Raw genomic sequence first — 57671 nt, forward strand, 5'->3', positions numbered from 1 at the left:
GCCATCAGAGATGTGTATAAGAGACAGCGCCAGAACCTGCGGGGAGGTGGATTCGACACACGGGTTTGCCACGCTGCGCTTCGAGAACGGGGCGGTAGGATACGTGGAGGCCTCGTGGGCCCAGCCCTCGAGCAGATCGCTGACGTCCGAACTCGAACTGGCGGGTGACGACGGGCTCGTCGAGTTCTCAAGCGAGGACGGCGAGCCGTACGCGAACTGGACCGAAGGCGGTTCGACCGTCGAACGCCCGCTCGCGACCGACGGCTACTGGCGTGAACTCGACCACTTCATCTCTTGTCTCGAGTCGAATTCGGAACCCGAAGTCGGCCTCGAGGAGGCGGTCGAATCGCTCCGGCTCGCGCTCGCCGCGCGGCGCTCGGCGGAGCGCGGCGAACCCGTCTCGCCGACGGAGGTGGGACGATGACCGTCTCCCTGGGCATCCTGTCAGCGGCGCACGTCCACGCGAGCGAGTACGCGGCCCTGCTCGCCGAGCGGGAGGATGCCGAGCTCGTCGGGATCGCGGACGAGGAACTCGACCGCGCTCGCGAAATCGCCGATCGACACGGCGTCGAGTGTGTCTCCGAAGCGGAGGCCGACGCGCTGCTTGAGCGACTCGACGGTGCGCTCATCTGCTCGAGCAACGCCCGCCACGCCGAGTGGGTTGGCCGAGCTGTCGACGCCGGGGTCGACGTCCTCTGTGAGAAACCGCTCGCGCCGACCCTTGAGGAGGCCCGAGGGATCGTCGATTGCTGTCGCGACGCCGGCGTCGGGCTAGGGGTGGCGATGCCCCTCCGGTTCAGCGAGCCGGCGAAGCGGGCCCGGACGGCGCTCAAGTCCGGGGAGATCGGCTCCGTCAAATCGATCTCCGGGACGAACCGCGGGCGGATGCCCGGCGGCTGGTTCGCCGATCCCGACGCGGCCGGCGGCGGCGCGGTGATGGATCACACCGTCCACATCGTCGATCTGATCTCGGATCTCATCGATGAGCGGGTCGCGGAGGTGTATGCGGAGACGGGGACCCGCTTCCACGATATCAAGGTCGAAGATGTCAACGTGCTCTCGATGCGGATGACCGACGGGGCGACGTTCCTACTCGACGGTTCCTGGAGCCGGCCGGAGGCGTGGCATACGTGGGGCGACGCGACGGTCGAGTTCGTCGGCCGCGAGGGAACGATCGCCGTGGACTGCTTCGATCAGTTGCTTCGGCACACGGCGGCGTCGGGCGCTGACGAGGGCATTAGAACGGTCTTCTACGGAACCGATCCGAACGCCGAGATGCTCGGGGACTTCGTCGACAGCGTCGCCGAGGGGAGCGATCCCGCCGTCTCGCCTCAGGACGCGCTGGCGGCAGTCGCCGTCGTCGAGGCAGCCTACGAATCTGCGTCGGCCGGACGACCGGTCGAGGTCGAGTACTGAGGACCCTCGCCGAAGATTGCCTTCCCGGTCGAACGGTGACGCTTGCCGATCAGTTTTTGTCCGGTCCGGTCGTTAGTCATCTCGATGCCTCCCAAGTCGCCACCGCGCGTCGCGATCGTCGGACTCGGGACGATCGGTCGCATTCACGCCGAGCGAATCCTCCGACTGGACGCTGCGCTTGCCGCCGGCGCTGACGTCCGCGCCGACGCCCGGGAGTTGTTCGCCGGCGAGTACGACGTCCCGACGTACGCGGATCACGAGACGATGCTCGCCGACGCCGATATCGACGCCGTGTTCGTCTGCGTACCGAATCGCGTTCATGAGCAGGTTGCGATCGACGCCCTCGAGCACGAGTGCGCCGTCCTCCTTGAAAAACCGCTGGCCCATTCCGTAGAGAGCGCGGAGCGGATCGCGGCCGCGGCCGCCGACGCGGAGGCGTCCTGTGTGGTCGGATTCACGATGCGCTTTTCAAACGCGACACGGCGGGTCGCGGCGCTACGTGACGAGGGTCGCCTCGGTTCGGTCAGTCATGTCGACGCGACCTACCTTCGGCGGAACGCGCTGCCCGGCGAGGGACGGGGCTGGTTCACGGATCCCGACCTGGCCGGCGGCGGCGTCGCGATGGACCTCGGCGTCCACGCGCTCGATCTGGCACTGTATCTGCTCGAGTATCCGACCGTTCGAGAGGTGACCGGCGTCACCCGCAGCGAGTTCGGGGACTACGACGTGGAGGACTCGGCGCACGCGCTGGTGCGGTGTGGCGACGACCGGACGATTTCGATCCGGGTCTCGTGGCGAGCGACGCGGTCGTCCTCGAAGCGGTGCATCGTCCGGGGGAGCGACGCGGGTGTCGAGTTCAACGTCACAGAGCCGACTCTCGATGTGTTCGATACCCGCCCGGTCGGTACCGACGAATCCGACGGTCGGCCGACCGGTCCCGACGAGATGCTCTCGGTCGACGGAGGCGACATGCATCTTGCGGAGGACCGCGCGTTCCTCGCGACTCTCGCCGGAGAGCGGACCGCCCTTGCGGGCACCGTCGAGGACGCGCTGACAGTGCAGCGGGTACTGCGGGCGATCTACGACTCGAGCGACCGCGGAGAAGCGGTTCGGCCGTCCGAGTATCAGTAGGTGACGACGAAGGGTTTTGTTCCCCCGGAGACACCAGTTCTGATCATGGGAACGCTGCAGGTTACGCTGCTGAACGGTTCGTACAACGACATGACGATGACGGAGAAGTTCCGGCGCGATTCGACGCTAAGGTCCATTCGTTTACGGTGACGAGGGTGATCTGCCGGAGACGTTCACGTACGACGCCGTCGTCAGCGGATCGGGTGCATCGTTCGACTGGGATGAAGACGAGAAGTACGAGTAGTGCCAGTCAGCCAGGGATGATTCCTGTCGATCGAAACCGACCGCCGCGACCGATTCGTTGCTGCAACCGAAAGATCATTACTCCGGTAGATCAATGCTCGGACGAGGATGCACACAGTCCGATTCAGCGATCCGTCCGGCCTCACCCGGACCGGAACGTGGACCGACAGCGGTATCGACGCCGGCAACCAACGGTATGACCCCGCCGAGGTGACGATCCTCCCGCCCAGCGAGCCGACCAAGATCGTCTGCCAGGCCGGCGGCTACGTGGACCACCGCGAGGAGTCCGGCTTCGAAGACCTGCCGGACCGGCCCGAACTGTTCCTGAAGACGCCGAACTGCGTCGTCGGCCACGGAGACGCGATCGAACTGCCGCCAGGACGGGACGAGGTCGAGTTCGAGGCAGAGTTCGGCATCGTGATCGACGAGCAGTGTCGCGCGGTCGACGAGGACGAGGCCATGGAGTTCGTCCGCGGGTTCACCTGCGTGAACGATATTTCGAACCGCGACGATCAGGCCGAGGAACGCAACTGGGTCCGCGGCAAGGCGTTCGACGCCTCGCTCCCGATAGGCCCGGTGCTGGCTACGCCCGACGAGGTGCCCGACGACGCCCGCCTCGAACTTCGGCTCAACGGCGAGGTGAAACAGGAGACGACCCGTGACATGATGATCTTCTCCGTCCCGAATCTCATCGCCGAGGTGAGCGAACTCATCACCCTTGAGCCCGGAGACGTCATCGCGAGCGGCACACCGTTCGGTCCCGGTCCGCTCGGCGAGGGCGACGTCGTCGAGGTCGAGTTCGAAGGCGTCGGGACGCTCGAGAATCACGTCGTCGCGCGCTGAGAACGAGTCGGCGAACTACTTCTCGACTGTCACCCACCGATCCGTCTCGGCCGATTCGTACGCCGCATCGAGAACCCGGAGAACGGTCAGGGCGTCCTCGAGGGTGACGGGCGGTTCCGCATCGGCTTCGCAGGCCGCAAAGAATTCCCGGACGAACTCTCGGCCCCACGTACCGCCGTAGCCGGCTCCCGGCTCGTACTCGTGCGTGATCGTCCGGTGTGGCGTTGCGCTCCAGTCGTCGTCCGCCGACTCGAGTTCGAGTTCGGTCTCGCCGTCGAAGCCGAAGGTCCGACCCATCGGATTCCAGTTGCTCCGGCCGCCGCTGCCGTAGAGATTGAGCTGGGTGTCGTAGATTCCGTCACGCAGGTAGTAGCCGCAGTGGACGGTCCCGAGCGTTCCGGTTCCGGTCTCAAGCTGGAGCGTCGCGCCGTCTTCGATATCGACTCCGTCGAACCCCGCGGTCATGCTAGCGTTCACTCGGGCGATCGGTGCCTCGAGGAGCCAGGTGAGTAACTGGATCCAGTGGATGCCGAGCCACTGGAGGATGCCGCCGCGGCTCGCGTCCGTGTCGAAGACGAAGTGGTCGGTGTTTCGGTACGCGAGCTGCGAGGCGACGAACCGCGCCTCGAACCCGCGGAGGTCGCCGAAGAAGCCGTCGTCCAGGTGGGACTTCAACTGCGCGGCGATCGGGTGGCTTTGCCACGGGTAGGAGACACAAATCGTCGCGTCGGTCCGGGCCTCGAGGTCGAGCAGCGGCTCGAGTTCGGCGGCGGTTCGGCCCGCCGGCTTCTCCGTGTAGATGTCGACGTCGCGCTCGAGGGCCTGTTCGACGGCCGCCGGCGTATCTCGGTTCGAGAGCGTCAGGAACACCGCGTCGACGGCGGCGTCGGCGAGCATCGTTTCGAGGTCGCCGTAGACTGGTACGTCGCCAAGGCTCGCCACGGAGTCGACGTCGAACGCATCGTTCGGCTCACAGGCGCAGGTCACCGTCGCCGGCAACGTCTCGAGGGTCCGCAGGTACGGCTCAGCGTGGTGGTGGTCGAGACCGACGTAGCCGACGGTTGGAGCCTCCGTCCCGTCGCCAATAGTGCCGTTGCCAGTCTCAGTGTCTGGTCCAGCCATGGTCACTCGAACGCAGGGATGACTTCGTCGCCGAAGCGCTCGAGCGTCTCGAGGGTCGTGTCATGGGGCTGCCCGGGGAACTGACAGCGGACGTACACCTGGTCGACGCCGAGGTCCTCGTACTCGCGAAGTTGCTCGATACAGTCCGCGGGCGAGCCGATAGCGAACTTCTCTTCGAGGTCATCGTAGTCGACCTCGACCTCGTGTTCGTCCATATATGTCTGGCCCCAGCGGGCGTACATCTGGTAGAGCTTCAGGAGGTGGGGCTCGATGGTATCTTTTGCCTCCTCGACGGAGTCGGCGACGAAGCAGTCGCGCATAAGGATGACGTCGTTGTCCTCGCGATCCATATCGAACTCCTCGAGCGAGGATTCGTAGACATCGATCTGGTCCTCGAGGTCGGCCGTCGTCGAGGAGGCACTTGCGATCCAGGCGTCGCCGCGGTAGGCCGCCCGTTTGATCGCGATGTCTGCGTGGCCGCCGATCCAGACCGGCAGCTCCCCTTCCGGGCGAGGACTGACGAACACATCCTCGAACGACCACTGATCACCGTCGTGGGTAACGCTCTCTTCGCTCCACAGCCGCTTGAGCACGTGCAGCGATTCGATCATCGCTTTCGATCGTTCCTCCATGTCGATCCCGAACGGTTCGATCTCGCGCTCGCGGTAACCGACCGCGGCGCCAAAGTGCATGCGCCCGCCTGAGAGTCGGTCGATCATCGCGACGTACTCGGCGAGGTGCAGCGGGTTGTAAAGCATCGGCAGCATAGCCATCGTCGAGATATCGAGCGTCTCGGTTCGCGCCGCGATACCCGAGAGCGCCGTAATCGGCTCGACGACGCCCTCGTCGTGGACGTGTCGCTCGCCGAGCGAGACGCCGTCGAAACCGACGTCCTCGATCAGTTCGACTTGCTCGTACAAGTCGGTGGCCTCGAACTCGTCGTCGGGCGTGTAGTACTGATTCAAAAAAACGCCGAACTTCACGCTCGCGTCACCTCGTTCTCGGTTCCGTTGGTCGCAGCGAGAAGGATTCTGTCGTCGGTGCGGCGGAGGGACCCTGGTCTCTCCCCGAACACATGGCTGTTTACAGGCATTCGTTGGTCTAGCTTGACGAACTAGTTCCTAATGTAGCTTGCGGCGCGCGTAATCCACTCGTGACGGACTGTCTCGCCGGTAGTTATTTATGATACGTCATCACGTACCAATATAGATGGCGACACGCATCTCGGGTGCCATAACGGGCGGGACGGTGTGGAATCAACTGCGGGCGCTCGGACCGGCGCTCGTTCTCGCAGCAGTCGTCGTCGGTCCGGGGAGCATCGCGCTCAGCACAATCGCTGGAAGTACGTACGGCTACCAGCTGCTCTGGGTACCGATCGCGACGACGGTCTTCATGATCACGTACACGTGGATGGCCGCGCGGATCGGGCTGGTCACCGGCGAGACGATCCTGCAAGTCGCAAGGAGACGATACGGGTCGGCGGTCGCGACGGCCGGCGGGTTCTTCGGCTTCCTCGCGATCCTCGCGTTCCAGGCCGGGAACAACGCCGGAATCGGGTTCGCGACGAACGCGCTCGTTGGCTACGACATTCGCCTGTGGGCCGCAATCTTCTCGCTCGCCGCGATCGGCTTCCTCTGGTTGCCCGACCTGTACAACAAGGTCGAACTGCTGGTGAAGGCCGTCGTCGGTGTCATGCTGCTCGCGTTCGTTGGGACGCTCGCAACCGTCGGCTTCGACATCCGGGCCGGCGCGACCGGTATCGTACCGACCATCCCCGATGTGGACGCCGCGCTCCTCGCGCTCGGGATGGCCGCGACGACCTTCTCCATCGCCGCGGCGACCTACCAGAGCTACCTGGTGCACGAGAAGGACTGGGGCATCGACCAGCTGTCAGAGAAGGGGATGGACAGCATCCTCGGGATCGCCGTGCTGGGACTCATCGTCACGGTCATCCTCCTGACCAGCGCGAGCGTCATCTCCGGGACGGGCGAACCGGCCTTCTCGGCGACGGATATGGCCACCCAGCTCGAGCCCGTCGCCGGATCGGGTGCGTTCTACCTGTTCACATTCGGGTTCTTCTTCGCGAGCCTCTCATCGCTCGTCGTCAACGCGCTCATCGGGGCGACACTGCTGGTCGACGGACTCGGCCTCGATCCCTCGATGGACGGTCGTCCGGTCAAGATCTGGTCGACGGTTGCCGTGGTGTTCGGACTCGTCGTCGTTCTGGTCTTCGAGGGCGATCCGGTCGAACTGCTCCGCATCGCCCAGGCAGCCGCCGTGGTCGCGTTCCCGATCCTCGGCTTCCTCATCCTCGCGCTCGCCAGCAGCGACGACGTCATGGGGTCGCACTCGAACGGCCGCTTCGCCACCGTTCTGGGCGTCGTCGGCTACCTCGCCATCGTCGGGATCGTCGGCAACTACCTCTACGAGATCGTCTCCGAACTCGTGCAGTATCTCTGACGCGGTGCCTTCGGCAACAGCGCCGCTGTCGGATGGTCTCTCGTGGGTCGAAATAACGGCCGTTCGGAGCCCCTCGCTACAGTTTCGCAACGAACTCGACCTCGATGTCGGTAAGCGAGACTGATCGTACACCAGACTTTAAGGTTCAGCGATGCGATCGTAGTCGCAATGGCGATACGGACAGCCCTGTTTAGCAAGGTGCTTCGCGACCGCTCGCTCGAGGAAGCGGCCGAACTCGTAGCGGAGATCGGCTACGACGGATTCGAGCCGATGTGCCGAGACCCCCATCTCGACGCGGATCGTTCGCTTGAAGAGGTAACCGCATTCCGCGATCATCTCGACGACCTCGGCCTCGGGGTCCCGTGTCTGGCAACGTACACCGGTCACTATGTCGGCAAGACCCGGGAAGAGTGTGAGGCGGAACTTGAGACGTTCGAACGGTTCCTCGAGTTCGCGGACGCGCTCGACTGCGGAATCGTCAGGCACGGTCCCGGCGGACCGCCGGTCCGGGAGGCGACCGACGACGACTACGAGCACGCCGCGTCGTGGCTCGCTCGCGCCGCCGACCGCGCCGCCGAGTACGACGTGACGATCGGCATCGAAATTCACGCGCACACAATCGCCGAGACGGTCGACTCGACGCAACGACTCTTAGCGGAGATCGACCGCAAGAACGTTGGCGCGATTCACGACGCTGGGAACATGTACATCACGCTCGACGACTTCGGACTGGCGTCGGTGCGCGAACTCGGGGACGACCTCGTCCACGTCCACGTCAAGGACGAGCAGCGGATCGACGATCCGGACCGGCCGGGCGCGTTCGAACTCGAAACTGACGACGGGCTCGAGACGTTCCAGCCGCGGCTGCTCGGTGAGGGCGCCGTCGACCACGGCCCGCTGTTCGACGCACTTGCGGAGGCGGGGTACGACGGCTACGTCACCGATGAGTGCCACGTTCCGCGGGACGATCTCAAGGACGAACGCGAGATCGCCGAGCACGAACTCGCGGAGCTGAACCGGTTGCTCGGCTGAGTTTCTCCGTTACTTGAGTCGGTCGCGAATTTCCGCCGCGTGTTCCTCGCGACCCGTTTCTTCGAGGTGGCTGGCGTAGTCGTCTACCCGGTCCCAGGTGTAGTAGGGTCCCTTCTCGCGGAGTACCTGCCACATCGGGTCGGTGATGCCGTTCGAGGCGTCCGGATTGCCGCCGCGCTCGCCGCGGGCCGCCTCGAGCAGCCGGTCGTCGTGCCAGCGCTGCAGCCTGGCCAGCCCGTCATTGACGACGTTCGGCTTCGCCGTGGAGAGATCAGTCGTCTCGTGGGGATCGGCGGCGAGGTCGAACAGCATGACGTCCTCGAGGCGGCTCCGATAGGCATCGTGGTAGGTACGGAGCAACAGCCAGTCGTCCCAGCGAACGCCCCGCTGGCACGTCCACGCCCCCTGACTGACGATCAGTTCGTCGCGCCCGTCCGCGGAGCCGTTAGTAACTGCGTCGACGAACGAGCGGCCGTCCCAACCCTCGGGCACGTCGCCGCCGACGAGATCGACGAGCGTGGGTGCAAGATCGAGCTGGTAGCGCAGATCGTCGTCGGTTCCTGGCTCGACTTCGGGACCGCGAACAATAAGGGGGACCCGACACGTCATATTGTCGGCCAGTTGATGGTCTCCGTAGACGTTGAGTTCGCCGAGATTCTCGCCGTGGTCGCCGCTGATCACGACGAGCGTTTCCTCGAGAACGTCCCGCTCGCGGAGGAGATCGATCAGTTTCCCGATGTAGTGATCCATGTAGCGGACGCCGACATCGTAGCCGTCGATCATCGTCTTGAACTCCTCGCGAGAGGAAATCTCCGGCGGCATCCGCGGACGGTCCCACGACCTGACCCACCCTTTGAGATCCTGCGCACTGTGGGGACCCGACTCCTGATAGTGCTGCTCGATCAAATCCTCGGTCAACCACTCTGGTGCGGGCTCGTCGGCGAACGGGTTTCCGTACTCCGCCGGGGTGCGATAGGGCGTGTGTGGATCCCAGAAGTTGACGTGGCAGTACCAGTCGTCTTCCATCGCGTGCGCCTCGAGCCAGTCGCGGGCATAGGGGTACACCTCGTCGGCGCGCTCGCCACCGTTGCCCCCGGTGTCGTACAGCTCCCGAAATCCTTCGACCACCTGCCAGCCGTCGTGGCGGTCCGGAAACGGACTGATCATCGTCGTGTGAATTCCCGCGTTGTTCAGTGCCGACGCGAGCGTCCTGAACCGGCCCGGGTAGTTCGCGCGCCGACTCGAGCCGTGGCGTCGAGGATCCGCGTTGCGACCGCCGTGGTTGATCACGCCCGTGTGGATCCCGAATCGGCCCGTGTAGAACGCCGTCCGCGAGGGGAGACAGGGCGCGTCAGAAGTATAGACAGTGGTGAACGTTCGCCCTTCTACCGACAGGTCGTCGATGTTGGGCGACGTCTCGCGGTGGTAGCCGTAGCAGCCAAGGTGATCCGGCCGCAACGAGTCGCAGTCGATGTACAGTATCCGCATGCACCGATAACGGCCAGTATCGATAAAATAAGTTTCCCCGAGCAACTCGCCGCTCCGTCCTTCGACAACCGGAGTTGCATTCCGCAGTTGGCCGCTGCAGAGCACACCGCTGACAAAGCTTTTGTGACAGGACTTCCTCTGGCTCGGTATCGCATGGCAGACACTGAGAGTCCGCGGCTCGCGACCGCGGACGACTTCCACGAAATGACGGCGCTGCTCGATCGACACTTCGCCTACGAGCGCTACGGGATGGCCGCCCGGCTCCCGTTCTGCTACGACTCGGAACGCAGCGAACGCCACGCTATCATCGAGAAGGACGGGGAGATCGTGAGTCACATTGCCGCGATACCGCAGACGCTCGTCGTCGGCGAGGGAACCGTCGAGTGCTGGGGGATCGGCGGCGTCGCGACCGACAAACGGTACCGCGGAAACGGGTATATGAGTCAGCTGCTCGAGTTCTGGCTCGATCGGATGGACGACGCCGGCGTCCCGCTGTCGGAACTCAGCGGGAACCGCCAGCGCTACAACCACTTTGGGTACGAGAATGCCGGCGTGGAACTCCGGTACACGATCTCGAAACGCTCGTTCGCGACGACGCCCGAACCCGCGGTCGACACCGTCGTAACTCACGACGGATCGGACGCACACCTCGAGGTGCTCCGCGGGATCCACGGCCAAGAACCGTACCGCGTTCGGCGCGACCGGGAGCGAAGCCGGATTACGTTCGGCCAACGCGGGCTCGAGACGCTCCTGTACGAGGGCGACAGCGACCCAGCGTACCTCAGCCTCACGCGGGAGAGTCGTAGCCGCACGATAAAGGAATTCGGCGGCTCCGAACACGGCCTCGAGGCGCTGCTCGGCCACGTGCTCGCGATGTACGACCTGAACGATCTGACGGCCTGTGTCCATCCGCGTCACCCGCTCGACGACGTGTTTCACCGCCATAGCCGGTTCTGGCAACAGCGACCGCACCGGAAGCTGAACATCCGGGATCTGTCCGCACTCCTCGAGGCCTTCGAGGGACAGCTCGAGCGGCGCTGGCGCGACGGGGATCGGACCGAGACCGGCGAAATCTCGCTGGCGCTCGAAGAAGAGGGGGCAACTGTTCGGCTCTCGTACGGTCCGGGGCGCGTGACGGTCGAGCGCGTCGCCGACGATCCCGATCTCTCGCTCGATCGAATTTCGATGACGGGCTTGCTGTTCGGCTTCCACGATCGGAAGCGCACGCTCCGACAACAGGACCCGTTCCTCGAGGCAACACTGCCGCTCCAGTTCTACATCTGGCCGACGGAGCACGTCTAGAACGTCACGGCCGTTCAACCGGTCCGGTCGCAAGGCTACCCGGTCGCGAGCCGCAACGACGGTTCGCGACGACGCGGTCGCACCGTCGGACTCGTTGGTTCGGTTGACCCGCGCATTCTGTCACCGAGTTCGAGGGCGAGATCCGTTTCAGCAGTAATCAGAATTATATATCAAGAAAGTAGACGTATCTACAATGATCGAGCTAGGGGTACTCGGACTAGACACCAGTCACTCGGAAACATTCGCAAGCATTCTCGAGAACCGGTCCAACGCGTCGGTCACGGCCGTCTGGGACGGCGGTGACGTCCGCGAGAGCGAGTACACGCGCGAGTTCTGCGAGCGCTACGGTGCGACCAGGTACGACGATCCGCACGCGATGATCGGCAACGTCGATGCGGCGATGGTTCTCACGGTCGACTGGAACGGGCACCGTCACCTCGCCGTGCCGTTCCTCGAAGCGGGTGTCCCGACGATGGTCGACAAACCGGTGGCGGGATCAGTCGCCGACGTGATCGCGATCGAGCGGGCGGCGGTCCGCGGCGGCGCGCCGCTGTTCGGCGGCTCGGCACTCCCGTTTCACCCGTCGGTTTCGTCGCTTGCCAAGACGATGCCGGACACGGCGTTCTCCGTCGGCTACGGAGATACGTTCTACTACGGCGTTCACCTCGTCGACAGCGTTCGACTGCTTGCGGGGACCGACTGGACGCAGGTGACGCCGAATCACGGCCCGGGTCGGGTCGCGACGATCGACTTCGCGGACGGCTCCGCGGCGACGCTCCGGTTCGACGGGCCGGAAGGCGACGGCACGTTCGGTTTCCTCACGGTCGGCGAACGCACGCAAACCGTCCAAATCGGAAGTTCGACCGCCGAACTCGAGCAGATGTATGAACCGTTCTTGGATGAGTTCCTCGCGGCGGTCCGCGGTGAACGCGACGACCGAAACCGCGTCACCGACGCGGGGACGCTCCTAGTCGGCGTGCAGACCGCCCTCGAGACTGGTGATCCGGTGACACCCGACACCGGCGCGCTCGAGACGGCCGAGGTCGCCAGCGAGTCGTTCCTCGCCGACTACGAACCGTACTACTGAACGACCGTCACGGAGCGTCGGAAGAACGAACGCCGCTCTCGCAGATAGCTTCGCGTCCCGCGCCGCTCGGTCAGGAGTCGGTGTCCGGCGCGACCTCCTCGTGGGCCGGACGGGGAGAGAGTTCGCCCGACTCGACCATCGAGACGAGCGGGTTATCGTCGATCGAGAGGGGGAACTCCATGCGCTCGCGCCGGCGCACCGACTCGTAGCAACCGAAAATAATCTCCATCGTCGCGAACGCCCGCTGCGCGCCCAACTGGGGCTCTGCGTCCGTCTCGAGGCCACGAATAATGTCGCCGACTGCGGCCGGAATGTCCGCCAGCGGCTCGCCCGTGTCGATTTCGTCCCACGCCGCGGCGTCGGCCGTCCGCACCCGGATCTGGGCGTTGCCGTCGGGATTGAGTTCGAGGACGCCCTCGGTCCCCACGACGCGAACGTCGCAGTCGATGAACGGGTTCTCGTCGCCGGTCGCGATGACGGCGTCGGTTCCGTCCTCGTACTGCCAACGCACGAATGCTTGGTTCTCGTTGTGGACACCGTAACGGACGTTCTCCTCACGGTAATCGATCTGGCCCATCACCCACGCCGCGGAACGATCGTCGAGAATGGAATTACAGAGATCGACGAGGTGGGTACCGGCGTCAAAGAGATTCTTCGTCGCGAGTTCGACGCGGGTGACCTCGCCGAGGTCGCCCGCCGTGACCAGCTCCGCTGCGCGCCGGCTCGGGGTTGCGACCCGCCGCTGGTGGTTGAACGTCAGCTGGATGTCCCGTTCGTCGCAAACCGCCACCATGCGCCTGCTGTCCGCCATGGTATCGGCCATCGGTTTCTCGCAGTGGATCGCCCGCAGCCCGTCCGCGTTCGCGCAGTCGATCACGATGTCGGCGTGGGTCGGCACCGGCGTACAGACGCTGACGATGTCGGGTTCGACCTCCCGAAGCATCCGCTCGTAGTCGGTGTAGACGTTCGCCGGATCGATCTCGTTGCGCTCGGCGAATGCGAGCGCGTTCTCCTCGACGATGTCGGCGCAAGCGACAAGCGAGCAGCGCTCGTCCCCGTCGTACGCGCTCGCGTGGTGGTACGCCATCGCCGCACTTTCGCCCCACACCGGGTTGTCCGGCTCCGGTCCTGTTCCAATGAATGCTATGTCGTAGTCTGACACGGTGCCAGAATGATTGTGAACGTATCAACAAATAGGTACCGGACCCCTTTACTTCGGTTCTCCGTCGCCGAGTCACGCGGTCGTCCGCTCGGCGACGGCAGTTATAAGGGGGCACGGAACTCGATACGACGTACCATGATCTCGCCCGGCGAAGACGCGACCGACCGCGCGAGTGAACTCCTGGACGCGGCAACGGCCGATCCCGCGCAGATCTCGCTCGCGCACGTCGTCGAACTGCTCGTGCTCGGCAACCCGGAGACGCGCCGACTTGCGATGAAGTGTCTCGAGGCCACGCTCGACGTCCGGCCTGAGGCGTCCGAAGCCGCCGTCACCGCGTTCGAGCGGCTGCTCGAGGACGGCGATCCGCACGTCCGCCGCAGGGCGGCGCTCTCGGCGGGGGCGGCGATACAGGGGGCGGATACCGAGTCGTTCGAAGCGCTCGTTTCGCCGCTCGAGGCGATCGGAAGCGATCCCGCTGAGCCGGGTCGCGACGCCGCGGTCCGTGCGCTGGCCACGATCGGGCTCGAGCGCCCCGAATCGGTGACGGGGGCGGTCGAACTCCTCCTCGACGTCTGCCACGCTAGAGTCGTTTCGGCGGAATCACCGGCCGACACGTCGCCGGGAGCGTCGTCGAGCGTCGGCCCGGAACGCGACCGGAGGTTGACAACTCGCGTTCAGGCGATGGCCGGACTCACGCGGATTGCGGCCGAGCGGCCGGAGACGATCGTTGGTTACGTCGATCAGGTCGTAGCTTTGCTCGAGGACGACCACCACCTGATCCGGTCGGGAACGTGCGAGGTGCTCGAGTCGCTCGCCGAGGGCCACTCCGACGAGGTGGCCCCGTTCGTCCCGGCACTGGTCGATCGCCTCGCTTCGGACACGGACCACCCCGTTCCGTGGCGCGCGGCGGACGCGCTCAACGCCGTCGGCGGTGAGTACCCAGAGCTTGTCGGCGCAGCCCTCGGGTCAGTCGTCGACGACATCGAGGCCCTCCTCAAGCGGCGCGATCCCGGAATCCGGGGGGTCGGAATCGGCCTCCTCACCTACGTCACGCAGGTCGATCCCTCGTCTGTCGAGGGGCTGCTCCCGCGCGTTCACGAGCTCCTCGCCGACGACCACGCACCGGTTCGGGCGAACGCGGCGCTGACGCTCGGGCTAACCGGCTACGGGGATGCGGTCGACGACCTCGAGGTGCTCGTGGCGGACGACCCCGAGCCGGCGGTTCGCGACGCCGCGACGCGCGCGCTCGAACGGCTCGAAGGCGAGCACGAACCGTCGCCCGAGCACGTACACGAGAACCGACCAGTAGACAACTATTAAGACATCCGTCTTCATTGCTACCCATCACATGCCTTCACGCGAACTCGACATCGTCCCCCGACCGCGTCGAGCGGACCTGACCGGCGAGGCGGTCCGTCTCGAGGCCCCATTCATGGTTGGAACGGACAACGATGCGGGTGCGGTCGTCGCGCTGCTGTCGGACCTCCTCGAGCGCGAGACGAACGAACGGGTTGTCAGGTCGAACGAGGAATCGGACGTTCGGCTGACGATCGACGACGCTGCCTCGAGTTTGGTCGACGACTCGGAAGGGTACGTCCTCGAGGCCGACGGGAACGGGATCATCGTTCGATCGCCGACGGCCGACGGCCTTCGACACGGCTGTCAGACCATCGTCGGGGGTCTCGAACGGCGTAATGGGGACTGGCGGTTTCCGGCCGGCGAGATCCGAGACTGGCCCGCGACCCGGTGGCGAGGGTTCATGCTCGATCCGGCGCGGGGTATTCTCCCGCTCGAACGCGTCAAACGGCGGATCGACCAGGCCGCCCGGGCGAAGCTGAATCGACTTCACCTCCATCTGCTCGATCACGAATCGTACGCCCTCGAGTCCGAGGCGTTTCCCGAACTGAACCGCGGCCCCGACGGCGAGAATCGACCGGCGTACTCCTCCGAAGAGATCGAGGACCTGATCGAGTACGCCGGCCGCCGCGGGATCGAAATTCTCCCCGAGGTCGACGTTCCCGGCCACGCCGGTCACGTCCTCGAGACGTATCCCGAACTTCAGTGCACCGTCGAGGATGGCAAGCCTAGCGACGGGACGTTGTGTCTCGGAACGACGCGGACGGACGAGTTCGTGGAGACGCTGCTCGGGGAAGTGATCGAGCTGTTCCCCTTCGAGACGGTCCACGTCGGTGGCGACGAGTGGGCGATGAACTGCTCGTGGAACGAGTGCTCGCGGTGCCGAGAACGGATGGTCCGCGAGGGGTCGGAGACGGTCGCCGAGCACTTCTACGAGTTCGTCCGCCGGCTCCACGAGACGCTCGAGGCGAACGACCGCCGGCTGATGTGCTGGAACGACCAGATCGATATCGCCGAAGCGCCGGACGTGCCGCGGGACGCGCTGGTGCAGTTCTGGCGCGTCGCCGGGAATGGACGCGGTCCCGTCGAGGGGTGCAGCCTCGAGCGGTTCCTCGAGGAGGAGTTCGAGGTCGTCAACTCGTACGTCTACGCAGCCTACGTCAACGGATGGATCTCGGAAGAATATCTGCTCGGCTGGGAACCGCGGAGTCGCCCGTCCATTCCGGACGAACGAGCGGAACAGGTGATCGGCGGCGAACTCCTGGCGTGGGAGCCCGCTGCCGAGGAAACCCGCGAGTACTTCGAACGCGCGCTTCCGTCGGCGATTCCCGTCTTTGCCGACCGACTCTGGAACCCCGACCCGATCGCGGACCGTCGATCGTTCGCGACAGCGCTGACGCGACACGCGCTCGGCCCGTTCGTCCCCGCTGGCTTCGATATCTACCGCGAACTCGGCGGGATGATCATCCCGACGGAGGGGGAGAACGCCCCCTCACCGCCGGCCCACGCGCACCGCTCGTTCAGGGATCGGTCCCCGCGCGAGGCCCGCGACGACTACGAAGACACCCTCGAGACGCTCGGGTCGCTTTCGGAAGCGGATGAGGTGGTCTATCCGGAGACGGCGGCGGCGTACCGAGACTGTCTCGAGTGGCTCGTCGGGGTCGCCGACCGGGAGGGGCGCGGCGTGATCGACCGCCCCTGAGGACCCGAACTTATAATCCGTCCTACTGCTAGTATCGGACCGTTCAATGAGACAGTTCGACGAGAACGTCGACGGCTACTACGACGTAGAGAACCAGCTGCCGCGGTACCTCCGGCGGCTGGCCGAACCGCAATTCGAGCGCGGCGACGAGCGTCGGGAGGCAATCGACTCGGTCGCGGCGGCCGAGGAACACCGCGAGCGTGTCCGCAAGGACTTCCTCGAGGCGATCGGAGGCCTGCCCGAGGAGCGGACGGACCTGAACGCGACGCGGACCGGTCGACTCGAGTACGACGGGTACGCGGTTGAGACGGTGATTTTCGAAAGTCTCCCCGGCTTTCACGTGACGACGAACGTCTACGTCCCTGAGAGTGCTTCTGCCGACGATCCTCGTCCTGCGGTCCTGTTCGTCTGCGGCCACGCCGCCACCGCGAAGACCGCCGACGGCTACCAGCAGGGGTGTATCGACCTCGCGCGCAACGGCTTCGTCGTCCTCGCGATGGATCCGATCGGCCAAGGCGAGCGCCACCAGTTCTACGACCCCGAGGCGGAGGCGATTCCAATCTCCGATGACTCGCGGGACTACCCGCGGGTGAACACGCTCGAGCACACCTACCTCGCCCGTCAGTGTATGTTCGCCGGCGCGAACGTCGCGCGCTACTTCGTCTGGGACGGGATCCGCGCGCTTGACTACCTCGAGTCCCGCCCTGAGGTCGACGCCGACCGCCTCGGCGTGACCGGCAACTCCGGCGGCGGGATGCAGACCAGCTACCTCATGCTGGCCGACGACCGGATCGCCGCCGCCGCGCCGTGCTGTTTTATCACCTCGAAGGAGGCCTACATGCGGACCGGGCAAGGTCAGGACGGCGAGCAGATCATCCACCGCGCGATCGATCGCGGCCCCCGCTACGACGACTTCCTGCTGGCGTTCGCACCGAAGCCCGCGCTGATCGGGGCCTCGCAGTCCGATTTCCTCTGCATTGAGGGCACCCACCAGTCCTACGAGCGCGCCTCGAGTCTGTACAACCTCTACGAGGCGGGCGACGCGCTCGAGTTGACGGTCGCCGACTCGACCCACGGGTTCGGCCCGGAGTTACGCGAGGCGACGGTCAACTGGTTCCGACGGCACTTGGCCGGGGAGCCGCCGACGTTCGAGACAGACGATCCCTCGACCGAGGATCGGGAGCGACTTCGGTGCACCGAGGCCGGCGAGGTCAGGGATGCATATCCCGACGGCCGAACTGTCGTTGATCTCAACCGGGAGTTCCTCGCAGAGACCGCTCCGGAGGCGGCGACGGCTCCGACGGTCGATGACACGGACAACTACACCTGCCAGCTCCGCGAACGCCTCGTCGACCGGTTCGATCTCGAGCGCGACCGACCCGATCTGTACCCGCGGACGATCGAGACCGAGCGCAACGGCGACGTAACGTGGGAGAAAGTGTTTTTCCCGAGCGAGCGGGAGGTCATCGTCACGGCGATCGTCGCGACCGTCGACGACGGCGGAACCGAGGAGCCGCTCGTCCTGCTGCTCGAGGAGGGGACCGACGAGATTGAGGAGCGCCGCGAGGAGGTCGCGGCGCTCGCGCGCAAACACGGCACCGTCGTCGTCACCGACCCTCGCGGCGTCGGGGGCGTTTGCGCACGCGACGTCAACACGCGGCTGCAGAACGGCGGCGACTACTACGACTACCATGGCACCGTGTACAAGCTCGCCTCCGACGCGCTGATGCTCGGCACGTCACTGCTCGCGCTGCAGACGTTCGACATCCTCCGTACGATCGAGTACCTCCGCTCTCGACTCGACGAGGGTAACACGGAACTCGCGATCGAGGGTCGCGGTCCGTGGGGGATCCAGGCATTGCTCACGGCGGTCATCGAGCCGTCGATCCGGACGGTATCAGCCGTCGAACCGTTCCCCTCGTTCCACGAGCAGGCTACAACCGCGGAGATTCCGGTCGATCACCGGCTGAACGTCCACGGGATCGTCGGTGAGTTCGATATTCCGCAACTGCTGCCGGCACTCGAGGACCGCGACATCGACTGGGACGGCGACCTCTCGCGGTACCGCCGCCCGTCGGCCGACGAAACAGTTTAGCCCGCTCGCACTCACGCGTTTCTCATGCAGATCGGACTCTGTACGATCTCGAACCAGGACGCGAGCGTCGATGCCGTAATTCGCCAGGCCGGCGAGACGGGCTACGACGGCGTCGAAGTGTGGGGCAAAGACCATGTCGACAATGGCGATCCGGAGACGTGTCGGTCAATCCGCGAGACCGCCCGCGAAGCGGACATCGAGATCCCTGTCTACAGTTCGTACCTGCGCGTCGGCTCACCCGACTTCGGCGAGACGGTCGAGCGTGAACTCGAGATCGCGCGTCGACTGGACGCGGACCTGATCCGCGTCTGGGCCGGCAGCCAGGAGTACGGTAACCACGACGAGGCACACTGGGAGCAGGCGGTTGCGGATCTTGAGCGGACGAGCCGCCTCGCGGCCGATCGGGGGATCGACGTCACAGTCGAGAAGCACGCGAACACGCTCACGAACGACGGCGAAGGCGCGCGACGGCTTCTCGAGGCGGTCGACCGCGAGAACTGCTGGCTCAATTGGCAGCCCACGTTCTCGATGGAGCCCGACGAGCTGGTCGAGACGGCCCGCAACCTCGCGCCGCTCTCGAATAACGTACACGTCCAGGCGGTTCCGAAACGGGGCTCCCGCGACCGTTGCCCGCTCGAAGACGCTTTCTTCGACCTCGAGGAACTGCTCGGGATCTTCGAGGACGCCAGCTTCTCCGGCTTCGTAAACGTCGAGTTCGTCGCCGACGATCGCCCCTACCGCCGGGCGATCGAGACCGACCTCGAGTACCTCCGTCGAATGTCGTAGGAAGCCGTTCTCGGGTCGAAAAAGCGCGTCTCGAAACGACCAGGGAGGAGAGATGAGGGTTACTCCCGCGACCAGGTCGACGTCAGCGGGATTCTGATGTCGTCGTTCTCCGTAATGATGTGCTCGTAACCGCCGTCCTCGAGCTGGTCCGGATCCTCGAACTGCCGGACGAGTGTCCGCTCGCCGACATCGATGGTCACCGTGTTCCCGTTACCGGTCTCCAGGTCCTCGATCGGGTACGCACCGTTGTCGGGGGCTCGCGGTCCCTCGAGGATGGGAATCTCCGAGGTTGGTGGTCCACGCCACTGGTTCGAATCGTCATTGTCGACGTAGACGAACCCCGCGTGCCGATCGAGTTCGTCTCGGTCGTTTGCAATTCGGAGGTCGAGTTCGTTCTCGAGGCTCATGCCGCGCGTGAAGTCCTCGATGAATCCTCGCACCTGTCCGGTCGATTCCTGCACGAGCGGCTCGCCGCCGACGGGGGCGAGCAGCGTCCCGTCGTGGACGTACGCGTACTCGGGTTGGCCGTCCTCGAGCGAGTAGACGCCGAAGAAGCCCTGGAACCTGAACGTGTCGTCGACGGTGACCGGGTTCGGTTGCCCGTCCGTACGGACGACGTAGTCGGTGCGTCCGGTCGCGAGTTCGAGTTTGAGGGCGCGACTCTTATCGCCGGTGACCGGAACGTCCTCGATCGATTCGACGACGCGGTCGCCTTCGTAGTGCTCGAGTACGGATGTGAACGTCGTCTCGAGGTCCGTACCGTGCCGGCTGAGGAACACGTAGCGCAGACTGTCTTCCGGGGCGGTGCTTTCCGGACTGTGCGGCGGGTAGCCGTCAGCGAGGGTAACTTCGTCGAACTCGCCGAACGATGTTAGACGCAGGTGGACGTCCTCGGCGTCGTCGTCGCGGCGGTTAAAGTGGTCCGCGACGTCCCAGTCGACGACAACCTGCCGGTCGGGATCAGCGTCGCGCTCGACGGTATCGAAGTAGTTGAAGCCGGAGCCCGCCGAGTTCGGCGAGCGAGCCTGGTTATAGTTGTCGTCGGCGTACGGGACATCCGGGCCAGCTAACGTTCCGCCGTTCTGGGCGTCGAGCTCGAGTCCCTCGGTAGAGACATCCGCCTCCGTCGCATGGAAACTGAAGCGGTGATCGTCGCCGCCGTCGACGTGGAAGAAGTCGATTGCGTAGGAGTGCTCCTCGTCAACCGTGATCGTGGCGATCGTCCGCCGGTATTCGTCGGTTTCCTCGTAGACGTGGGGTGCTTCAACGTCGACCAGGCTCACCCGCTCGTCGTTCCCGTCGAAGTGGCGCGGGACGCCGACCCAGTGGTGGTCCTGTCCGCGCTCGTCGACCACAACCGTGTTGTGGCTGATCGTATTGTCCGTGAAGAACAGCCGCGGCGGGTGGTCGCCGGTCGCCTCTGGATAGCCGAGGTCGCGCGAGAGCTCCATCTCGTTGGCCGCGACGCCGATCTGTAACGCGTCCCGATGGGCGTGGGTCGTCCCGCCGGCCCCGTTCCCGTTACGACCGTAGTACATCCAGACGGCGCGCTTGGCGTTCCCCATCTCGTCAGCAGCGTCCCGCTGTTCCCGGTCGCCCTCGTCGAGCACCGTCAGGTAGTATAGCGCCATGCTGTACCCGTTCGCGTCCTCGTTACGGCCGATACACTCCCAGCGCATCTCGTTGGTGCCCGCCTGGAGGTCGAGCGGGTACGCGAGCGTCTCCTGCCCGGTCCCGTCGGCCATGAAGTCGACCGTGGCGATGTACTCGTCGTTGACGTACAGCTCGTAGATCCCGTACGTATCGACGAACAGCGTCTCGATCTCGAGTTCGTACTCCGCCGCCTCGTCGACGTCGAACTCGAAGGACCACCACTCGCCGGCCTTGGTCGCCTCGAACTGGATGGCTTCCTCGAAGCTGTCGTCGACGGGTGCGGAGGCCTCGACGAACAGCGCAGAGGTGTCGTGGGTCTCGCCGATGGACCCGATCTCGTGATTTGTGCCGTCGCGAAGCGCGGCGAAGCCGAACCCGGCGAGGTTCTGACTAGACAGGTCGAGCGGTCCGTCCGCGTCGATGACCGCTTGGATATCGTCGGCAAGCCCCTCGGGTTCGGCTTCGTAGATCGATCCCCGGATGCCAGCCGTCGAGTAGCCGTTCGAGTAGTGCCAGAGCTTGGCAAAGATCGGCCGTTCCGTCGTCTCGTACCCTTCGGACACCGCGCTCTGGCTCCACTCGGTTCTCGAGGGGTGGTGGGTATCGCCGAGTGCGGGCGAGAACTCGTCGAGCAGGAGCAGGTCGGCATTGATCTTGAGTGCGTTCTGGAACTTCGGGTGCTGGTAGAGGTCGGCGCCATCGAACCCGTCGTACCCCTCCAGGTTCTCGGCCACCTGCTGGATCGACGACATCCGGATCCGGTTGTACCCCAGCGATCCCTCGTGCCAGTAGCCGTCGCGATCGCACTCGTCGACGATCGGTGCGAGCACGTTCCCGCCGGTCGTGTACCAGTTCTCGGGCTCTTCGTTCCACTGATCGCCGTCGAAATACTCGTCGCCGGGCTGGAATACCCACTCGAGCGCCTCTCGCGTGTAGCCGTTCTCGCGGGTGTCGTCCTGGACGCGCGCGGAGATCGTAACCGCCGACAGCTGTCCTCGCCCCGGAGCCATGTCCGATTCCTTCGCAGCCGGAAGCATCTCTTGGAGGTAGTTCTCCTCGATGTTCTCGCGGATCTTCGCGACCGAGTCCTTCTCCGGCAGGTCGGGATACTCGTCGGTTTTGGTCTCGAGGAAGTCAACCACTGCGTCCGCGGCCTCGGCATCATCAAGTGCGGGGAAGAACGCGTCGTAGGCGACCAGCAGATTGCGTGCAAGATTGCCTTCCCAGTGGGAGCCGATGATACGACCGGTCTGGCGGCCGCCGGAATTGTTCCAGAAGCCGTGTTCTCCGCGCTGGTAGTCCCAGATCGTCATCTCGGGGTAGACATCGGCGATCCGGTCGAGGACGACCAGGCCGGCGATCGCGTATTCCGACTCCTCGGTGAGCAGGTACGCGTCGACGAGGGCGTTGACGAGTCGTCTGATCCCGCCGGGTCGCCACGTGAACCAGTGGTTGTAGTACGCGACGAAGTTCCAGCGGTTCCCCGCGCCACCGCCGAGATCGTCGTCCTGGTCGTGCCAGCCCCAGCCGTCGTCGACGCCCCAGCCCTCGCCCATCTCGGGGTGTTCCTCGTTGACCAGCAGGGAATCGTCGGCCAGCTCAGGATCGAACATGCCGCGGTCGTCCAGCCCGCTGTTCCGGTAGGCCCCGAAGTCGTTCGTCGGCACGATCAGGTTCTCCTCTCCGTGGGGGTTCTCAACCGTCGTCTCGATCTTCCAGAGACGGTCCGTTCCGGGCTGGCTGTGTCCGCCAAGGATGCGGCGCTCGAACGTCTCGCCGCCGCCGCGAGGGATCTTCTGGGACGTGACCAGCTTCCAGAGGCTCTCGAGGTCCGGCCCATATTGTTCGAGGCGCGTGTCGGCCTCGCTGACCGCGCTGTCGCGCTGGCTCTCGGCCCAGTCGTACCGATCGATATTCGTCTGCGCGTTCGTCCGCATCTTCTCGGTCCACATCGTTGGCCGAGTCTTCAGGTGATACCACTCGTCGTTCTCGGCCGCTGCGGCGGTGTCGCCGATCGAGACGAGTCCGCCGAGCGCTCCGGCACCCGTTGTCGCAAGTATCGATCGTCGCGACAGATCAAACGCATCCCCGCTATTGGCTACCGAACACAATCGCTCTCGAGACCAGGGGCTATCGACCTGGTCACGTATGTCTCGTGTCATCAATGATCACATCACCGTAACCAATAAAATAAGCTTCGGTTACATAAGTCCTGAGTGAAATTTACCGACCACTGGGTCGCTTCGCGAACCGATCTCCATTGGGAATTGAACCCCCACCCGACGGCGGAAGGTTTTTCCGGTCCGTTTTCGAACCGAGTAAGTATGTCAGTTCGATCGCAGTCGGTGATTCGGAGTGCCTGACAAGGCGACGATCTACGACGATCTCGAGGTCCCGACCGTCATCAACGCGACCGGGACGAAGACCCGCATCAGCGGGTCGCTGATGCGCGAGGAGGCGGCGGACGCGATGCGCGACGCCTCCCGTTCGTTCGTCCGCATCTCGGACCTGCAACAGCGCGCCTCGGAACTCGTCGCCGAGGCGACCAGCGCCGACGCCGGCTACGTCACTAGCGGTGCGAGCGCCGCGCTGTCGATGGCCGCCGCGGCGTGTCTTTCCGGAGACGATCTCGAGGTGATGGCTCGACTCCCCGATACCGAGGGTGTGGCGGACGAGATCGTCATGCCGCGGACCCACCGGAACGGCTACGATCACGCCCTTCGCCTGCCCGGAGCGACGATTGTCGACATCGGGACGAACGACCACCACCTCGGCACCGGCTCGGAAAACGTCGAGCCCTGGGAGATCGAGGCAGCCATCACGAACGACACCGCCGCCGTCGCCTACATGGAGAAACCCTACACGCAGCCACCGCTCGAAACGGTCTGCGAGATTGCCCACGACCAGGACGTGCCGGTCATCGTCGACGCGGCGGCGGAGCTCCCGCCGGCCGAGAACCTCTCGCGATTCGTCGAGCAGGGCGCTGATCTCGTCGCGTTCAGCGGCGGGAAGGCAATTCGTGGCCCCCAGTCAACGGGCATCCTCGCCGGCGACGAAGCGTTGATCCGATCAGTCGCCTGCCAGCACCTCGACATGCACGCGGCCGACGCAGTGTACGATCCGCCAGCCGATCTTCTTGCCACTGACGAGCTACCGGGCGTGCCACGCCAGGGAATCGGTCGTTCGATGAAAGTCGGCAAGGAGGAAATCGTCGGCCTGATCCGCGCGCTCGAGTTGTTCCTCGAGGAGGACCACGGGGACTGCCTCCGAAAATGGAACGAGCGGGCGGAACATCTCGCAGCGGAACTTGCCGATATCACGGGACTCGAGACGCAACTCGAGGGCGGGGACAAGACCGACGCCGTCGCCCAGGTGGTTGCGACCGTCGACTCGGGCCGCGCGGCGACCGACGCGACGAGACTCGTCGAATCGCTCCGGCGAGAGACCCCGCGCGTGTTCGTCGGCGCCGATCGATTGGACGCCGAGGAGTTCACGGTCAACCCGATGTGTCTCACCGACGAGGAGGCCGACTACGTGGTCGATCGCATTCGGGCGACGCTCTCGTAGGCGAGCGAACTCGCTTGAACGGCTCGAAATTCTACGATGAACGGGGAACAGGACTGATCAGTTGATCTGCTCTTCGTCGCTGCCGACCTTCTTCGCGTGTCGGGCCCTGATACGCGGGTTGAACACGCGGTCCATACCCTGTGCAAAGAGGATCAACCCAAACGAGAGAACAACGACCGCGGCCATCGGCCAGAAGATCTGGTAGAAGTTACTCAGGTTGACCAGCGCGTGGGCCTCGGAGTACGCGGTGTCCATCATGATTCCCCAGTTCGCGGTCGTAAGCGGGAGGACACCGAGGAAGTACAGCGCGACGGAGCCGAACACGACCTGGCGGCCCGCGTTGGCGAAGTTGATGAGGATGTACGGCATCAACTGTGGCGAGATGTCCCTGGCAAGGATCGTCCGCGAGGGCAGGCCCATCGTCCGGGAGGCCTCGACGTACGACTCCTCACGGAGGGTCAGAACCTGGGAGCGAAGTGCCCGCGCGAGCCCCGGCCAGGCGTCGATCGCCAGCACGACCCCGATGAGCCACGCCTGGCGAGGAGACCAGATCGCTACGATCACGATGAGCAGCGGCAGGCCGGGCATCGTCATGACGATGTCCGTGATGTACATGAGGAACTCGTCCGTCTTTCCGCCCTTGTAGCCGGCCGTGATCCCAAAGATCGCGGCGAGACCGACAGAGACGATCGCGCCGGCGACCACCATCTCTAGCATGTCCGGCGTCGCGTGGATGAGGTTGCGTCCGATCGGCGTCCCGTAGTTGTCGGCGCCGAGCGGATACCGGATGTCGATCCCCGGGACGGAGATCGGCCCCATGGACAGCTGGTGGTCGACGCCGATATCGATCCAGCCACCCTCCTCCCAGAGGGCGGCGACGCCACCGTCGAACGGCTGGAGGTTGTTCGGTGCCTGGTTCGTCGCCGGCGGCGTGACCAGTCGCGGCCCAATCGTCCCGAAGAAGACGAACAGGGTGACGACCAAGATTCCGATTCGCGTTCGCCAGTCGTCCCAGGCGACCCGTCCCGGCGCGAGGAAGTACGCATCCAAGATCCGCTCGAATCGTTCCCGTCTCGAGAGGGAAACGATGTCATCCTCGGCGAGGTGGCCGAACAGTTGTTCATCCGTGAGCTGTTCGTCCGTTTCGAAACCTGATTCGTTAGTATGACTCACTGTGATCACCTGAACCGATCCGTGGGTCGACGAGTCCGTACGTGAACTCGGCGATGAGGATGCCGATGAGCGTGACGATCGTGAAGAAGAGGAACGACCCCATCAACAGTGGATAGTCCCGACGCATGACCGCGTCGTAGGTGTACCAGCCGACACCGGGATACGTGAAGATGAACTCGAGTAAGACGCTGCTCGAGAACACCGTGGCAATGCCGATCATCATCTGGGTGTACAGCGGCAGGATCGCGTTGCGCGCAACGTAGCGGGTCGCGATACGCGTCGAACTGATCCCACGAAGTCGCGCGACCCGGAGGTAATCCTCTCCCAGGATTCGAATGGAGTTCCCTCGCATCGAGAGGGCACCGCCGCCGAACCCGACGATGAAACTAGACATCACCGGCAGGACGGCGTGGTAGGAGATACTCGCCATGAACCGGACGTTTAGACCCGTCTGTAGATCCGTGTTATACCGGCCGCCGGTCGGGAAGAGCCCGAGTTCGTAGCCGAAGAATGCCAGGAAGAGGATCGCGCCGACGTAGTACGGCACCGAGTTCAGGAACGTCGCGAGCACGGTCGCGTAGTTGTCGAAACGCGAGCCTTCCTTGTAGGCCATTGCCGCTCCGAGGAGGATGTTCGTCGTGTAGCCGAGCGCCAGGCCGTAGACGCTGATGAAGATCGACCATGGCATCGCCGTGAACAGGATGTCAAACACGGGTTCGTTGTAGAAGTACGACTGGCCGAAGTCCTGGTAGAGAATGATATCCTGCAGGTACTCGGCGTACTGGACGTACCACGGCTGGTCCGGATTGAACCCGATGTGCTGTTCGACCATCGCGTCGAGCACTTCGGGATCAGCCGTCCCGCCACCCGCTTCCATATCTGCCTCGAACTGGGCGCGCATCGCCTGGGAGGGATTGCCCGGCATGAGCCGAAAGAGCGCAAACGTGATCGTCGTCACGGAGACGAGCGTCACAGCTGCGTGAACGACCCGCTTGACAAAGTATCTCATCTACTATGGTATGGTATCTCGTTCCAGTGGTGATATATTTTGTCCTTCTGTGAATTTTCGCATCCGCAGGACACTACCGACACCGCCACAAGAGCCCGCCGCTCAGTGCCGTGAGGGCGGAGAGTCCTGCGACGTTCATGAATGCAACGACGAACGTCTCACTGCCCGAGTCGGCGACGACGAGCCAGATGATCATGAGCCCGAGCAGACCGGACGAGAACGTAAACAGCATCCGCCACGCGCTCTCGTAATCACAGAGGTGATCGAGGTACGTCTTGTCGTATTTTCTGCTCATCTACCTCTGCGATATCGTCACGGTAGCAAAAATCTTCGGTCGATTCAGTCGGCTTTGCTCTCCGTCTTGAGCGAGACGGTGTCGCTTTCGACCGGTTCGCTCGCCCAGTACTCGTGATCGTCGTCCTCGCGGAAGCAGGCGACGCGAGCGGCCCCTTCGGTGTCTTGCAGTTCGGGAACCTCTCGGGTACAGACCTCGCGGGCATCAGGACACCGCGTCTGGAACGGACAGCCGCTCGGCGGGTCGGTCGGGTCCGGAATGTCGATCTCTCGGATCGGCGGATCAGTGGCGTTCGCTTCCTTGGCCTCGTCCGGATCGAGCGGTGGCGTCGCCCACCGGAGCACCTTGGTGTAGGGGTGTTTCGGGTCGTGGATGATCTCCTGTGCCGGCCCGATCTCGACGAGGTTGCCGAGATACATGATGCCGATCCGTCCGTCGGACTTCTCGGTGAGATAGCGTGCGTTCGAGAAGTCGTGAGAGATGAATAGGTACGACGTGTCGAACATCTCCTGGAGGTCGAGCATCAGGTCCATCATCTCGACCCGCAAGGAGACATCGAGCGCGCTTACTGCCTCGTCGGCGAGAATGAGGTCAGGACTCATCAGGAGCGCGCGGACGAGGACGACGCGCTGTTTCTCGCCGCCGCTGAGCTGGTGGGGGAATCGCGCCGCGTAGTCCTCAGGCGGCTTCATGCCGACGCGCTTGAGCAGATTATAGATCACCGTTTCCCGGTCGCTCGGACCGAGGTCCGGCCGCCACCGCTTCAGCGGCGCCGACAGGCTCGCACGGACCGTCCGGGAAGAGTTCAGCGAACTTCCCGGATCCTGGTGGACGATCTGGAGGGCGCGCCGGATGTCGTCGAACTCGTAGTCACCGCTCCCGGCTTTCGCCTCCCAGACGTCCTGACCGCGGTAGCTGACGGAGCCAGCCGTCGGCTCCTGGAGTCCGATCACGGTCTTTCCGAGGGTCGTCTTCCCGCACCCGGATTCGCCGACGAGGGCGACGACCTCGTTTTCCCGCAGCTCGATCGACACGTCGTTGACCGCCCGGACCACGCTCTCCTTGCCGAACAGTTCGTCGATGAGTCCCGTCTGTTCGAAGTGGACGTCGACGTCGTCCAGCGAGACAACGGTCTCCTCCTCGGACTCGAACGCCGCGGTGGACTCCGGAAATTCATCCGGATCGACGCCGAGTGCGTACTCGATCTCGTCGCCCGACTGTTCCCAGTGGAAGCAGGCTGCCCCTCGTTCCTCGGAGAACTCGTGATAGTCGGGATCCGCCTGCGTGCACTCCACGGTCGCGAGCGGACAGCGCGGATGATACGAACACCCGCTCGGTGCGTCGACCGGGTCCGGACTCTCGCCCTCGATCGGGTGCATATCCTCCAACGATGCGTCCACGCTCGGCACCGACTTTAACAGTGCCCGCGTGTAGGGATGAGCGGCGTCGCGAATGACTTGCTCGCTCGGACCGTACTCGACGAACTCGAAGGCGTACATGACGGCGAGCCGATCAGCCAGTCCGGCGACGAGCGGCAGATCATGGGTAATAAAGACGATTGTCAGGTCGTATTCCTCCTGGAGGTTCCCCAGGAGACTCATGATTGATCGCTGCATGAGTAGGTCCAGGGCCGCGGTCGGCTCGTCCATCACGAGGACCTTCGGCTCGAGAATCAGGCTCAGTGCGATGAGCGTCCGCTGTTTCATCCCACCGGACAGTTCGTGCGGGTACGAGTCGAAGACCCGCTCTGGATCGAGATAGAGATCCGCGAGCAACTGCCACCCGTGCTCCATCCGCTCTTCGATGTCCTCCCCATGGGCTCTGATCGTCTCCTCGAAATGTTCCCGGATCTTCATCGTCGGGTTGAACGAACTCATCGCTCCCTGGAACACCATCGAGATTTCCTCCCAGCGGAACCGTTCGAGTTGGGATTCGCTCAGCGAAAGCACGTCGACGGGTTCGCCGTCGGGCGGGTGGTAGATGATCTCGCCGGATGTCTGGCCGGGGTCGACGACAGCGTTGAGCAGAGCCGACGCGAACATCGACTTGCCGCTCCCGCTCTCGCCGACGATGCCGAGCATCTCATCCCGGTGGACATCGAATCTCACGCCATCGAGGACACGAGAGGTGCCCCGTTCCATGTCGAAGGTCACGTCCACGTCGCGTACCTCAAGGATGACGTCGTGCGAGCTACGGTCGTCGTGCGTAATCTCGAGTTCTGTTTCGGTTCGCGTCATGGTTCAGCTACCGGCCATCGGTCGCTTCTCGTCTCTCGGTTCTTCGGCGGACTGGTACATCGGTATTTCACTGTGACATGGTTTGTCACAACACATATTAATCTTTGCGACGATCGATCTCGTCTCGCCGACCGAACTCGATAACGGCGTACAAAGTTTTATATCGAATCTTACAGAACGTAGAGCAGACACAATGGCAACCGCTTCGGAGAGCGACCCGAGTCAGACGGACGAACCACTGTACAGGATTCTCAAGATACTTCGGGGATCGCTCCTGCTGTCGATCGTGGCGATCGGCGTCCTCCTGCTGCTCATCGGCGCCGTTTTCGAGCTCCCCTTCCGGTTCACTAGTCAGGACGGTGTCATCGCTGGGATACTCGGCGTGTTTGGGATCACTGCAATCGTCTCCGCGGGATCGTTTTACGTGCTGTTGACGTGGTTTCGACGGGACTGATCCGGCGTCTATCCGGTCTAGCGTCGGGAGTCGGCGGGAAACCCGTAATTCTGCCACTAGCGAGTGAATGGATAACTGATACCGCGTATATTTTCCCGCAGGTTGTGATGACATTGCGGCGTGAAACGGGGTCACGTCTCTCCGAAGTGAATGTACTGTCGGTCCGAACGTGCGAACCCGAGAAAAATATTTAACCTATGACTTGTAATGATAGTTTTGTATGCCAAGTAGTGACAGACACGGAACCGTGGACTCTGCCGAAGAGTTCCTGACGCGGCGACAGATGCTCGCCGCGAGTTCGGCGATGGTCGCGGCGGGGGTCGCTGGCTGCATGGGTGGTGAAAAAGAAGGCAGAGGAGAAGGTGGGATCTCCTCGTGGCAGCCGACGATCCCGGACGAGATCAATTTCAATTCCTGGGCGACGGGATACCCGTGGTCGCAGTCGTGGATGCTCCTCGAGCCGGTTCAGCGATTTTATGCTGACGGCTCGATGACGCTCGAGCAGATCAGCGATTGGGAGTACGATCCGGACGAACAGGCGGTAACCGTAGAGTTCGAGGAGGGCTGGTACTGGTGGAACGGCGACCAGGTCACCGCCGAGGACAAGTACTGGTACGAGGAGTGCGCTCGCCTCTTCCAGGGAGACGGCAGCGACATCGAGGAACTAATTCTCGAAGACGAGATGACACTCACCCGGGTGTACAAGGAACCCCAGAACCCCGAGTTGGTCCAGTACCAGCTGGGTGGCTACCTCGGCGAGATGCAACGCGTCCATCGGGACAAGTTCAAGCCGTGGGCGGAAGAACTCCAGGATGCGGCGGACCACGACGAACGGCTGGAGATTCAAGAGGAGATGGCTGAGGAGATGCCGCTGCATATCTCGACGGTCATGGACGAAGGACTCGGGAACGGGCCGTTCGAGATCGTCGACTACGACACGGAGGGGATCTACTGCGAACTGTTTGAGGACCACCCCTACGCCGACGAGATCGAAATCGACGAGTTCGAGTTCGTACTCGCACAGGACGACGCCCTCGCGCAGCGGATTCAGGGCGGCGTCGTCGACTTCGGTTTCGGATTGCTCCAGCAGTGGGTCGGCGAAGGAACGGCGCCCAACTCCATGGACAACATCACCGTCTACAACGATACGTTCATGCGAAAACTCGAGTTCTTTGGGCAGGGGCCAGGAGCTGAACACCTCCGCCGACGTGAGGTTCGACGAGCGATCGCGCACGTCCTGAACCTCGAACACATCTCGACGAACTACAATACCGAGAGCGTCCCACGGGAGGCACAGACCGGACTCCCATCGGCGGTAACCGAGAACTGGCTCGACGATAGCTACGTCGAGTCCTATATCGATTATCCGGTTCAGGATGACGAGGAGCGCGCGACGGAACTGATGGAACAAGCCGGATACGAACTCAGGGGCGACGAATGGGTCGACGAGGACGGCGATCTCGTCTCACTGCAGCTGGTCCTCCCGGACTTCCGGACGAACCTCGCCCGAACAATCTCCGATCAACTCATCAACTTCGGCTTCGAGATCGATTTCAACGTCCTTGAGTCGGCGACGTACAACGATCGGAAATCGAACAACGTCGACTTCGACCTGACGATCGAGAATCACGGCGGACAGATCGCACACCCGTTCTACTACTTCCGGCACAACCACACGGCGGGCAACGAGCTCGGCGAAACTGTCGACATCGAGCAGGCGCTCGACGCTGGCGAGACGAGATCACCGTATAACGGCCGCGAGATCGTCGTCGAGGTGCCGACGGAGGTCGGCCAGGAGGATCTCTCCGGGTCGACCGAGGAGGTCAATCTCTTCGAACTCGACCAGGAGTGGCGAAGCGTCAATGACGAACAGCGCAACCAGGAGATCGCCGAGACGTTCTCGTGGTACTGGAACTTCCATCTGCCCGGAGTCAACCTCGTCGAGGTGCAGACCGGAACCTTCGGCAACACCCAAGACTACGATTTCAACACTGAGACCAATGACTGGGAGGCGTACCGCGGTGCGTACCGTGGCCTGAAGCGCGGCCACATCTCCCCGTCGGACTAGCAAGTCCCGGCGGTCGAACGACTACGCCACCCGCCGTTTCGATCCGCAACCCGCTTTCGGGCCCGCCGATCGGCAAATCTCGTCGGGCGGCACGCTTATTTGTATTCGAATGGGTTATTGCTGGTATGGATCTCGCCTGCGTCGGCGCCGGCATCATGGGCCAGCGCCTGCTCGAACAGTTCGACCATCACGACAACGTCCGTATCGTGGCGATCTGCGATCTCGACGAGGAAGCCGCTCGCGAAGCGGCGGAAACGCGTGGCGCGACGGTATACACGGATCATAATCGGCTCTACCAGAACGAATCGCTCGACGCCGTCGTTCTGGCGATCCCGTCGTTCGCACACACCGACCAGGCGATCGGTGCCGCCAAGCGCGGCCTCGACTTGTTTGTCGAAAAACCGGTCGCGCGGACGACCGAGAAGGCTGCAGAAATTCGCACCGCGATCGAGAAGCACGGTGTTATCTCCCAGTCGGGCTACCTCTCCCGGTACTCGCCGTTGGTCGACCGCGCCGAGGAGGTGATCAGCGACCGGACGGTCAGCCTCATCGAGGGTCGTTACTGGGGCGGAGTCCCCGGGCGCGAGTGGGGGCGGGAGAAGACCAAGTCCGGCGGGAGCACGGTCCAACTGTCGACGCATATCTTTGACCTCGTTCGCTACTTCGGGGGTGAGGTCGATCATCTCGCCGCTGTCGGCGGCTCGCGAGTGAATCTCGAGTCGATTGACTTCGAGGACGTCAACTCGACCACGATGAAACACGAGAACGGGATCGTCAGCTACGTCTCGACGAACTGCCTGACATCGGTCGGCCGCAAACTCGAGTTGGCCGGCGAGGAATTCGCCCTCGAAATCGATTTCACTCACCAGACGCTCACCGGAGAAATCGACAACGAGTCGATCCAGTACGAACCTGACGACGCCGCGTCGTCGCTACGCCGCGAAGTGGATGCGTTCGTCGACGCCGTCACCGGGCGAGACGAGTCATCTATCCGGACCGACTACGCCGACGCCGCACGAACTCTCGAGTTGACCTTGGCCGCGAACGAGGCGATCGAAACCGGCGAACCAGTCTCGCTCTGATGGGTCTATCAGATTTCGGTCCGCTCCTGTGATTCGATATCGCTCGAGGAACTCGACCGTCGGCCACCGGGTGTCCTCGTTCGACCGAGATGGCGTTTTACAGTGCTAAACAGAACCGTTCGTTGCACTACGGCTGCAGACGCCAGCACCTCAAATACAGTGTATAGTTGTAATGATGAGCTGAGATTCGTTCGACACAAGTATCAAATTTCGACGTGTATCGCGATATGTTACGGGAGTACAGTTGTAAAATACCCACTAAATGAATATATTCTGTCTACTTCCAGATAGATATGTAATGTGTTTTTCGAGACACGAGTTTAATATCACTAAACAGAATATGATAGTGAACGAAGATTAGTTACTTCGAATATGTGACGAAGTAGCTATGGACTCATTCACTATTACTCGATATATTTCACAAGTTTAGGTAAGTAATGGATATCAAGGGTAGAACGTTTCATTTTGAAGAGTAACGAAAGCGGTAAGCCATGATCTGGCCGAGTCGGTAGTTCTATAGGAGACAAATCGGTGCCAGAAACGACTGGTCCGCATTTGAGGAGATCAACCAGGCTTCACTGAGAAGTCGATTTCCCTACATGTTTCCCGCTTGGGTTCACAGGCAAGGAGTTCAAGCGGCCGATCGTACCAGGGGCCCGATCGGCCCACACAAGCGGGCGACCGCGGCACCATTTAAGAGCGAAATTTGATGTGTTTAGCGGCTACGATTCGGCACGGTTTCGTGCGTCGGGTTCCGGGCCGAACCGGGCGATTCGGCCATCACCAGGAGGTGATCCTCACGTCGCGGAGTGGCCGGTCAAGCGGGATCGACACGTCCCCGCCGGTGTAGTGGGAGATGTAGAATCCGACGATGATCTCCAGCGACCGGGCGGCCTCCCGACCCGGCGACCGGTTCGTCGCCTCGCCGTCGAGAAGTTCGACGACATGGCTCGCCGCGTTGCTAAACGCCGACTCGTAGTCGTCTTCCCACGTCCACGCGCCCTCGATGCCGGGCAGCGGTTCCTCGACGTGCTCGCCGTCCTCCAGCGACCAGTAGCGCCACTCTCCGTCGTCGTTGTTCATGTACAGTTTCCCCTCGGTCCCGACGAACGAGAGGGTCATCGAGGAGTCGTTCCGGGGAATGGTGCAGTCTATCGTGGTGAACGTGCCGTCGTCCATGAGGGCATAGCCACCGCCCGCAGCGTCATCGACGGCCCTGCCGGCATCGAGAGAGTTGACCGCCTCGTTCTCCCCGGAGATGTAGCCGGACACCCGGTCGGCACGGGCGTCCAACAGGTAGACCAGCGTGTCGAGCAGGTGCGTCGAGTTCCGAAGCAGTTCCATCCGAAACTGGCTCGACACCGAGTGAACGTCGCCCAGCAGGCCCTTTTCTTGGACCAGTTCGTGGAGCCGCCGAAGCTTGTCGGTGAACCGGAACGAGTGGTTCACGAGGAGCTCCGCATCGGCGTCATCACAGGCCTCAATCATCTCCTCGGCGTCGGAGACGGCAGAGGAAATCGGCTTCTCGCACCAGATCACATCCGGGTCCGTCTCGGATTTGACAGCGCCGACGACGTGGTCGCGGTGCAGGAACGACGGCGTACATACCGACACAACGTCTAGGTCCTCGGCAGCCAGCATCGCATCGTGGCCCTCATAGCGGCGCTCGGACGGGATACCCCACGCCTCGCCGAATTTATGGAGGCTCTCCTCGTCGATGTCGGCGACTGCGACGAGTTCGACGCCCGGCGTCTCGTCGTAGCCACCCGCGTGGCTGGCGCGGATCTTCTCCTGTCCGATGGCCTCCTCGTCGTGCATCCCGAGGATGCCCATCCCGGCGATCCCGCCGGTACCGATGATCCCGGCTCGGTACGTCATTGTCGGGTGAACTCGTTTTCCAGCACGCCGACGCCCTCGACCTCGACCTCGACGATGTCTCCGTCCGAGATCGGGCCGACGCCCGCGGGCGTCCCGGTTGAAATCACATCGCCCGACTCCAGCGTCATGTACGCCGTGATCTCGGCGATCAACTCCTCGACGGAGAAGATGAACTGGTCGCGGCCGGAGTCCTGGCGGACCTCGCCGTTCACGCGCAGTTCGATGCCCGCGTCGTCGGGCACCGCCTCCGTCGGCGCCACGACCGGGCCGATCGGCGCGGCGTTGTCGAACGCCTTCCCGCGGACCCAGTTCTGCTCGACGCGCTGGTCGTCGCGATTCGACACGTCGTTGAGGCAGGTAAACCCCTCGACGGCGTCCATCGCTTCGCTCTCGGGGACGTTGCGGCACTGCTCGCCGATTACGACGCCCAGTTCGGCCTCCCACTCAACCGTCTCCTTGCCCTGCGGGAGCGAGATTGTGTCGCCGTGGCCAGACACGGTATTCGGCGGCTTCAGGAACAGCATCGGCCGGTCGGGCAGTTCCATCCCCTCCTCCTCGGCGTGGTCGGCGTAGTTGAGGCCGACGCAGACGATCTTGCTCGGCTCGACCGGGGGTAGTACGTCGACCTCGGCGGGGTCGTACGTCCGTCCGCCGAACTCGATTCCGTCGTCCGTCCAGAAGCCGGTCCGTACGCTCCCCGCTGGGTCGCTGAATCGAACTCGTCGCATACGGTGTGAATCAGTACCAACCGTCAAAAGCGTTCTGATGACAGCATCGCTCGCCGGTTGCAACGGACGATAGAGCCGTCGTCGATGCTCGACGCCTCGTTCGACGTCGACGACCCGACGGCGTCGCTCAAGGCGTTCGTGAACGTCGGGACCTGCAAGCGGGTGTTCTCGTTCGGTTGACTGCTACGCCCCCACTCTGGGACGCGGTTCGACGGTGTCCAATGAAGTTGGAAATGACGAAACACGCCCGAACGGCGTCCGACACCGTCGATCGCGAAATGCGAGATGTTCCGTTATGTCTATCTCTGAACGCGGCCGCGGGATTACGAGCATATGGTTGTAATTTCCGAGGACCAGCCCGTGTGGGCTCGTCCCACATCTTGTCCAATATTGTTAAATAAAGATATAAAGAACGCTTTCGTATCCCTTGGTGTTCTCTACCACTGAATTTGACCGATTGCCGTCGTGGATCAATCCACCCTGTACTCACCCGCCCCCTCGAAGGTCATCCCGTGGCCCGGCCGGGCCGGCGGCCGGATCTCGCCGTCCTCGACCGGAAGGGGGTCGGCGAGCAGCTCGTCCAACACGGTCGAATGGTGCTCGATGTAGGGGACGTTGTCGACGGCACGTGCGAGATGGGCGTGGAGCGGTTCGATGTAGTGGGGCGACACGGCGAGGCCGGTCGCGGCCGCCTGCTCGGCGACGTTCATCCACGGCGTGATCCCACCCACGCGGCAGACGTCGGGCTGGACGTAATCCACCGCGTCCTGCGCGATCGCCTGCCGGAACTGCGTCTCGTTGTAGAAGTTCTCGCCGGTGGCGATCGGGACATCGATTCGTTCCCGGAGATCGGCATACGACACGTAGTCGCCCTTGGGGAGCGGTTCCTCCAGCCAGGTTATCGCGACATCGTCCAGGCGCCCGGTCAGGTCCCGCGCCTGGGGTATCGTGTACGAGCAGTTGGCGTCGAGCATCAGGTCCAGGTCGGCCGGGAGCGCGTCCCGGACGGCCCGCACGCGCTCGACATCGCGGTCGACCGACGATCCAACCTTCATTTTCATCCCCGCGAACCCATCCTCGGCAATCCTCCGCGCGTTCTCGACGAGGGTATCGGCGTCGTACTGGAGCCAGCCACCGTCCGTCTCGTACATCCGTACCGCCTCCCGGCTCCCGCCGAGCAATTCACATAGCGGGAGCCCCGTGACCTTCCCGAGTAGGTCCCAGACGGCGACATCGACGGCCGCGACGGCGAACTCGCTGATGCCCTCCCGTCCGATGAACGTCGTCTCCCCGCGCAGGTTCGAGCGCACGGTCCGCGGGGCGACTGGCTGTCCCTCCAGTAGCGGGACGAGTTCGTCGTCGAGGAACTGCTTCGTCGCCGCGCCGCCGCGGCCGATGGTGTAGGTGAATCCGAGGCCGCGGTGGCCGTCCTCCGATTCCAGGGTGATTGCGATGACCTCCAGCGTGTCGAACGACTGCGTGGCGTCCTCCAGTGCCTGGTCGTTCGGCACGCGGTAGAGGTTGGTATCGGCTGTGCGTATCGTATTCGTCGCCGTCCAGCTCATGGCTCGTTCGGACATCGCCTCCTCGGTACAAATCAGTTTCCCGCGGCCGGGGCGACCCGTGCGCTGCGCCTACTGGCGTTCGGGATCGAGCAGCTCGACCGGGTGGCGCGTCTCCGGGGACAGCAGCGAGTCGAGCTGCTCCATACAGGAGGTGCCGCTGGCGACAACCGTCCGCTCGTCGGCGGCCCCCTCGAACTGGTCGGCCAGCGTCTCTCCGACGTCTATGCTCAGGTCGTAGTACTCGCTCTTGTAACCGAAGCTCCCGGCCATCCCACAGCACTCGACGTCGGAGGTGAACACGTCGTACCCGAGCCGCTCCAGCACCGCCTCAGTGTACCCCTCCAAGCCGAGCGTCCGCTGCTGGCAGTGGCTGTGGTACGCGACGCCGTCGCCGTCACCCGCGGGCAGGGCGTCGGGGTCCGCACCGTTCTCCAGCAGGCCGTAGGCGTACTCCAACACCTCGTAGCTGTTCCCGTCGAGCCGCTCGTACGCCGCTTCGGGGAGCAGCTTTTCGTATTCCCGGCGGAACATCGCCAGGTCGCTAGGCTCGACGGCGACCACGTCGTACCCGTCCTCGACGTACGTCAAGAGCGACTCCGCGACGGTCTCGGCCTTCTTCTCGGCCGTGGCGATCATCCCCTGAGACAGCGGCGCGCGGCCGGAGCCGCCCACGTCTGGGACGACGACCTCGCAGTCGAGCGCCTCCAGCACGCGAACTGCGGCCTTCCCGCGCTCCGCCCGGACGTAGTTCGTGTACACGTCCGGGTACAGCGCGACGCGGCGCTCCGGGTCGGCGACGCGGGACTCGCGCGACGCCGCCCACTCGCGGAGCGTCGTGCGCCGGAACGCCGGTAGGTCGCGCCGGGCGTCGATCCCCAGCACCGACTCCATCACCTTCCGCGCGGGCCCCGTCGAGGCAACGGCGTTCGACAGCGGCGCGGTCGCGCTGCCTATCCTCGCCACCGCCTCGAAGTTCCCGAAGAAACGCTTTCGGAGCGACGTACCGGGCTCCTCCTCGTCCGGCACGAGGCCGTCGACTAGCACGTCGTCGAAGCCGGGGTCCTTCCCGCGATTGATGCGGTCCCGAACGACCGTGTTGATCCACGGGATATCGATCTTCACCGGACAGGCGTTCACACAGCGGGAGCAGCCGGTACAGAGGTCGTTGAACTCCGCCGCAACGTCGTTTCCCTCGATCCCGGCCTCCCAGCCGGTGGCGATGCCACCCGTGTACGTCTCCCCGCCGAAGGCGTGGCCGCCGACGGACTGGAAGTTCGCACACGAGTTCGCACAGGCCCCACATCGGATGCAGTAAAGCGTCTCGCGAAGATCGTCGTCCTCGCACATCTCCCGCCGCCCGTTGTCGAGCAGCACGAGGTGGAAGTCGCGGTCCGCATCGCCGTTCCCGAAGTGCGGCTCATCACTGCTGTCGAAGTCGATCGCAGGCGTGTCGACCGGCGGTGTCAGCAGTGACAGGTACTGCGGAATGTCTTGACCCGTCGCCGACCGCGAGATGAGTTCCGCGAACGGCTCCAATTCCGCGATCGATGGGATGATCTTCTCGATCCCGGCGACGGCGACGTGCGTGTCGGGGATCGACGCACACTTGCGGGCATTGCCCTCGTTGGTCACCAGCGCTATCGACCCGCTCTCGGCTAGGACGAAGTTCGCGCCCGTGACCCCGACCTCGGCGTCGTCGATGCACTCGCCGAGGTACTCCCGCGCAAACGCCGTCAGCTTCTCCGCGGAGTCGAGCGACTCGTCCGGGTCGAACTCCTCCTCGAACAGCTTCGTGATCTCCTCGCGGGACTTGTGGAGTGACGGGCCGACGATGTGCGACGGCGCCTCCTCGGCGACCTGGATGACGAACTCGCCGAGGTCCGTCTCCCAGACGTCGAATCCGTCGGCCTCCAGGGCCTCGTTCAAGTCCATCTCCTCGGTAGTCATTGACTTCGACTTCACGACGCTGTCGGCGTCGACATCGTCGGCTACCTCGGCGAGGTACCGGTTCGCGTCCTCGGCGTCGTCGGCGACGTACACCGTCCCGCCGTTCGCCTCGACGGCCTTCCGTGTCCGGTCGATGAGCTCGGGGAGGCGCTCGATCGCGTCCGCTTTTATCTCTCGCGCCTGGGAGCGGTTGTCCTCGTGTGCGCCTTCGCCGACGGCTTTCACCGCGTTGTACCGTTCTGAGTTGAATAGGCGCGTGTTCTCCTTTATCTCGTCGCCTTCCGATTCGAGCAGCGTGCGGATGCGGTCGGCATCCAGTTGTTGTGATTCACTCATTATCCCTGACGATGATGACGTGGACCTCCTCCGGCCCGTGGACGCCCTGGACGAGCGCGCCCATGTCGCCCGTCGAACTCGGCCCCGTCGCGAGGATGAACGACTGACGGTCCTCCTCGAACTCCGCCCGGAGCCAGCCGAAGGCGTCCGACAGATCCGTCCGCAGGTCGCTCGCCCTGACGACGACTACGTGCCGCTCCGGGTACAGCGCGATGAACTCGTCGCCCTCGGCCCGGGACTCGACCGCGACGGTCCCCAGCGAGGCGATGCCCATGCGCGACCCGCTCACGCCAGTCACCGCCTCGCTGAGCCTGGAGGGCGACGGATCGAGCGTCACCGGCGCGTCCGCGAGCGAGAGGCCGTCGAACGGCAGTTCGGCCCCAACCGCGGGGGGCTCGACCAGGTCGGCCACCGTCGACACCAGCTCGTCGGGTGCAACGGCGGTCGACGCCGTGTCCAGGCGTGACAGCGACTGCTGAAACTTCTCCACCGAACCCGTGCTCATACCTTCTTCATGGATTGTATCGAAATACGTCTTGCATTGTTCCCGTCCGTCCCGGCCGGGGATCGGCCCACTGGACCGGTGGTTCGTGGCGACTCCATGGTCGATCCACGGCTGCCTACTCCGCCTCCATGATGGTGACGACCGGGCGCTCCGTGTTCAGCAGGATCGACTGCGTGACGCTGCCGAACAACGCCTTCCCGGTCGGGGACCGCGCCCGCCCGCCGACGAGGACGTACCGTGCGTCGACCTCGTCGGCGTACTCGACGACCTTCTTTCTCGGCGTCCCGACCCGGCCGACGACCTCGTAGTCCGCGTCGAGTGCCTCGTCTATCCCCTCGGCCGCGGCGGCCGCAGCGTCGTCCTCGATGGAGCCCTCGGGCCCGGTCTCCCGCACGCTGGACCGTTTCTCCACCAGCCGCGTGTACTCGGTCTCTTCGATGACGTGGACGAGGTGGAGTTCGTCGTCGAACGCCCGTGCGAGTTCGTCGGCCTGCGCGGCGATCGCTGTCGACTGATCGGAACCGCTAATCGCTGCAACGATGACCATGCTGAATGGAGGTATCCATTCGAATATAAATGTTAGCCTGGGAATCCGCCTCAATCTATCGAGATCATGCCCTTGACCACGGCCGGCTTCGCGGCCCGCTCGAACGCATCGCTCACGCGGTCGAGCGGCAGGTCGAAGTCGATGATCTCCGCCGCGTCCACGTCACCGCCCGCTATCAGGGATATCGCCGTCGGGTACGTGTTGGCGAACCGGTAGCTCCCCGCACGTCGACCTGCCGCCGAACCAGTTCAAACGTGTCCACCGGCACCTCGGCGTCTGGCGCGAGGCCGACCAGGACGACGGTGCCGTCCGGCCGCGTAACGTCGAGTACCGACTCGATCGCTGGCGGGGCCCCGGTCGCCTCTATCGCGGCATCGACGCCCGTGCCAAACGCCTCGCGGACCGCCGCCGCGACATCCGCCTCGCGGGCGTCGATAGCCAGGTCGGCCCCGCGGTCGACGGCCCTGTCGAGTTTCGAGTCGACCACGTCGACGACGGCCACGTCCGCCGCTCCCGCCGCCCGCGCTACGTCTGCAGCGAGCAGCCCGATCGGACCCGCGCCCATGACGAGCACCGAGTCACCCATTCCCACGTCGGCGCGCCGCACGGCGTGGATACCGACGCTGATCGGCTCGCACAGCGCCCCCTCCTGGGTGGAGACGGCGTCCGGGAGGCCGTAGGCGTACTCTGCGGGCCAGGCGATGTACTCCCTGAACGCCCCGTCGGTGCCGGGCGTCGCCATGAACTCGACGTCCCGGCAGAGATTGTACGTTCCCCGCCAACAGTACTCGCACTCGCCGCACGGAACGCCGGGTTCGATCGCGATCCGGTCGCCGACAGCGTGGCCGTCGACGTCCGCACCGACTTCGACAACCGTGCCCGCGCTTTCGTGTCCGAGCACCAGCGGCTCCTCGACAGCCAGGTCACCCATTCGGCCGTGCTCGTACCAGTGGATATCGGAGCCGCAGATCCCGATATCGCTCACCTCGACGAGCACCTCCGACGGGCCAGGCGCGGGGCGCTCCCGAGCATTCAGTTCGAACGTCCCCGACTCGACGAGCGACACCGCCCTCACGCTCGCCACCCCTGCACCGCAGAGACATCTCCGTGAATCCGTTCTATCGCGTCGTCACCGAGCGTCGGCTCCCGGCGCTCCTGTTCCGCCGCTGACTGCCGTTCGAGCAGTGCCATCTCATCCAGTACTCCGCGAGTGGGCAACCTAAGCTTTGTGTCCACGCCGCCGCCAGCGGTACATGGTCCTCTATAGCGACGGACCGATGCGGCTGACGGCGAACGACGTGAGCCCGTGCTCCTCGCTGGCCGTCCGGCCGCCGTCGGCGACGCGAGCGATCTCGGACAGCAGCGCATCCGCGTCGGCCCCGCGGGCGTCGAGGTCCACGTCATCGGCGAGCGCGTCCGCCGTGGTCCCGTCGCCGGTCACCTTGAGGACCGGGACGACCGGGTGGCCCGTCGGTACCCCGTCGGCCGTGACGTGGATGACGACCGACGCCCCAGCCGCCGCGAGCGTGGTCGCCGCCTCCTCGAAGCGGGAGGAGGAGTCGACCAGCGTCACCCCGGCGTCGGCCGCCGCCCGGCCGCCGTACGGAACGAACTCGTCGACGCTCGCGCTCCCCCACGCGCCGACGACCTCGTCGAACGGTGCGTCCGCAGCGTGGCGGGCGATCCGTCGGACGTTCCCGGGGCGGCCCGCGTGGCGCGTTCCGACCTCGCGGATCGCGTCGGCGACAGCCACCGTCGTGGCGCGGGCGGCGGCGGCGTCCGTGTGGGGGGCGAGCCGCTCCGTCCCGGCGACGATGACGCGCGCCCCGGCGTCGACCAGCGCGTCGACGGCCTCGCCCACGAGCGGATCCGCGACCGCGCGCGTCGAGCCATCGAGGTCCGAACTCACGACGCCGACGGTGAGGTCCGCGAGCCCAGCGCCGGCGCGGTCCGCGTCCGCCGCGGCGTCCGCGAGGTCGGCGGTCGCGGCGACGCCCTCCTCGACGCAGGGTTCCGTACCGCCCGCGTCCTGGATCGCCGTCTCGCGGACCGCTACACCGCGCTCCCCGATCCTGTCGGCGAACGGGCCGCTCTGAAGGTGTTCGCAGCCCAGCCCCACGACGGTCGCGCCCGCGATGTTCGGGTTGCGGGCGAGGTTCAGGAGCGTTCGCTCCGTGCGCTCGTGGTCATCGCCGACCTGACCGCAGCCGTGGTCGTGCGGGGCCGCGACAGCGTCGTCGTGCTCCGCTGCGATCCGCTCGGCGACGAGGTGCGAGCAGATCACCGACGGGACGACCAGTACGCGGTTCCGCACGCCGACGCGCCCGTCCGATCGCCGGTACGCGTCGAACGACGTTCCCGGGACGCGCCGCCGTGAGGCACCACTCGGCGCCGACATCAGGCCACCTCCCTGTCCGCGGTGCGGTCGCCCCGACCGCGCCTGCTCTCGCAGTTGTGCGTGTGCACCCACTCGCCTGGGGCAATCGGCTCGACGGCCTCGCCGATCGTCTCGCCGTACTTCACGACGGCGTCCCCCGGCTCCAGCGGGACCAACGCGACCTTGTGGCCGAACGGGATGGCCTCCACGAGTTCGACCGTCCGGTCGTCGTACGGTATCCCCGTCCCTGCATCTAGGTCGTCGATGGCCGTGACGACGTTGTCCTGCGCGGCCATGTGCAGCCCCGCGTCGCCGAGGACCGTCCCCTTCATGCGTCCCCCCGCAGCTCGGCGAGCTCGTTCGGCTGGAGCTCGTTGACCGCGAACTCCTCCAGTTGGCGGCGTTCCGCGGCGGTCCGCTCGCCGCTGGCGACGTCAAGCAGCGTCCGGTAGATCCGGTCGCCGACCGAGTCGATCGGCTCGCCGTCGATGATGCCGCTCGCGTCCACGTCCATATTCGCCGCGAGTCGGTCCGCTGTCTTCGGGTTCCCGGTCACCTTGATCACCGGGGCTAGCGGGTTCCCGGTCGTCGACCCTCGCCCGGTGGTGAAGGCGACGACCTGCGCCCCGCCTGCGACCTTGCCGACGACGCTCTCGATATCGTACCCCGGTGTGTCCATCAGCACCAGACCGCCGCCGACCGGAAGCCGCTCGGCGTAGTCCACGATGCCGCGGACCGGGGTCGTCCCGCCCTTCGAGATGGCCCCGAGACTCTTCTCCTCGATGGTCGTCAGGCCGCCCTCCTGGTTGCCGGGGCTGGGCTGTGCGCCCCGCAGGTCCACGTCCATCAGTTCGGCCGTCGCCTCCCGGCGATTGACACGCTCCAGAAGCCGCTCGCGAACCGTCTCGTTCACACACCGCTCCGCAAGGACGTGCTCCGCGCCGATGAACTCCGGCGTCTCCGAGAACGTCGCCGTGCCGCCGTCTCGGACGAGGCGATCACAGGCCGCGCCGACAGCGGGATTCGCCGCGATTCCGCTCGTCGCGTCGGAGCCGCCGCATTCGACGCCGAAGACGAGTTCACTCGCGTCGCACTCCTCCCGGCGTCGGTCGGTAATCTCGGCGTGGAGGTCGCGGGCCAGCTCGGTTCCCTCGTCGACCGCTGCGGCCGTCCCGCCCACCTCATGGACTGAGAGGGTCTCGACGTCCCGCCCGGCAGCCGCCGCCGCGTCGGCGACGGCGTCGGCGTCCACCGTCTCCGTGCCCAGCGACACGACGAGCGCCGCCCCGACGTTCGGGTTGCGGGCGACGCCCGACAGCGTCCGCTCAACCTGTTCGCGAGCCGCCTCGGGCGGGTCCGTCCCCATCTGGTGGGGCGTGGCTCTGACGTTTGCGGCCGTCCGGTCGGCGACAGCCTCGGCGATCGGCGACGCCGTGACCGACAACGGTATCACTGCGACGTAGTTTCGTACCCCAGCGGGACCACTTTCCCGTGGGTATCCATCGAACGTTGCCATGGTTGAGTCTCACTGTCAACCGGGAAAAACGTTTCCGTCAGCAACCGTCGCCGGGTGACGGGACGAATAACCGAGCGTGATCGCCGTGTCAGGCGCCCATCAGCGTGGTCACCGGGTACGTGACGATCTCCGGGATGAAGATGGTGAGCAGCAACACCAGGAGGATCGGCACGTAGTAGGGCAACACCGCTTTCATCGCCTCCTCCAGTGTTGCATCAGTCACCTTCTCCAGGACGAAGAGGATGACGCCGAACGGCGGGGTCAATAGGCCGAGCATCAGCGTCAGGATCATCACGATACCGAAGTGGAGCGGATCGATGCCGGTGATGTCCAGGATCGGCATGAAGATCGGGACGAGGATCGTGATCGCGGCGATCGTCTCCATGAACGTCCCGACGACGAGGAGAAGCCCGACCAGCAGCAACATTACGACCGTCGGATCGGTGGAGAAGTTCGTGATCGAATCGGCCATCAGGATCGGCAGGCGGAGCTGGAGGGCGACGAGGCCGTACAGCGACGCGACGCCGATGATGAACGTCAGCGAGAACGTCTCGACCATCCCGTACTGGAGTTCCTCGAAGAGTCCTTCGAGGGTGAGATCTCTGTAGACGAACATTCCGAGGAGGATGGTGTAGACGACGGCTATTGCGCCCGCTTCGGTGGCGGTGAATGTGCCGGAGAGGATCCCGCCGATGATGAGGAGTGGCGCGAACAGCGGGAACACCGCCTCCTTCAAACTCTTCCAGAAGTCAGCGAGGTCGAAGGAGTCCTCGGTCTCGTACTCCCGCAGGTACACGAACAGGAAGACGAGCGCCATCAGGAAGACGCCGATCAGGATCCCAGGGATGATCCCACCCAGGAACAGCTGACCGATCGACTCCTCGGCCAGCACGGCATAGATGATGATAGGAACGCTCGGCGGGATGATCGGACCGATGATGGCCGACGACCCAGTGACGCCGAGCGAGATGTCTTTTTCGTACCCCTGGTCGCGCATCGCGGCGTACTCGACGCGGCCAAGCCCCGCAGCGTCGGCGACAGCGAGGCCCGACATCCCGGAGAAGATCATGCTCGCGACGATGTTGACGTGGGCAATCCCGCCGCGGAACTGTCCCACCATCGAGTTCGCCAAATCGAAGATCCGCTGCGTCATCCCGATGCGGTTCATCAACCGCCCGAGCAGGAGGTAAAACGGGATCGCGAGTAGCGTAAAACTGTTGAGCCCGTAGAGCAACTGCTGGGAGATGAGGCCGTAGTTGAGGCCCCTTCCGAAGGGGGAGAGCATCACTAGGACGCACGTCGCGCCCATCGCGATCCCGACCGGGACGCCGAGCGCGTACATGACGAGGAGCATTCCGAGGAACAGGGTGCCGATTACGAGCAGCTCACTCATCGGCTATCCCCTCCTCGAACTGGGCGGCGGCGTTGTCGGTCCTGGACGCCGCTATCTCGCGTCCCAACGTTACGATGTCGATCAGAGCGTAGATCAGCATCAACGCGATGCCGATCGTGATCCCGAGATAGAGGTGTCCTGACGTAACGGCCTCGATCCCGCCGATCGACGTCGTCCAGTCGCCGATGGTTGTACGGATGGCTCCCCAGAGGGCGACTGACAGGAAGCCGATGACGATCAGTTCGCCCAGAATTTGGACCAGCAGACCGATACTGGAGTTCCACCTCGTGAGGCGTTCGAGGAGGAATTGTATCGAGATGTGTTCGTTGTTCCGGACGGCAACGGCAGCACCCAGGTACGTCGCGACGATGAGTACGAACCGTGCCGCCGGTTCGGTCCAGTGAAGGAACCCGAACGTGGGGAGGCTCAACAATCGAATGAAAACTTGAAGCGTGGTCAAGACGATCGTGAACGTAAACAGCCCCGTCGCGCTGTAGAGTACGATCTTGTCGAAAACGTGGTCGCGCTTCAGGTCGAGTGATTGGTCGATTTCCATGATCAGTGAAAGGGTGGTGATTGTAGGTACGTAACATGCGTCGCCGGTTCACAGTTACATGTTTCGGACGGTTTCCCAGTCGAAAGCCCACGTCTCGTCGAACAGCTGTTCCACGGCGGGCGCCGCCTCCTCCTGAAACGCTTCAGTGTCGACGTCTTCGATGACCTCCATACCCTGACCGAGTTCGTCGATCAGTTCTTGCTCGCGCTCCTGGGACTTCTCGGCGGCGGACTGCGTCGCTTCTTGGCCGACCTCCATGATCAGATCCTGGTTGGTCTCGTCGAGCCCCTGGTAGAAGGACTCGTTGATGTAGATGTTCCCGTTCGCGATCAGGTGACTCGTCAGGCTCAGGTGGCTCTGGACCTCGTGAAGGTTGAACGAACTGATCTGTTCCGCGCCGCCCTCTGAGGCGTCTGCCGTTCCCTGTTCGAGCGCACTATACAGTTCGTCCAGCGCGACCGGAGTCGGCGAGGCGCCGACCTGCTCCCAGGTCTGGACCCACGGGTCGAGTTCCGGGAGACGCAGGTTGAGCCCGTTGACGTCGCCCGGTTCCCGGATCGGCGTGTTCGACGTGAAGTGCCGAGCACCGCGGTAGATCTGCTGGCCGATCGGCCGCTGGTTTCCGTTTTCGATGAGCGTGTCGTGGCCCTCTTGCATCTGCTCACTGTCGAGCACCGAGAGCAACTGATCGTAGCTCGAGAGGACGAACGGGCAGCCAAAGAACCAGTACTCTGATGCAAACTGGTAGTAGGGGAAACTACCTGCGGAGTGCGCCTCAACGCCGCCTTGGCTGACGACCTCGCCGATCTCGTCTTCCGACCCGTAGGAGCCGCCAGGGCTGATCTCAACGGAGATATCGCCGTCGGACTCCTCCTCGATCTGCTCCTTGAAATTCTCGGCGGCCTGGACCAGGATGTGGCCCGGCTCGAAAGTACTGGCAATTGTCATCTCGACACCGCTGCTGCCGCCGCCAGCACAGCCGGCTGTTGTCGCGATTGCGCCTGCGCCGATGCCGTTGATGACCGAGCGTCTACTGACACCGGAAGCTCCATCTAACATGGTTCATCACACAGATTCAGCGTTAATAGTAAAAAACTTTCCCCTGTGGTGAATTTCGCCACCACTCTATCGAGGGTGGCGCGTTCGACCGCTACGCGCGGTTCTCGCGGTATCGCCACGCGTCCGAGGTCCATCCGCCGTCGGCCCGGAGCACCTCGCCGGTGACGTAGTTGTCGGCCCGCGCTAGGAAGCTCACGCAGTTGGCCATCTCTTCGACGGTACCGTATCGCGCCATCGGCGTCCGCCGCTGGATGTCGATATCGGTGTACTTCGCCGAGTCCTGCGTCTGGTCTGTGATGTCCGTCTTGATGAATCCTGGCGCGAGCGCATTCACGCTGATGCCGTCCTCCGCCCACTCCACGGCGAGGGTCCGGGTGAGGTTGATGACGCCCGCCTTCGCCGCGCAGTACGGCGCTCGCATGTGAAAGCCCATCTCACCCATCATCGATGCGACGTTGACGATTGCCCCGCCGTCGTCCTGGGAGAGCATCTGTCGCCCCGCGGCACGGCTACTGATGAACACGCCCGTCAAGTCGACGTCGACCACCCGCCGCCAGTCCTCAATGGTGATTTCCTCCGCCGGACCAAGCGTCGTCATGCCCGCATTGTTCACCATCACGTCCAGCGAGCCGAAGCGGTCGACGGTCGCCTCGACCATCGCCGCCACGTCATCCTCGTCGCTCACGTCGGCCTGCACCGCGACGGCTTCGCCGCCCTGGTCAGCGATTTCGTCGACAACCGACTCCGCTTGCTTCTCGGAGGAGTGGTAGTTGACCACCACCGACGCCCCCTGCTCCGCGAGCTTGGTTGCGATTCCGCTACCGATACCTCTCGATGCGCCCGTGACGATGGCCGCGTCTCCTGCGAACGTGTCGCTCATTCGTGATCCATCGAAGACTCGCACGGCGGGGAGTTTCTATTTTTCCCTCTTTTCACCTGTCCTGATCGTTCCGCTCGCATATCGCGGGCCCACTCGCTCGCCATACCCCAGCTCACCGCCGCCCGTTCGGCAGCAACCCGACTAAAAGAAAGCTATTTAACCGTGGTTCCAATTCGTCACGCTATGGTCGACTTAGCGGTAGTCCTACCGCCACAGCCGGACGAGAGATGGCAGATAGCCAAGCAGATGGGCGTAGAAAACGCCGTCGTACACACCCTGGAGATCGGCGACGGAAAGACCACCTGGTCGTATCACGATCTGCTACATCTCAAGAACTGGTACGAGGACGCTGGGCTCGACATCAGCGTCATCGAGGGGAGCATCCCCCTGACCGACCGCGTCAGGCTCGGGATGGAAGGACGCGACGAGGACATCGAGGAGTTCAAGGAGTTCATCCGGCACTGCGGACAGCTCGATATTCCGGTCGTCTGCTACGATTGGATGGTCGGCATCCGCTGGGCGCGCACGGAGGCCCACGTCGAGGCTCGGGGCGGCTCGCTGGTGACCGCGTACTCGAACGACCGGATGCACAGGGACAGGGCGGGACCGGCGGTCGACGCCTCACGCGAGCAAATCTGGGACGCGCTGGAGTACTTCCTGCAGGAGGTGACGCCGGTCGCGGAGGCGGCCGGGGTGAAGCTCGGACTCCACCCGGACGACCCGCCACGGGAGTCAGTGGGCGGTGTCCCCCGAATCATCAACAGCACCGAGGCGTACCAGCGCGTTCTCGACAGCTACGATAGCGAGCACAACGGCATCACGTTCTGTCAAGGCAACTTCGCCGCGATGGGGGCCGTTCTCCCAGAGACAATCCGTCGGTTCGGCGACCGCATCAACTTCGTTCACTTCCGGGACATTGAGGGCGACGCCGACGACTTCGTCGAGACGTGGCACGACGAGGGCCCCCGCGACATGCTCGCGGCGATGGAGGCTTACCAGGACGCCGTCAACGACGACGTGGTGATGCGCCCCGACCATGTCCCGACGATGGTGGGCGAGGATAACTCTAACCCCGGCTACCACACGAAGGGACGGCTGTTCGCGGTCGGCTACATGCGAGGCCTGCTAGAACAGACCCAGCGGTAGTACGACTGACGCGTCGTCGGCCTGCCGCGTCGGCGCGCAAGCACAGAGTTTCTCTCACCCGTCCAGTGTGACGGCTATTCGTTGTTCCACCATAGTCGCCTCCCCCCTGTGTCCCTCAGCCAGTCGTTCATGCTTATCCGCCGCTTCGCTGGCACCCTCACGGCGGCCGTTGACGACCCAAACTATAACGAATATCGATCCTGGGTGTCGGGGATACGATTCCAGTATCGTTGGACAATTTCGAAAAGAATATTGAGGGCAGTATGTGATTCATACACACACAATGACGAACGGTCCAAACCGGATCAAGGCGGTCGAGAACGCATTCGAAATCGTTGAGAACGTGGGGAAGCTCGACGGCTGCCGGGTCAGAGAGTTGGCGGATCACATGGACCTCCCGAAGAGCACGGCCCATATCTACCTCAAGACGCTGGAAGACACCGGGTACGTGGTCAGGCGGAATGAGCAGTACCAGCTCAGCCTTCGGTTCCTAAACGTAGGGGGACAGGTCCGGCACAACAACAGCCTCTACCAGGTGGGCCGCAACGAGGTCGACGACTTGGCCCGGACGATAAGCGAGGTCGCCACCATCGGCTGTGAAGAGAACGGCTACCGGGTGATGCTGTACCGGACCGAGCCGACCGGTGCCATCTTCAACAACGCGTCGACCGGCGAGTACACCCGGATGCACTGGACGGCACTCGGCAAGGCGATACTGTCACAGAAGTCCGACGAGGAGATCACTGAGATCGCCGACCGCCACGGGCTCCCGCGGGCGACTGAGCACACGATCGTCGACCGCGACGCCCTGCTCGACGAGATAGAGACCATCAGGTTGCAGGGGTACGCGATAGAGGACGAGGAGCGCGTCAAGGGAGTCAAGTCCGTCGCCGTACAGGTCGAAAGCGACGGTGAGACGCCCGATGCCGCCATCTCTGCCGCCGGGCCGAAACACGAGTTCACCCCCGAGCGCATCCAGGAGGAGTTGCTCCCGGCGCTCCAGAACACGGCGAACGTAGTCGAACTCAAGACCAAACACTACTGAGCCCCACCGCCCTCACGCGGTCGATCCGCCGTCGACGTGGATCACCTCACCGGTAAGGTAGTCCGACTGATCCCGCGCGAGAAACGCCGCGAGGTCGCTGATGTCCTCCGGCGTCCCGAGGCGGCCGTACGGGACGTTCTCGGCCCGCTCCTCGACCCACGACGGGTCCTCCGCCCTGACCTCCTCATTCATCGATGTCTTCGTTGTCCCTGGGGCTATCGCCACCACTGAGACACCGTCAGAGCCGTAGTCGACCGCGAGCTGCCGGACCGCTGCATCGAGGCCACCCTTACTTGCGCAGTACGAGGGAAGCTCCGGCACGCCGACCGACCCCGCTTCAGAAGTGATATGGAGGAGCGTCCCCTCCGTCTCTATCAGCGCTGGCAGGACATGCTTGCTGACCCGAAGCGCGCCGAGAAGGTTCACGTCGAGCACCGCGGTCATGTTCGCCTCGTCCGCCTCGTGAAGACGTCCTCGTGTGATCATTCCCGCGCTGTTGACAGCCACGTCGATCGCTCCCAGGCAGTCGACCGCGGCCGTGACGGCCCGTTCGACGGTCTCATCGTCCCGGACATCGCACTCGATCGGCACGCACTCAGTCGGCAGCGACTCAGCAATGGTCTCCAGGTCGTCCGAGGACCGGGCGACCACGGCCACATCAGCTCCCCGATCAGCGTATTCCTCAGCAATCGCCTTTCCGATCCCGCGACTCGCTCCGACAACGAACGCGCTCTTACCGTACAGGTCTCCCGACATCGCCCCCACGTCCGTCTGCCTGCGGAATAATTCCTCGGGTTGGGCCGGAACTGAGCCACGGATCCAACGTCGTTGGACACGGCTAGCTCCACGGTCAAATCGGTCCGACAATAGCCTCCAGAGAAAAGCATTGGTACGCATTCGTTCAGAGTCACTACACGCCCATGAGTACTATCGACGTGCTGGTCCCGCGAAGCGTAATCCACGGGATGCCCGCGGCGGACTATGCCGCCGCACTGCGAGACCGGCTACCCGCTCACCGCATCGAGGTGGCACCGGTACCAAGGAAGCGGCAACTCGCTGCGAACACTATGGTGATCAGCTCGATCCACCCGGCGTGGCCCTACTCGACGACACGACGGAACTCGAACTATTCACAGTCGCCGCGGTGGGGTACGACCACCCGCCGCTCAACGCGCTGGCCGACCACGGCGTCGCGGTGACAAACGTCTCGGGCATCCATACGCCAAACAGGTGCTCGAATACAGGTTACAACTGGCCGACATCGTCGCAGGGAACGTGGGGCGACTAGAACGGGGACAGATCTGACCTTGAAAGCCCGGTTTGAGCCCCGAAATGACCATGAGTGCGCGAGCGGCCTCGTGGCTTGCGAACGTGTCCGATCTCCTCTCCGGTGGAACGCGGACGCAGCCAGCGGCACCGTCAGCAGGGCACTGTTGCGCCCATTGGTGTCCACCGTCGTTGGACACTGTCTCTGATCCATGCGCTCTGTCCGCTCCAGTAGGTACGGACCGGAGTGTTCTCCCGGCACGACTGCGTTTCAGTGACGCCTCAGCGGGAGTCAGATGTCCTCCTCGACAATTACATGTGTACGTTTGTAATCCGTTCTACAGGCCACTGCCGCTATCGAGGGGGAAGTACGGGAACTGAGGAGAATTGATTACCCAGTTCAAATTGAAATTCATATTTAATATCCAACAAATTATGACGATTTCGGCAAGGTCTCTGTAGTAATCGATCTAGTCGTTCTCCGAGTCGTAGTCCTGAAGCGGTTGATTGTGCTGCAACGATCGTGGCAGTGCTGACCAGTGCTGAATAATGAGAGTCATAGACTCGATCATCAGAAAGAATTCGAAATAATCAGAATGAGATCACCGGAGTTCTAGCCTCTACTTATATCGGGCCTCTTCTCAAGAATCCATTCCGACTATTTCGAATCGACTCCTATCAATCTGCCTAACTCGCTCACACAATCATAGCAGACCACTATTCTTCAGTTCAACGCTTCCCTCTTCGAAATAACCGGAACTATAATGGAGGTTGATTGAGAGTCTGTTACCATGTCATCACAACCACTCAAATCTCTCTGTCGCGCTAATCGTATCGTAGAACGGCTTGTCGAAATGGAGTCCGCATCTGTAAGTGAGTTAGCTGCCGAATTTGATATGCCGCTAAGCACGATGTATGAGTATGTGAACACGCTCGAGACGATCAATTACATTACCAAGAAACCAAATGGCCGCTATTGTGTGAGCCTTTCCTTTCTCGAGATCGGAAATCAAGTTCGACGGAACTATGCTATTTATAGGGTTGGAGAGTCGGAAACCCGACGGTTGGCCGAAGAAACGGGAGAGTTCGCCGGTTTAATGGTAAAAGAGGACAATCTCGGAGTATTATTATCGATGAAAAAGGGGGACAAGGTAAAACGGCTCCAAGTCAGCCGAACACATCCAGGCGTCAAATCCCGACTCAACACGACAGCCTATGGAAAGGCAATTTTAGCCCAATTATCTGATAAAGAGATTCAGGATGTAATAGATCAATACGGCCTCCATCCCAGAACAGACAACACGATAACTGAAATCGATCCTCTCTTCGAAGAAATTGAGCTCATTCGTCAACGCGGATACGCGCTTGATGACGAGGAATGCTTCGATGGGATGCGTGGTATTGGCGTTCCGGTCGTTAGTCAAACAGACGATCTCGTGGGTGGTATCGCACTGTATGGGCCACCGAGTCGTCTAACTGATGACGTTTTCTTCAAAAAGTATCCATCAGTAGTGCAGGAATATGCAAACATCATCCAGGGAAATCTGGAATATTCGTGATCACATGGGTGAATATTGTCAGTTCTATTCTACACTCAGTAACGCTGTGCGTTGCGAATTGGAAGACGTTTCGCTGGCTTTTCAGCGACTCCAGTTATTGAAATCGGAACAAGCATCACGCTAACGCTGAGAAATCATCGTCACCGAATCCTACGAGTCTCTTTTTCGCCAAATCGCGTGACGTCCGTATGGATGATCCGCGTACCTTGCGACTCTCGTTTACTGAGACCGAGACGATCGAAAACAGTAAGGGGAACGTCGTAGAGAAGTGTGGTGGATGACTGAGAGCGATCGGTACGACGCCTGGTGTCTCTCCAAACGAATCGTCAAGGAAGTTGCGGATCTCGAAGGGAAGGACCCGGCAGAACTTCCACCGCTCTACGAAGCAATAGATGCGGAGGCGCTTGAAATGATCTTCACACGGACGGAGGGTGGGACGATGCGTACGGGGAAAATCGATTTTCTGTACGCAGGACACGTGGTAACGATTGAGTACGAGGACGAGCCGGTCATCAGAATCGAACAGTAGCGTACGATAGTCGGCACGTAACCGTGGAACTCGGCGCTCGTAGCGGAGCGTTTCATCCTGCCGATCGGAGCTATCAGGACGGTATACTCGCGGGATCGTTGAATGGGTGACACGCTGCTAGCGGATACCCTCAATCAAGATTGATCGCCCCCGATGGAAGAGACAAATGTAAATAAATAGCGCGTAGACGAGACGACGGACGCATCTCGTTTCGGGTCTCGTACCCATCCTAGCCGCCGGTCGCACCGTAACTGGGTTGGCGGCTACTGTTTCGTCAGCTGTTGAGCGTGTGGACCGCTTCGCCGCGAGCGTTCGCGGCTGCCTCCATGACCGCCTCGGTGAGAGTCGGGTGCGTGTGAACCGTCGTTGCGATATCTTCTAGCGTGGCTTCCGTCTCGATAGCCAGGGCGAGTTCAGCAGCTAGCTCCGAGGCGTCGGGACAGACTAGCTGCGCGCCGAGGACCGTGCCGGAGCTCCCGTTCGCGACGATACGTACGAACCCATCAGTCTCGCCGAGTGTGAGTGCACGCCCCGAGGCTCGCATCGGCATCCGTCCGACGACTGGATCGAGACCTGCGTTCTCGGCCTCGTCCTCGGTCATCCCGACCGTGCAGATTTCGGGATCGGTGAAGACGGCGGCCGGAATCGCTCGGGAGTCAAATGTGGCCGCCTCGCCAGCGATAACGTCGGCCGCAATTTCGCCCTCCTTGCTCGCCTTGTGGGCGAGCAGTGGCTCGCCGACGACGTCGCCGACGGCGAAAATCCGTTCGGCGACAGTTCGAGTCTGCTTGTCGGTCGGAATGAACCCCCGGTCGTCGGTCTCGATACCTGCTGCTCCCAGGTTGAGCGTGTCGGTGACGGGCTCTCGTCCGACGGCGACCACCACGCGGTCGGCCTCGTATTCGGACTGATCGCCGTCGTCACTCTCAGTGAAGACGCGGACGCCGCGGCCGGTTGACTCCCAGCCTTGAGCCCCCTCGCCAAAGTGGAAGTTGATACCGAGGCTTTCGGCGCGCTTCCTGACGACGCGGGCGATATCCCGCTCGTAGCCGGGCAGTACCTGATCGAGCATTTCGACGACCGTCACGTCGACGCCCAGTTTGGCAAACACCGTCGAGAGTTCCATACCAATGTAGCCCGCGCCAACGACGAGCAGCCGTTCGGGAAGCGACTCGAGTCCGAGCGCGTGCGTCGAGGAGAGAACGTGTTCGCCATCGAATGGGAACTCAGGAAGTTCGACCGGACGCGACCCGGTAGCGATGACGGCGTGAGTAAACGCGATCGACCCGAGGTTCGTTCCGTTCCGCATGATCTGGACCGCTGTTTCGCTTGTAAAGGTCGCAGTCCCATCGATCAGGGTTACACCGTTGGCCGTACAGAGCTTCTCGACGCCACCGGTGAGTTGCTTCACGACATTGTTCTTCCAGCCGACCATTCGACTGAAGTCCACGTCGAGTTCGGCTTGGATCCCCATGTGCTCAGCGTGAGTAGCGTCGTGTGTGATATCGGCCGCTGCGATGAGTGCCTTCGAAGGAATGCAGCCGACGTTGAGGCAGGTCCCACCGTAGGCATCTTTCTCGACGAGCGCTACGTCGAAGCCGGATTGGGCAGCCCGGATAGCGGCTACGTATCCGCCGGGACCGGCACCAATCACTACGATATCCGTTTCTACCGGGATGGATTCTCCAACCATCTACTGTCACTGTCACGCGGAAGGATAAAAAAGAGGACCCTTCTCGTTCTCTATTTCGTCTGATAAAAGGTACAATTATGCCGCTCTAGACGGATGGCGTAAGTGAAGCAATGTCATCGACACTCCACCCGCAAGTCGAGAAGTACCTTCACGGGCTGTCAGAACAGGGCTTACCACCGCTCTACCGGCTGTCACTAGAAGAAGCCCGTGAGACATATCGCGATCTCAGTATTCCCAGTGAACCTCCAATCTCGGTCGCATCCGTGATAGACCGCACTATCCCGGGTCCAGCGACGGATATCCCCGTGCGGATTTACAAGCCAACTGGGGACGGACCGCATCCACCGCTCGTCTTCTTCCACGGTGGTGGATGGATGCTCGGGGATTTAGAGACGTACGACGCGCTGTGTCGGGCGCTCTCGAACGCGACCGAGTGCGTCGTCATCTCCGTCGACTACCGACGCGCGCCCGAACACCGGTTCCCAGCCGGACTCGAGGACTGTTACGCCGCGACGTGTTGGGTCGCGAACAACGCCGAAGCGATCGATGCCAGGCCCGATACATTGGCTATCGCCGGAGACAGCGCCGGGGGATCACTCGCGTTTGGTGTCGGGCTCCTGGCACGCGATCGGGACGGACCAGCGATCGACTATCAAGTGCTCGCATACCCCGCTTCGGACTACGCGTTCGATACGGACTCTTACGAGGAGAACGCACAGGGATACTTCATCACGCGAAAGGACATGGAGCGGTTCTGGGACGGCTACCTCCAGAGCGAACTGGACGGTGAGCATCCGTACGCGTCGCCGCTTCGTACCGAGAGCCTGGACCGGCTCCCGCCCACGCTCGTTCTGACGTGCGGGTTTGATCCGCTTCGCGACGACGGCACGGAACTCGCAAGTCGGCTGTCTGAAGCCGGCGTTTCGACCGACCACGTGCAGTATGAGGATATGATTCATGGGTTCCTGATCATGCTCTCTGATCCGGAACTGGATCGGGCACACGAGGCTCTCGAGGAAATCGGTGAGAGAGTTCGAGACGAGTTGCAGTAAGCGAGTTCACCCACCTCTCGAGGACAAGCCACGACGAGTCTCCGTCATCCGATACCAGTCCCATTGTCTGTCGCGTTCCATCCGTTTCGGCCCCGACAACCACCATGATTTATAATCATATATCACCTCTAATCGAGAGACGATGGTAGACAAGAACACGCTAGACGGAGCGGTGTCGATCGTGACCGGTGGTGGCGGAGACATCGGTGGTGGAATCGCCACAGAACTCGCGGCTGCGGGAAGTGACGTAGTTATCGCCGACGTGGACATCCTGGAGACGGAGTACAACCAGAAATCATCCGCGGAGATCGGCGGGGCGACGCGTGCACGTGAACTCGTGGATCGCATCGAGTCGGAAGACCAGCGCGCACACGTCGTGGACTGTGACGTCACGAAAGCCGATCAGATCGACGCGATGGTCGACGAGGTCATCGACGAGTTCAGTCGGATTGACATCCTCGTGAACAACGCGGGCGTCATCACCGCCACACCGGTCGAGGAGATGGCGGAAGCGGAGTGGGAGACGGTGATGGACGTGAACGCGAAGGGGATGTTCCTCGCGGCACGCGCCGCGATTCCACACCTCCGCGAGTCGAAGGGGACCATCATCAACACCGCCTCCATCGCGGGTGAGATCGGCGCCGCCGGCCTCGCACACTACTGTGCGTCGAAACACGCCGTACTCGGGCTCACGAAGTCGCTCAGTCTCGAGTTGGCGCCGGATGTTACGGTCAACGCTATCTGTCCAGGAATCGTCGAGACGCCGATGTGGGAAGACGTTTTGACGCCGGAAATCGGCGAATCGTACGACGAGACTATCGACCGAGCCATTCCGATGGGGCGCGACCAGACGCCTGAGGACATGGGGAGACTCGCCGTCTTTTTCGCGGAGAACCGGAACGTCACTGGACAGTCCGTGGTCGTCGACGGTGGCATTCTCCAGAACGTCCTCTAGAGGAGGATTCCCGGCGCAGCATATTTTTATCCAATAGTGTGGTCGACGTAACCGGCTTCTCGACTGATTCCGATGCGGAGAAGAGAGGCGTGAATGACTGCACGCGAGCGCCTCGCGGGCCGAACCTGTCACGTACTCCGTCGAAATCATCATCGTTCGAGAGATACGTTTTAGTAGATTGGCGCACATGGATGATTTATAATGGCGTATATTATCAAGATGCCAAAGCTAGGGCTCGAAATGGAACAGGGGACCGTCCTCGAATGGTTCCGTGAGTCAGAAGATGACGTGTCGGAAGGAGACAAGCTCGCCGAAGTCGAATCCGAGAAGAGTATCGGCGAGGTCGAGGCGCGTGAAGACGGTGTCCTCCGCCGGA

The 57671-nt window shown here is 63.3% G+C and carries 49 protein-coding genes and 1 pseudogene (1 of these 50 running past the window's edge); 25 read left to right on the forward strand and 25 right to left on the reverse strand.

Annotated features, from left to right (window positions below):
* From C480_RS20785 to C480_RS20800, 4 genes are all read left to right on the forward strand, one after another.
* Window positions 1–424, forward strand: a 424-nt coding sequence (locus C480_RS20785) for a Gfo/Idh/MocA family oxidoreductase (protein WP_241433902.1), incomplete at its 5' end; no start/stop codon positions are given.
* Window positions 421–1416, forward strand: coding sequence for a Gfo/Idh/MocA family protein (locus C480_RS20790; protein ID WP_006667635.1), 996 nt, complete (start codon window positions 421–423; stop codon window positions 1414–1416). The genes C480_RS20785 and C480_RS20790, both read left to right, overlap by 4 nt.
* Window positions 1417–1500: 84 nt before the next feature.
* Window positions 1501–2547, forward strand: a complete 1047-nt coding sequence (locus tag C480_RS20795; protein ID WP_006667636.1) for a Gfo/Idh/MocA family protein — start codon at window positions 1501–1503, stop codon at window positions 2545–2547.
* A 351-nt stretch (window positions 2548–2898) separates the two neighbouring features.
* Window positions 2899–3633, forward strand: coding sequence for a fumarylacetoacetate hydrolase family protein (locus C480_RS20800; RefSeq protein ID WP_006667637.1), 735 nt, complete (start codon window positions 2899–2901; stop codon window positions 3631–3633).
* Between the two features lie 15 nt (window positions 3634–3648).
* Here the strand turns inward: C480_RS20800 and C480_RS20805 are convergent, their stop codons facing one another.
* On the reverse strand, window positions 3649–4755 hold the full coding sequence (locus C480_RS20805; protein WP_006667638.1) for a Gfo/Idh/MocA family protein: 1107 nt from the start codon (window positions 4753–4755) through the stop codon (window positions 3649–3651).
* A gap of 2 nt (window positions 4756–4757) precedes the next feature.
* On the reverse strand, window positions 4758–5738 hold the full coding sequence (locus C480_RS20810) for an LLM class flavin-dependent oxidoreductase (protein ID WP_006667639.1): 981 nt from the start codon (window positions 5736–5738) through the stop codon (window positions 4758–4760).
* A gap of 226 nt (window positions 5739–5964) precedes the next feature.
* On the opposite strand from C480_RS20810, the gene C480_RS20815 reads away from it, so the two are divergent.
* Both C480_RS20815 and C480_RS20820 read left to right on the forward strand, forming a co-directional pair.
* Window positions 5965–7215, forward strand: a complete 1251-nt coding sequence (locus C480_RS20815; protein ID WP_006667640.1) for an Nramp family divalent metal transporter — start codon at window positions 5965–5967, stop codon at window positions 7213–7215.
* 168 nt (window positions 7216–7383) lie between these two features.
* On the forward strand, window positions 7384–8247 hold the full coding sequence (locus C480_RS20820; RefSeq protein ID WP_006667641.1) for a sugar phosphate isomerase/epimerase family protein: 864 nt from the start codon (window positions 7384–7386) through the stop codon (window positions 8245–8247).
* Window positions 8248–8256: 9 nt separating this feature from the next.
* Here C480_RS20820 and C480_RS20825 read toward each other — a convergent pair whose 3' ends face one another.
* Window positions 8257–9735 (reverse strand): sulfatase, encoded by a 1479-nt coding sequence (locus C480_RS20825; RefSeq protein WP_006667642.1) that lies wholly within the window; start codon window positions 9733–9735, stop codon window positions 8257–8259.
* Window positions 9736–9888: 153 nt separating this feature from the next.
* Here C480_RS20825 and C480_RS20830 point away from each other — a divergent pair, with 153 nt between their 5' ends.
* Entirely contained in the window at window positions 9889–11037 is a 1149-nt protein-coding gene (locus C480_RS20830; protein WP_006667643.1) for a GNAT family N-acetyltransferase, read from the forward strand.
* Window positions 11038–11230: 193 nt separating this feature from the next.
* A complete protein-coding gene (locus tag C480_RS20835) occupies window positions 11231–12124 on the forward strand; it encodes a Gfo/Idh/MocA family protein (RefSeq protein WP_006667644.1) in 894 nt (297 codons plus the stop codon).
* A gap of 70 nt (window positions 12125–12194) precedes the next feature.
* On the opposite strand, the gene C480_RS20840 is transcribed toward C480_RS20835, so the two are convergent.
* Window positions 12195–13286 carry a Gfo/Idh/MocA family protein gene (locus C480_RS20840; RefSeq protein ID WP_241433903.1) on the reverse strand — a complete coding sequence of 364 codons (1092 nt, stop codon included), beginning with the start codon at window positions 13284–13286 and terminating at the stop codon, window positions 12195–12197.
* A gap of 135 nt (window positions 13287–13421) precedes the next feature.
* Between C480_RS20840 and C480_RS20845 the strand changes: the two genes are divergently transcribed.
* Genes C480_RS20845 through C480_RS20860 form a run of 4 tightly spaced genes read left to right on the forward strand, consistent with a single transcriptional unit; the run spans window position 13422 to window position 19225 of the window.
* The gene (locus C480_RS20845; RefSeq protein WP_006667646.1) at window positions 13422–14606 is read left to right on the forward strand and encodes a HEAT repeat domain-containing protein; all 1185 of its coding nucleotides are present in this window, start codon (window positions 13422–13424) and stop codon (window positions 14604–14606) included.
* Between the two features lie 28 nt (window positions 14607–14634).
* The gene (locus C480_RS20850; protein WP_006667647.1) at window positions 14635–16344 is read left to right on the forward strand and encodes a family 20 glycosylhydrolase; all 1710 of its coding nucleotides are present in this window, start codon (window positions 14635–14637) and stop codon (window positions 16342–16344) included.
* Window positions 16345–16390: 46 nt separating this feature from the next.
* Entirely contained in the window at window positions 16391–18439 is a 2049-nt protein-coding gene (locus C480_RS20855) for an alpha/beta hydrolase family protein (protein WP_006667648.1), read from the forward strand.
* A 24-nt stretch (window positions 18440–18463) separates the two neighbouring features.
* Window positions 18464–19225, forward strand: a complete 762-nt coding sequence (locus C480_RS20860) for a sugar phosphate isomerase/epimerase family protein (RefSeq protein WP_006667649.1) — start codon at window positions 18464–18466, stop codon at window positions 19223–19225.
* Between the two features lie 59 nt (window positions 19226–19284).
* Here the strand turns inward: C480_RS20860 and C480_RS20865 are convergent, their stop codons facing one another.
* Window positions 19285–23040 carry a heparinase II/III family protein gene (locus C480_RS20865; protein WP_241433904.1) on the reverse strand — a complete coding sequence of 1252 codons (3756 nt, stop codon included), beginning with the start codon at window positions 23038–23040 and terminating at the stop codon, window positions 19285–19287.
* A gap of 193 nt (window positions 23041–23233) precedes the next feature.
* Between C480_RS20865 and C480_RS20870 the strand changes: the two genes are divergently transcribed.
* The gene (locus C480_RS20870) at window positions 23234–24445 is read left to right on the forward strand and encodes an aminotransferase class V-fold PLP-dependent enzyme (protein WP_006667651.1); all 1212 of its coding nucleotides are present in this window, start codon (window positions 23234–23236) and stop codon (window positions 24443–24445) included.
* Between the two features lie 57 nt (window positions 24446–24502).
* On the opposite strand, the gene C480_RS20875 is transcribed toward C480_RS20870, so the two are convergent.
* The 4 genes from C480_RS20875 to C480_RS20890 all read right to left on the reverse strand — a co-directional run bounded on the left by C480_RS20875 (window position 24503) and on the right by C480_RS20890 (window position 29159).
* On the reverse strand, window positions 24503–25618 hold the full coding sequence (locus C480_RS20875; RefSeq protein ID WP_006667652.1) for an ABC transporter permease: 1116 nt from the start codon (window positions 25616–25618) through the stop codon (window positions 24503–24505).
* On the reverse strand, window positions 25605–26627 hold the full coding sequence (locus C480_RS20880) for an ABC transporter permease (protein WP_006667653.1): 1023 nt from the start codon (window positions 26625–26627) through the stop codon (window positions 25605–25607). The genes C480_RS20875 and C480_RS20880 overlap by 14 nt, the downstream gene beginning before the upstream one ends.
* A 73-nt stretch (window positions 26628–26700) precedes the next feature.
* On the reverse strand, window positions 26701–26922 hold the full coding sequence (locus C480_RS20885) for a hypothetical protein (protein ID WP_006667654.1): 222 nt from the start codon (window positions 26920–26922) through the stop codon (window positions 26701–26703).
* A gap of 44 nt (window positions 26923–26966) precedes the next feature.
* Window positions 26967–29159: an ABC transporter ATP-binding protein gene (locus C480_RS20890; protein ID WP_006667655.1), complete on the reverse strand. Its 2193-nt coding sequence runs from the start codon at window positions 29157–29159 to the stop codon at window positions 26967–26969.
* 193 nt (window positions 29160–29352) lie between these two features.
* Here C480_RS20890 and C480_RS20895 point away from each other — a divergent pair, with 193 nt between their 5' ends.
* The 3 genes from C480_RS20895 (at window position 29353) to C480_RS20905 (ending at window position 32763) form a co-directional block, all read left to right on the forward strand.
* Complete coding sequence (locus C480_RS20895) at window positions 29353–29613, forward strand: hypothetical protein (RefSeq protein WP_006667656.1); 261 nt, start codon at window positions 29353–29355, stop codon at window positions 29611–29613.
* Window positions 29614–29833: 220 nt separating this feature from the next.
* Window positions 29834–31681 (forward strand): ABC transporter substrate-binding protein, encoded by a 1848-nt coding sequence (locus C480_RS20900; protein WP_241433905.1) that lies wholly within the window; start codon window positions 29834–29836, stop codon window positions 31679–31681.
* A 125-nt stretch (window positions 31682–31806) separates the two neighbouring features.
* Window positions 31807–32763: a Gfo/Idh/MocA family protein gene (locus C480_RS20905; RefSeq protein ID WP_006667658.1), complete on the forward strand. Its 957-nt coding sequence runs from the start codon at window positions 31807–31809 to the stop codon at window positions 32761–32763.
* A 780-nt stretch (window positions 32764–33543) separates the two neighbouring features.
* Here the strand turns inward: C480_RS20905 and C480_RS20910 are convergent.
* Both C480_RS20910 and C480_RS20915 read right to left on the reverse strand, forming a co-directional pair.
* Window positions 33544–34641: a Gfo/Idh/MocA family protein gene (locus tag C480_RS20910; RefSeq protein ID WP_006667659.1), complete on the reverse strand. Its 1098-nt coding sequence runs from the start codon at window positions 34639–34641 to the stop codon at window positions 33544–33546.
* On the reverse strand, window positions 34638–35369 hold the full coding sequence (locus C480_RS20915) for a fumarylacetoacetate hydrolase family protein (protein WP_006667660.1): 732 nt from the start codon (window positions 35367–35369) through the stop codon (window positions 34638–34640). Before C480_RS20915 ends, C480_RS20910 begins: the two co-directional genes overlap by 4 nt.
* 57 nt (window positions 35370–35426) lie before the next feature.
* Here C480_RS20915 and C480_RS24640 point away from each other — a divergent pair, with 57 nt between their 5' ends.
* Window positions 35427–35549 (forward strand): hypothetical protein, encoded by a 123-nt coding sequence (locus C480_RS24640; RefSeq protein WP_275040292.1) that lies wholly within the window; start codon window positions 35427–35429, stop codon window positions 35547–35549.
* A gap of 290 nt (window positions 35550–35839) precedes the next feature.
* Here the strand turns inward: C480_RS24640 and C480_RS20920 are convergent, their stop codons facing one another.
* From C480_RS20920 to C480_RS20975, 12 genes and pseudogenes are all read right to left on the reverse strand, one after another.
* Window positions 35840–36949: a mandelate racemase/muconate lactonizing enzyme family protein gene (locus C480_RS20920; protein WP_006667661.1), complete on the reverse strand. Its 1110-nt coding sequence runs from the start codon at window positions 36947–36949 to the stop codon at window positions 35840–35842.
* 54 nt (window positions 36950–37003) lie between these two features.
* Window positions 37004–39217 (reverse strand): LUD domain-containing protein, encoded by a 2214-nt coding sequence (locus C480_RS20925; RefSeq protein WP_006667662.1) that lies wholly within the window; start codon window positions 39215–39217, stop codon window positions 37004–37006.
* Entirely contained in the window at window positions 39210–39722 is a 513-nt protein-coding gene (locus C480_RS20930; protein WP_006667663.1) for an LUD domain-containing protein, read from the reverse strand. The genes C480_RS20925 and C480_RS20930 overlap by 8 nt, the downstream gene beginning before the upstream one ends.
* A 115-nt stretch (window positions 39723–39837) precedes the next feature.
* Window positions 39838–40269 (reverse strand): universal stress protein, encoded by a 432-nt coding sequence (locus tag C480_RS20935; protein ID WP_006667664.1) that lies wholly within the window; start codon window positions 40267–40269, stop codon window positions 39838–39840.
* Window positions 40270–40319: 50 nt separating this feature from the next.
* Window positions 40320–41344, reverse strand: a pseudogene (locus C480_RS20940) (NAD(P)-dependent alcohol dehydrogenase).
* 186 nt (window positions 41345–41530) lie between these two features.
* Window positions 41531–42667 carry a UxaA family hydrolase gene (locus C480_RS20945; protein ID WP_006667666.1) on the reverse strand — a complete coding sequence of 379 codons (1137 nt, stop codon included), beginning with the start codon at window positions 42665–42667 and terminating at the stop codon, window positions 41531–41533.
* Window positions 42667–42978 carry a UxaA family hydrolase gene (locus tag C480_RS20950; RefSeq protein WP_006667667.1) on the reverse strand — a complete coding sequence of 104 codons (312 nt, stop codon included), beginning with the start codon at window positions 42976–42978 and terminating at the stop codon, window positions 42667–42669. The genes C480_RS20945 and C480_RS20950 overlap by 1 nt, the downstream gene beginning before the upstream one ends.
* Window positions 42975–44162, reverse strand: a complete 1188-nt coding sequence (locus C480_RS20955) for a UxaA family hydrolase (protein ID WP_049904157.1) — start codon at window positions 44160–44162, stop codon at window positions 42975–42977. The genes C480_RS20950 and C480_RS20955 overlap by 4 nt, the downstream gene beginning before the upstream one ends.
* An 88-nt stretch (window positions 44163–44250) precedes the next feature.
* Window positions 44251–45555, reverse strand: coding sequence for a TRAP transporter large permease (locus C480_RS20960; protein ID WP_006667669.1), 1305 nt, complete (start codon window positions 45553–45555; stop codon window positions 44251–44253).
* On the reverse strand, window positions 45548–46111 hold the full coding sequence (locus C480_RS20965) for a TRAP transporter small permease (RefSeq protein ID WP_006667670.1): 564 nt from the start codon (window positions 46109–46111) through the stop codon (window positions 45548–45550). The genes C480_RS20960 and C480_RS20965 overlap by 8 nt, the downstream gene beginning before the upstream one ends.
* 54 nt (window positions 46112–46165) lie before the next feature.
* Window positions 46166–47170, reverse strand: a complete 1005-nt coding sequence (locus C480_RS20970) for a TRAP transporter substrate-binding protein (RefSeq protein WP_006667671.1) — start codon at window positions 47168–47170, stop codon at window positions 46166–46168.
* Between the two features lie 91 nt (window positions 47171–47261).
* The gene (locus C480_RS20975) at window positions 47262–48050 is read right to left on the reverse strand and encodes an SDR family NAD(P)-dependent oxidoreductase (protein WP_006667672.1); all 789 of its coding nucleotides are present in this window, start codon (window positions 48048–48050) and stop codon (window positions 47262–47264) included.
* Between the two features lie 183 nt (window positions 48051–48233).
* Here C480_RS20975 and C480_RS20980 point away from each other — a divergent pair, with 183 nt between their 5' ends.
* On the forward strand, window positions 48234–49196 hold the full coding sequence (locus C480_RS20980; RefSeq protein WP_049904159.1) for a mannonate dehydratase: 963 nt from the start codon (window positions 48234–48236) through the stop codon (window positions 49194–49196).
* A 283-nt stretch (window positions 49197–49479) separates the two neighbouring features.
* Window positions 49480–50241: an IclR family transcriptional regulator gene (locus C480_RS20985; RefSeq protein WP_006667674.1), complete on the forward strand. Its 762-nt coding sequence runs from the start codon at window positions 49480–49482 to the stop codon at window positions 50239–50241.
* A gap of 12 nt (window positions 50242–50253) precedes the next feature.
* Here the strand turns inward: C480_RS20985 and C480_RS20990 are convergent, their stop codons facing one another.
* Window positions 50254–50997 carry an SDR family NAD(P)-dependent oxidoreductase gene (locus C480_RS20990; RefSeq protein ID WP_006667675.1) on the reverse strand — a complete coding sequence of 248 codons (744 nt, stop codon included), beginning with the start codon at window positions 50995–50997 and terminating at the stop codon, window positions 50254–50256.
* 337 nt (window positions 50998–51334) lie between these two features.
* On the opposite strand from C480_RS20990, the gene C480_RS20995 reads away from it, so the two are divergent.
* The 3 genes from C480_RS20995 (at window position 51335) to C480_RS21005 (ending at window position 53595) form a co-directional block, all read left to right on the forward strand.
* Window positions 51335–51529 carry a hypothetical protein gene (locus tag C480_RS20995; RefSeq protein ID WP_006667676.1) on the forward strand — a complete coding sequence of 65 codons (195 nt, stop codon included), beginning with the start codon at window positions 51335–51337 and terminating at the stop codon, window positions 51527–51529.
* Between the two features lie 769 nt (window positions 51530–52298).
* Window positions 52299–53066, forward strand: a complete 768-nt coding sequence (locus C480_RS21000) for an IclR family transcriptional regulator (RefSeq protein ID WP_083873455.1) — start codon at window positions 52299–52301, stop codon at window positions 53064–53066.
* A 277-nt stretch (window positions 53067–53343) separates the two neighbouring features.
* Window positions 53344–53595 carry a HalOD1 output domain-containing protein gene (locus tag C480_RS21005; protein ID WP_006667678.1) on the forward strand — a complete coding sequence of 84 codons (252 nt, stop codon included), beginning with the start codon at window positions 53344–53346 and terminating at the stop codon, window positions 53593–53595.
* Window positions 53596–53869: 274 nt separating this feature from the next.
* On the opposite strand, the gene lpdA is transcribed toward C480_RS21005, so the two are convergent.
* Entirely contained in the window at window positions 53870–55288 is a 1419-nt protein-coding gene (gene lpdA, locus C480_RS21010; protein WP_006667679.1) for a dihydrolipoyl dehydrogenase, read from the reverse strand.
* A gap of 110 nt (window positions 55289–55398) precedes the next feature.
* Between lpdA and C480_RS21015 the strand changes: the two genes are divergently transcribed.
* From C480_RS21015 to C480_RS21025, 3 genes are all read left to right on the forward strand, one after another.
* On the forward strand, window positions 55399–56340 hold the full coding sequence (locus tag C480_RS21015; protein WP_083873456.1) for an alpha/beta hydrolase: 942 nt from the start codon (window positions 55399–55401) through the stop codon (window positions 56338–56340).
* Window positions 56341–56482: 142 nt separating this feature from the next.
* Complete coding sequence (locus C480_RS21020; RefSeq protein WP_006667681.1) at window positions 56483–57295, forward strand: SDR family NAD(P)-dependent oxidoreductase; 813 nt, start codon at window positions 56483–56485, stop codon at window positions 57293–57295.
* 219 nt (window positions 57296–57514) lie between these two features.
* Window positions 57515–57671, forward strand: partial view of an E3 binding domain-containing protein gene (locus C480_RS21025; protein WP_083873457.1) — the start only. 1169 nt of this gene lie beyond the right edge of the window; 157 of the gene's 1326 nt are visible here — the first part of the coding sequence; its start codon is at window positions 57515–57517; the stop codon falls past the right edge of the window.

It is taken from the genome of Natrialba aegyptia DSM 13077 (assembly GCF_000337535.1).
In the GTDB taxonomy this organism is placed as follows: domain Archaea; phylum Halobacteriota; class Halobacteria; order Halobacteriales; family Natrialbaceae; genus Natrialba; species Natrialba aegyptia.

What these genes read in the sequence shown, in the direction of transcription:
- C480_RS20790 (WP_006667635.1), top strand. Translation starts at nt 421, where the DNA reads ATGACCGTCTCCCTGGGCATCCTGTCAGCGGCGCACGTCCACGCGAGC.
- C480_RS20795 (WP_006667636.1), top strand. Translation starts at nt 1,501, where the DNA reads ATGCCTCCCAAGTCGCCACCGCGCGTCGCGATCGTCGGACTCGGGACG.
- C480_RS20800 (WP_006667637.1), top strand. Translation starts at nt 2,899, where the DNA reads ATGCACACAGTCCGATTCAGCGATCCGTCCGGCCTCACCCGGACCGGA.
- C480_RS20805 (WP_006667638.1), bottom strand. Translation starts at nt 4,755, where the DNA reads ATGGCTGGACCAGACACTGAGACTGGCAACGGCACTATTGGCGACGGG.
- C480_RS20815 (WP_006667640.1), top strand. Translation starts at nt 5,965, where the DNA reads ATGGCGACACGCATCTCGGGTGCCATAACGGGCGGGACGGTGTGGAAT.
- C480_RS20820 (WP_006667641.1), top strand. Translation starts at nt 7,384, where the DNA reads ATGGCGATACGGACAGCCCTGTTTAGCAAGGTGCTTCGCGACCGCTCG.
- C480_RS20825 (WP_006667642.1), bottom strand. Translation starts at nt 9,735, where the DNA reads ATGCGGATACTGTACATCGACTGCGACTCGTTGCGGCCGGATCACCTT.
- C480_RS20830 (WP_006667643.1), top strand. Translation starts at nt 9,889, where the DNA reads ATGGCAGACACTGAGAGTCCGCGGCTCGCGACCGCGGACGACTTCCAC.
- C480_RS20835 (WP_006667644.1), top strand. Translation starts at nt 11,231, where the DNA reads ATGATCGAGCTAGGGGTACTCGGACTAGACACCAGTCACTCGGAAACA.
- C480_RS20845 (WP_006667646.1), top strand. Translation starts at nt 13,422, where the DNA reads ATGATCTCGCCCGGCGAAGACGCGACCGACCGCGCGAGTGAACTCCTG.
- C480_RS20850 (WP_006667647.1), top strand. Translation starts at nt 14,635, where the DNA reads ATGCCTTCACGCGAACTCGACATCGTCCCCCGACCGCGTCGAGCGGAC.
- C480_RS20855 (WP_006667648.1), top strand. Translation starts at nt 16,391, where the DNA reads ATGAGACAGTTCGACGAGAACGTCGACGGCTACTACGACGTAGAGAAC.
- C480_RS20860 (WP_006667649.1), top strand. Translation starts at nt 18,464, where the DNA reads ATGCAGATCGGACTCTGTACGATCTCGAACCAGGACGCGAGCGTCGAT.
- C480_RS20865 (WP_241433904.1), bottom strand. Translation starts at nt 23,040, where the DNA reads ATGACACGAGACATACGTGACCAGGTCGATAGCCCCTGGTCTCGAGAG.
- C480_RS20880 (WP_006667653.1), bottom strand. Translation starts at nt 26,627, where the DNA reads ATGAGATACTTTGTCAAGCGGGTCGTTCACGCAGCTGTGACGCTCGTC.
- C480_RS20885 (WP_006667654.1), bottom strand. Translation starts at nt 26,922, where the DNA reads ATGAGCAGAAAATACGACAAGACGTACCTCGATCACCTCTGTGATTAC.
- C480_RS20890 (WP_006667655.1), bottom strand. Translation starts at nt 29,159, where the DNA reads ATGACGCGAACCGAAACAGAACTCGAGATTACGCACGACGACCGTAGC.
- C480_RS20895 (WP_006667656.1), top strand. Translation starts at nt 29,353, where the DNA reads ATGGCAACCGCTTCGGAGAGCGACCCGAGTCAGACGGACGAACCACTG.
- C480_RS20900 (WP_241433905.1), top strand. Translation starts at nt 29,834, where the DNA reads ATGCCAAGTAGTGACAGACACGGAACCGTGGACTCTGCCGAAGAGTTC.
- C480_RS20905 (WP_006667658.1), top strand. Translation starts at nt 31,807, where the DNA reads ATGGATCTCGCCTGCGTCGGCGCCGGCATCATGGGCCAGCGCCTGCTC.
- C480_RS20910 (WP_006667659.1), bottom strand. Translation starts at nt 34,641, where the DNA reads ATGACGTACCGAGCCGGGATCATCGGTACCGGCGGGATCGCCGGGATG.
- C480_RS20915 (WP_006667660.1), bottom strand. Translation starts at nt 35,369, where the DNA reads ATGCGACGAGTTCGATTCAGCGACCCAGCGGGGAGCGTACGGACCGGC.
- C480_RS20920 (WP_006667661.1), bottom strand. Translation starts at nt 36,949, where the DNA reads ATGTCCGAACGAGCCATGAGCTGGACGGCGACGAATACGATACGCACA.
- C480_RS20925 (WP_006667662.1), bottom strand. Translation starts at nt 39,217, where the DNA reads ATGAGTGAATCACAACAACTGGATGCCGACCGCATCCGCACGCTGCTC.
- C480_RS20930 (WP_006667663.1), bottom strand. Translation starts at nt 39,722, where the DNA reads ATGAGCACGGGTTCGGTGGAGAAGTTTCAGCAGTCGCTGTCACGCCTG.
- C480_RS20935 (WP_006667664.1), bottom strand. Translation starts at nt 40,269, where the DNA reads ATGGTCATCGTTGCAGCGATTAGCGGTTCCGATCAGTCGACAGCGATC.
- C480_RS20945 (WP_006667666.1), bottom strand. Translation starts at nt 42,667, where the DNA reads ATGTCGGCGCCGAGTGGTGCCTCACGGCGGCGCGTCCCGGGAACGTCG.
- C480_RS20950 (WP_006667667.1), bottom strand. Translation starts at nt 42,978, where the DNA reads ATGAAGGGGACGGTCCTCGGCGACGCGGGGCTGCACATGGCCGCGCAG.
- C480_RS20955 (WP_049904157.1), bottom strand. Translation starts at nt 44,162, where the DNA reads ATGGCAACGTTCGATGGATACCCACGGGAAAGTGGTCCCGCTGGGGTA.
- C480_RS20960 (WP_006667669.1), bottom strand. Translation starts at nt 45,555, where the DNA reads ATGAGTGAGCTGCTCGTAATCGGCACCCTGTTCCTCGGAATGCTCCTC.
- C480_RS20965 (WP_006667670.1), bottom strand. Translation starts at nt 46,111, where the DNA reads ATGGAAATCGACCAATCACTCGACCTGAAGCGCGACCACGTTTTCGAC.
- C480_RS20970 (WP_006667671.1), bottom strand. Translation starts at nt 47,170, where the DNA reads ATGTTAGATGGAGCTTCCGGTGTCAGTAGACGCTCGGTCATCAACGGC.
- C480_RS20975 (WP_006667672.1), bottom strand. Translation starts at nt 48,050, where the DNA reads ATGAGCGACACGTTCGCAGGAGACGCGGCCATCGTCACGGGCGCATCG.
- C480_RS20980 (WP_049904159.1), top strand. Translation starts at nt 48,234, where the DNA reads ATGGTCGACTTAGCGGTAGTCCTACCGCCACAGCCGGACGAGAGATGG.
- C480_RS20985 (WP_006667674.1), top strand. Translation starts at nt 49,480, where the DNA reads ATGACGAACGGTCCAAACCGGATCAAGGCGGTCGAGAACGCATTCGAA.
- C480_RS20990 (WP_006667675.1), bottom strand. Translation starts at nt 50,997, where the DNA reads ATGTCGGGAGACCTGTACGGTAAGAGCGCGTTCGTTGTCGGAGCGAGT.
- C480_RS21000 (WP_083873455.1), top strand. Translation starts at nt 52,299, where the DNA reads ATGTCATCACAACCACTCAAATCTCTCTGTCGCGCTAATCGTATCGTA.
- C480_RS21005 (WP_006667678.1), top strand. Translation starts at nt 53,344, where the DNA reads ATGACTGAGAGCGATCGGTACGACGCCTGGTGTCTCTCCAAACGAATC.
- lpdA (WP_006667679.1), bottom strand. Translation starts at nt 55,288, where the DNA reads ATGGTTGGAGAATCCATCCCGGTAGAAACGGATATCGTAGTGATTGGT.
- C480_RS21015 (WP_083873456.1), top strand. Translation starts at nt 55,399, where the DNA reads ATGTCATCGACACTCCACCCGCAAGTCGAGAAGTACCTTCACGGGCTG.
- C480_RS21020 (WP_006667681.1), top strand. Translation starts at nt 56,483, where the DNA reads ATGGTAGACAAGAACACGCTAGACGGAGCGGTGTCGATCGTGACCGGT.